Source organism: Microbacterium altimontanum, from assembly GCF_058349865.2.
Genome location: NZ_JBYRJB020000006.1, coordinates 1 through 57,201 on the forward strand (window position 1 = coordinate 1; position 57,201 = coordinate 57,201).

At 69.5% G+C, this 57,201-nt stretch carries 50 protein-coding genes, 3 tRNA genes and 1 pseudogene (1 of these 54 only partly in view); 22 read left to right on the forward strand and 32 right to left on the reverse strand.

What is annotated here, in order from left to right:
* Positions 1-227 precede the first annotated feature (227 nt).
* Positions 228-302 (forward strand) — tRNA-Lys (locus AC3RX1_RS11555).
* 49 nt (positions 303-351) lie between these two features.
* Positions 352-684 (forward strand): iron-sulfur cluster assembly accessory protein, encoded by a 333-nt coding sequence (locus AC3RX1_RS11560; protein WP_491501395.1) that lies wholly within the window; start codon positions 352-354, stop codon positions 682-684.
* Between the two features lie 73 nt (positions 685-757).
* Here AC3RX1_RS11560 and AC3RX1_RS11565 read toward each other — a convergent pair whose 3' ends face one another.
* Together AC3RX1_RS11565 and AC3RX1_RS11570 are read right to left on the reverse strand one after the other, a co-directional pair.
* Complete coding sequence (locus AC3RX1_RS11565) at positions 758-1,336, reverse strand: isochorismatase family protein (protein ID WP_491501396.1); 579 nt, start codon at positions 1,334-1,336, stop codon at positions 758-760.
* Between the two features lie 34 nt (positions 1,337-1,370).
* Entirely contained in the window at positions 1,371-3,701 is a 2,331-nt protein-coding gene (locus tag AC3RX1_RS11570; protein WP_491501397.1) for an MMPL family transporter, read from the reverse strand.
* 70 nt (positions 3,702-3,771) lie between these two features.
* Here AC3RX1_RS11570 and AC3RX1_RS11575 point away from each other — a divergent pair, with 70 nt between their 5' ends.
* The gene (locus AC3RX1_RS11575) at positions 3,772-4,734 is read left to right on the forward strand and encodes an EamA family transporter (RefSeq protein ID WP_491501398.1); all 963 of its coding nucleotides are present in this window, start codon (positions 3,772-3,774) and stop codon (positions 4,732-4,734) included.
* Between the two features lie 42 nt (positions 4,735-4,776).
* On the opposite strand, the gene AC3RX1_RS11580 is transcribed toward AC3RX1_RS11575, so the two are convergent.
* From AC3RX1_RS11580 to topA, 5 genes are all read right to left on the reverse strand, one after another.
* Positions 4,777-4,852: transfer RNA gene (locus AC3RX1_RS11580), tRNA-Thr, on the reverse strand.
* 80 nt (positions 4,853-4,932) lie between these two features.
* Positions 4,933-6,486, reverse strand: a complete 1,554-nt coding sequence (locus tag AC3RX1_RS11585; RefSeq protein WP_491501399.1) for an alpha/beta hydrolase — start codon at positions 6,484-6,486, stop codon at positions 4,933-4,935.
* Positions 6,483-7,670 carry a DNA polymerase III subunit delta' gene (locus tag AC3RX1_RS11590; protein ID WP_491501400.1) on the reverse strand — a complete coding sequence of 396 codons (1,188 nt, stop codon included), beginning with the start codon at positions 7,668-7,670 and terminating at the stop codon, positions 6,483-6,485. The genes AC3RX1_RS11585 and AC3RX1_RS11590 overlap by 4 nt, the downstream gene beginning before the upstream one ends.
* A gap of 32 nt (positions 7,671-7,702) precedes the next feature.
* On the reverse strand, positions 7,703-8,323 hold the full coding sequence (gene tmk, locus AC3RX1_RS11595; protein ID WP_491501401.1) for a dTMP kinase: 621 nt from the start codon (positions 8,321-8,323) through the stop codon (positions 7,703-7,705).
* On the reverse strand, positions 8,320-11,046 hold the full coding sequence (gene topA, locus AC3RX1_RS11600) for a type I DNA topoisomerase (protein WP_491501402.1): 2,727 nt from the start codon (positions 11,044-11,046) through the stop codon (positions 8,320-8,322). The genes tmk and topA overlap by 4 nt, the downstream gene beginning before the upstream one ends.
* Positions 11,047-11,261: 215 nt before the next feature.
* On the opposite strand from topA, the gene AC3RX1_RS11605 reads away from it, so the two are divergent.
* Positions 11,262-11,810 carry a type 1 glutamine amidotransferase domain-containing protein gene (locus AC3RX1_RS11605; protein ID WP_491501403.1) on the forward strand — a complete coding sequence of 183 codons (549 nt, stop codon included), beginning with the start codon at positions 11,262-11,264 and terminating at the stop codon, positions 11,808-11,810.
* A gap of 92 nt (positions 11,811-11,902) precedes the next feature.
* Here AC3RX1_RS11605 and AC3RX1_RS11610 read toward each other — a convergent pair whose 3' ends face one another.
* From AC3RX1_RS11610 to AC3RX1_RS11630, 5 genes are read right to left on the reverse strand one after another with little or no spacing between them, the layout of a single operon-like run.
* Positions 11,903-12,229: an Rv3654c family TadE-like protein gene (locus tag AC3RX1_RS11610; protein ID WP_491501404.1), complete on the reverse strand. Its 327-nt coding sequence runs from the start codon at positions 12,227-12,229 to the stop codon at positions 11,903-11,905.
* Positions 12,230-12,235: 6 nt separating this feature from the next.
* Entirely contained in the window at positions 12,236-12,574 is a 339-nt protein-coding gene (locus AC3RX1_RS11615) for a TadE family type IV pilus minor pilin (protein ID WP_491501405.1), read from the reverse strand.
* A complete protein-coding gene (locus AC3RX1_RS11620; RefSeq protein ID WP_491501406.1) occupies positions 12,571-12,789 on the reverse strand; it encodes a DUF4244 domain-containing protein in 219 nt (72 codons plus the stop codon). The genes AC3RX1_RS11615 and AC3RX1_RS11620 overlap by 4 nt, the downstream gene beginning before the upstream one ends.
* 43 nt (positions 12,790-12,832) lie before the next feature.
* Positions 12,833-13,729: a type II secretion system F family protein gene (locus tag AC3RX1_RS11625; RefSeq protein WP_491501407.1), complete on the reverse strand. Its 897-nt coding sequence runs from the start codon at positions 13,727-13,729 to the stop codon at positions 12,833-12,835.
* Entirely contained in the window at positions 13,723-14,736 is a 1,014-nt protein-coding gene (locus tag AC3RX1_RS11630; protein WP_491501408.1) for a TadA family conjugal transfer-associated ATPase, read from the reverse strand. Before AC3RX1_RS11630 ends, AC3RX1_RS11625 begins: the two co-directional genes overlap by 7 nt.
* A 505-nt stretch (positions 14,737-15,241) precedes the next feature.
* Here AC3RX1_RS11630 and acs point away from each other — a divergent pair.
* Positions 15,242-17,209 carry an acetate--CoA ligase gene (gene acs / locus AC3RX1_RS11635; protein ID WP_491501409.1) on the forward strand — a complete coding sequence of 656 codons (1,968 nt, stop codon included), beginning with the start codon at positions 15,242-15,244 and terminating at the stop codon, positions 17,207-17,209.
* 2 nt (positions 17,210-17,211) lie between these two features.
* A complete protein-coding gene (locus AC3RX1_RS11640) occupies positions 17,212-17,790 on the forward strand; it encodes a TOPRIM nucleotidyl transferase/hydrolase domain-containing protein (RefSeq protein WP_491501410.1) in 579 nt (192 codons plus the stop codon).
* Here the strand turns inward: AC3RX1_RS11640 and AC3RX1_RS11645 are convergent.
* A complete protein-coding gene (locus AC3RX1_RS11645; protein WP_491501411.1) occupies positions 17,781-18,239 on the reverse strand; it encodes a RidA family protein in 459 nt (152 codons plus the stop codon). The two genes, AC3RX1_RS11640 and AC3RX1_RS11645, sit on opposite strands and share 10 nt — an antisense overlap.
* 1 nt (position 18,240) lies before the next feature.
* Positions 18,241-18,456, reverse strand: a complete 216-nt coding sequence (gene sp36 / locus AC3RX1_RS11650) for a Sp36 family protein (protein ID WP_491501412.1) — start codon at positions 18,454-18,456, stop codon at positions 18,241-18,243.
* 102 nt (positions 18,457-18,558) lie between these two features.
* Between sp36 and AC3RX1_RS11655 the strand changes: the two genes are divergently transcribed.
* Together AC3RX1_RS11655 and AC3RX1_RS11660 are read left to right on the forward strand one after the other, a co-directional pair.
* On the forward strand, positions 18,559-21,231 hold the full coding sequence (locus AC3RX1_RS11655; RefSeq protein ID WP_491501413.1) for a transglycosylase domain-containing protein: 2,673 nt from the start codon (positions 18,559-18,561) through the stop codon (positions 21,229-21,231).
* The gene (locus tag AC3RX1_RS11660) at positions 21,228-22,160 is read left to right on the forward strand and encodes a metallophosphoesterase (RefSeq protein ID WP_491501414.1); all 933 of its coding nucleotides are present in this window, start codon (positions 21,228-21,230) and stop codon (positions 22,158-22,160) included. The genes AC3RX1_RS11655 and AC3RX1_RS11660 overlap by 4 nt, the downstream gene beginning before the upstream one ends.
* Here AC3RX1_RS11660 and AC3RX1_RS11665 read toward each other — a convergent pair.
* The gene (locus AC3RX1_RS11665; protein ID WP_491501415.1) at positions 22,141-24,018 is read right to left on the reverse strand and encodes a penicillin-binding transpeptidase domain-containing protein; all 1,878 of its coding nucleotides are present in this window, start codon (positions 24,016-24,018) and stop codon (positions 22,141-22,143) included. The genes AC3RX1_RS11660 and AC3RX1_RS11665 overlap by 20 nt on opposite strands.
* 56 nt (positions 24,019-24,074) lie before the next feature.
* On the opposite strand from AC3RX1_RS11665, the gene AC3RX1_RS11670 reads away from it, so the two are divergent.
* The 3 genes from AC3RX1_RS11670 (at position 24,075) to AC3RX1_RS11680 (ending at position 27,414) form a co-directional block, all read left to right on the forward strand.
* Entirely contained in the window at positions 24,075-26,471 is a 2,397-nt protein-coding gene (locus AC3RX1_RS11670) for a transglycosylase domain-containing protein (protein ID WP_491501416.1), read from the forward strand.
* Positions 26,472-26,524: 53 nt separating this feature from the next.
* Positions 26,525-26,601, forward strand: a tRNA-Pro gene (locus tag AC3RX1_RS11675).
* 57 nt (positions 26,602-26,658) lie between these two features.
* Positions 26,659-27,414: an HAD-IIB family hydrolase gene (locus AC3RX1_RS11680; protein WP_491501417.1), complete on the forward strand. Its 756-nt coding sequence runs from the start codon at positions 26,659-26,661 to the stop codon at positions 27,412-27,414.
* 169 nt (positions 27,415-27,583) lie between these two features.
* Here the strand turns inward: AC3RX1_RS11680 and AC3RX1_RS11685 are convergent, their stop codons facing one another.
* The 4 genes from AC3RX1_RS11685 to AC3RX1_RS11700 all read right to left on the reverse strand — a co-directional run bounded on the left by AC3RX1_RS11685 (position 27,584) and on the right by AC3RX1_RS11700 (position 31,668).
* Entirely contained in the window at positions 27,584-28,846 is a 1,263-nt protein-coding gene (locus tag AC3RX1_RS11685) for an alpha-hydroxy acid oxidase (RefSeq protein ID WP_491501418.1), read from the reverse strand.
* Positions 28,847-28,857: 11 nt separating this feature from the next.
* Positions 28,858-29,574 carry a FadR/GntR family transcriptional regulator gene (locus AC3RX1_RS11690; protein WP_491501419.1) on the reverse strand — a complete coding sequence of 239 codons (717 nt, stop codon included), beginning with the start codon at positions 29,572-29,574 and terminating at the stop codon, positions 28,858-28,860.
* Between the two features lie 188 nt (positions 29,575-29,762).
* Positions 29,763-30,194, reverse strand: coding sequence for an arsenate reductase ArsC (locus AC3RX1_RS11695; RefSeq protein WP_491501420.1), 432 nt, complete (start codon positions 30,192-30,194; stop codon positions 29,763-29,765).
* 157 nt (positions 30,195-30,351) lie between these two features.
* Positions 30,352-31,668, reverse strand: coding sequence for an FAD-dependent oxidoreductase (locus AC3RX1_RS11700; protein WP_491501421.1), 1,317 nt, complete (start codon positions 31,666-31,668; stop codon positions 30,352-30,354).
* A gap of 87 nt (positions 31,669-31,755) precedes the next feature.
* Between AC3RX1_RS11700 and AC3RX1_RS11705 the strand changes: the two genes are divergently transcribed.
* Positions 31,756-32,112, forward strand: coding sequence for a metalloregulator ArsR/SmtB family transcription factor (locus AC3RX1_RS11705; protein ID WP_491501422.1), 357 nt, complete (start codon positions 31,756-31,758; stop codon positions 32,110-32,112).
* Positions 32,113-32,134: 22 nt separating this feature from the next.
* Here the strand turns inward: AC3RX1_RS11705 and AC3RX1_RS11710 are convergent, their stop codons facing one another.
* Together AC3RX1_RS11710 and AC3RX1_RS11715 are read right to left on the reverse strand one after the other, a co-directional pair.
* Positions 32,135-32,773 carry a thymidine kinase gene (locus AC3RX1_RS11710; protein WP_491501423.1) on the reverse strand — a complete coding sequence of 213 codons (639 nt, stop codon included), beginning with the start codon at positions 32,771-32,773 and terminating at the stop codon, positions 32,135-32,137.
* A gap of 42 nt (positions 32,774-32,815) precedes the next feature.
* On the reverse strand, positions 32,816-34,804 hold the full coding sequence (locus tag AC3RX1_RS11715; protein ID WP_491501424.1) for a DUF5979 domain-containing protein: 1,989 nt from the start codon (positions 34,802-34,804) through the stop codon (positions 32,816-32,818).
* A gap of 26 nt (positions 34,805-34,830) precedes the next feature.
* Between AC3RX1_RS11715 and AC3RX1_RS11720 the strand changes: the two are divergent.
* The 5 genes and pseudogenes from AC3RX1_RS11720 to AC3RX1_RS11740 all read left to right on the forward strand — a co-directional run.
* A pseudogene (locus AC3RX1_RS11720) lies at positions 34,831-35,621 on the forward strand (SulP family inorganic anion transporter); the annotation flags it as partial.
* Positions 35,622-35,882: 261 nt separating this feature from the next.
* Positions 35,883-36,203 (forward strand): sodium-independent anion transporter, encoded by a 321-nt coding sequence (locus tag AC3RX1_RS11725; protein ID WP_491501705.1) that lies wholly within the window; start codon positions 35,883-35,885, stop codon positions 36,201-36,203.
* Position 36,204: 1 nt separating this feature from the next.
* A complete protein-coding gene (locus AC3RX1_RS11730) occupies positions 36,205-36,873 on the forward strand; it encodes a GAP family protein (protein ID WP_491501425.1) in 669 nt (222 codons plus the stop codon).
* Between the two features lie 39 nt (positions 36,874-36,912).
* Positions 36,913-37,287 (forward strand): SHOCT domain-containing protein, encoded by a 375-nt coding sequence (locus tag AC3RX1_RS11735; RefSeq protein WP_491501426.1) that lies wholly within the window; start codon positions 36,913-36,915, stop codon positions 37,285-37,287.
* Between the two features lie 64 nt (positions 37,288-37,351).
* A complete protein-coding gene (locus AC3RX1_RS11740) occupies positions 37,352-38,065 on the forward strand; it encodes a GAP family protein (protein ID WP_491501427.1) in 714 nt (237 codons plus the stop codon).
* A gap of 26 nt (positions 38,066-38,091) precedes the next feature.
* On the opposite strand, the gene AC3RX1_RS11745 is transcribed toward AC3RX1_RS11740, so the two are convergent.
* The 8 genes from AC3RX1_RS11745 to AC3RX1_RS11780 form a co-directional block, all read right to left on the reverse strand.
* Positions 38,092-38,796 (reverse strand): hypothetical protein, encoded by a 705-nt coding sequence (locus tag AC3RX1_RS11745; protein WP_491501428.1) that lies wholly within the window; start codon positions 38,794-38,796, stop codon positions 38,092-38,094.
* 105 nt (positions 38,797-38,901) lie between these two features.
* Positions 38,902-39,966 carry an AI-2E family transporter gene (locus tag AC3RX1_RS11750; protein WP_491501429.1) on the reverse strand — a complete coding sequence of 355 codons (1,065 nt, stop codon included), beginning with the start codon at positions 39,964-39,966 and terminating at the stop codon, positions 38,902-38,904.
* A gap of 19 nt (positions 39,967-39,985) precedes the next feature.
* The gene (gene mqo, locus AC3RX1_RS11755; protein WP_491501430.1) at positions 39,986-41,443 is read right to left on the reverse strand and encodes a malate dehydrogenase (quinone); all 1,458 of its coding nucleotides are present in this window, start codon (positions 41,441-41,443) and stop codon (positions 39,986-39,988) included.
* 65 nt (positions 41,444-41,508) lie between these two features.
* On the reverse strand, positions 41,509-42,579 hold the full coding sequence (locus AC3RX1_RS11760; RefSeq protein WP_491501431.1) for an aspartate-semialdehyde dehydrogenase: 1,071 nt from the start codon (positions 42,577-42,579) through the stop codon (positions 41,509-41,511).
* Between the two features lie 152 nt (positions 42,580-42,731).
* Positions 42,732-44,033, reverse strand: a complete 1,302-nt coding sequence (locus tag AC3RX1_RS11765) for an aspartate kinase (protein ID WP_491501706.1) — start codon at positions 44,031-44,033, stop codon at positions 42,732-42,734.
* A 61-nt stretch (positions 44,034-44,094) separates the two neighbouring features.
* Positions 44,095-45,039, reverse strand: coding sequence for a DMT family transporter (locus tag AC3RX1_RS11770; RefSeq protein WP_491501432.1), 945 nt, complete (start codon positions 45,037-45,039; stop codon positions 44,095-44,097).
* A gap of 10 nt (positions 45,040-45,049) precedes the next feature.
* A complete protein-coding gene (recR, locus tag AC3RX1_RS11775; RefSeq protein WP_491501433.1) occupies positions 45,050-45,643 on the reverse strand; it encodes a recombination mediator RecR in 594 nt (197 codons plus the stop codon).
* A gap of 3 nt (positions 45,644-45,646) precedes the next feature.
* Positions 45,647-47,971, reverse strand: coding sequence for a DNA polymerase III subunit gamma and tau (locus AC3RX1_RS11780; protein ID WP_491501434.1), 2,325 nt, complete (start codon positions 47,969-47,971; stop codon positions 45,647-45,649).
* 148 nt (positions 47,972-48,119) lie between these two features.
* Between AC3RX1_RS11780 and AC3RX1_RS11785 the strand changes: the two genes are divergently transcribed.
* From AC3RX1_RS11785 to AC3RX1_RS11805, 5 genes are all read left to right on the forward strand, one after another.
* Complete coding sequence (locus AC3RX1_RS11785) at positions 48,120-48,998, forward strand: SIS domain-containing protein (protein WP_491501435.1); 879 nt, start codon at positions 48,120-48,122, stop codon at positions 48,996-48,998.
* Between the two features lie 2 nt (positions 48,999-49,000).
* Positions 49,001-49,933 (forward strand): ROK family protein, encoded by a 933-nt coding sequence (locus AC3RX1_RS11790; protein WP_491501707.1) that lies wholly within the window; start codon positions 49,001-49,003, stop codon positions 49,931-49,933.
* Positions 49,930-50,964, forward strand: a complete 1,035-nt coding sequence (locus tag AC3RX1_RS11795; protein ID WP_491501436.1) for a 1-phosphofructokinase family hexose kinase — start codon at positions 49,930-49,932, stop codon at positions 50,962-50,964. The genes AC3RX1_RS11790 and AC3RX1_RS11795 overlap by 4 nt, the downstream gene beginning before the upstream one ends.
* Positions 50,965-50,984: 20 nt before the next feature.
* The gene (locus tag AC3RX1_RS11800) at positions 50,985-51,818 is read left to right on the forward strand and encodes a class II fructose-bisphosphate aldolase (RefSeq protein WP_491501437.1); all 834 of its coding nucleotides are present in this window, start codon (positions 50,985-50,987) and stop codon (positions 51,816-51,818) included.
* An 81-nt stretch (positions 51,819-51,899) separates the two neighbouring features.
* Positions 51,900-52,685: a DeoR/GlpR family DNA-binding transcription regulator gene (locus AC3RX1_RS11805; protein WP_491501438.1), complete on the forward strand. Its 786-nt coding sequence runs from the start codon at positions 51,900-51,902 to the stop codon at positions 52,683-52,685.
* A gap of 141 nt (positions 52,686-52,826) precedes the next feature.
* Here the strand turns inward: AC3RX1_RS11805 and AC3RX1_RS11810 are convergent, their stop codons facing one another.
* The 3 genes in view from AC3RX1_RS11810 to AC3RX1_RS11820 are tightly spaced (at most 34 nt apart) and all read right to left on the reverse strand, a layout consistent with a single transcriptional unit that may run on beyond the window.
* Complete coding sequence (locus AC3RX1_RS11810) at positions 52,827-55,313, reverse strand: glycoside hydrolase family 65 protein (RefSeq protein ID WP_491501439.1); 2,487 nt, start codon at positions 55,311-55,313, stop codon at positions 52,827-52,829.
* A 34-nt stretch (positions 55,314-55,347) separates the two neighbouring features.
* On the reverse strand, positions 55,348-56,088 hold the full coding sequence (locus AC3RX1_RS11815) for an HAD family hydrolase (RefSeq protein ID WP_491501440.1): 741 nt from the start codon (positions 56,086-56,088) through the stop codon (positions 55,348-55,350).
* Positions 56,085-57,201: the 3' portion of an acetate/propionate family kinase gene (locus AC3RX1_RS11820; protein WP_491501441.1), read on the reverse strand. 116 nt of this gene lie beyond the right edge of the window; 1,117 of the gene's 1,233 nt are visible here — the last part of the coding sequence; the start codon falls outside the window, past its right edge — the gene reads right to left on this strand; its stop codon occupies positions 56,085-56,087. The genes AC3RX1_RS11815 and AC3RX1_RS11820 overlap by 4 nt, the downstream gene beginning before the upstream one ends.

Consider the following 57,201-nt stretch of genomic DNA (forward strand, 5'->3'; position numbering starts at 1 on the left):
CACACGGTGACCGCGTCTACGTCGCATCCGACGAGCCCGGCCACCGCGCGCTACACCACTATGCAGGACTCCACTCCTGTTCTTCGCGTAGTAGCGGCGCGACGACGCGCGGTTGCAGTCTCGGCAAACCTCTTGTAATCCGTCCCTTCGCGACGACTTCCGGTTGAATTCTGTGGATGGTTTAGACTGCCGACAGGTGCCGCACAGCTTGTACGGCACATCTGTTTGCCCCCGTAGCTCAGAGGCAGAGCAACCGGCTTTTAACCGGTGGGTCGAGATATCGTAATTCTCCGGGGGCACCATGCTGCCGTTCTACGCCGTGCCTCGGACATCCGCAGCCTGGAGGATTCTGTGTTCACGCTCACCGACGACACATGCCTCATCGTGAAGGCGATCGCACGCCAGACCACGGGCGGACGCGAGGCCGGCGGACTTCGGATCAGCGACGGCGCCGACCGGGACGCCGACTACACGATCGAACCCGCCGCCGGCCCGGAGCCACGAGATGTCGTCGTTGAGCAGGGGGGAGCTCGCGTCTTCCTCGCACCGGACGTCGCCGAGACGCTCGATGGCGTCGTGCTCGAGGCGAGCGTCGATCGCAGTGGGGTCGTCGACTTCTCGTTCGGATCGAGCCGCGCGCCGGAAGGGATGACCGGGGTCCGGACGACCGGCCACGCTCACTGACCCCCGTGGAGGACGCCCCTGCGCAGCGCGGTCGTCGACTCCTCAAGAACGCGCCACGCCCGCCTGGCTCGCGTCAGTCTGACGCAACGAGTTCGGCGCCGGCATGGGCCAGCTCGGCGAGCGCAGCCTCGCTGGAATCGGCGGCGACTCCGGCGACGAGGTCGGTGAGGATGCGCACATGGCGGCCGCGCGAGATGGCGTCGAGCGCCGACGCGCGCACGCAGTGATCGGTGGCCAGCCCGGCGACGTCCACGTCGACGATGCCGTGCGCGTCGAGCAGCTGCTCGACGGTGTCACCGTCGTCGGTCGTACCCTCGAACAGCGAGTATGCCGGCCGTCCCTGCCCCTTCTTCACATGATGTGTGACGGATGCCACGTCCAGGCCGGGATCGTAATCGGCACCTGGTGTGCCGCCGACGCAGTGCACCGGCCAGGTGTCGACGAAGTCGGGTTCGCCCGACGCGAAGTGGCCGCCGTTGTCGTTGTCGGCGTCGTGCCAGTCTCGCGAGGCGACGATGATCGCGTAGTCGTCCGCGTGCGCCGCCAGCCACCGCGAGATCCCCTCGGCGACGGCGTCTCCGCCGGCGACGGGGAGAGCTCCGCCTTCGGTGAAGTCGTTCTGCACGTCGACGATGAACAGTGCCTTGCTCATGTTCCGAGCCTACGCGCGTGTGCGCAGCACCTACTCAGGCTGAGCGCCCGCGACGGCGCCTCGCAGTCGGGCTGTCGCGGCGGTGCTCGTCGCCCGAGCCTGAGTCACTGCCCGGCTGCGCCTCGGCATCCGGAGCATCGACACCGCTGCGCCACAGCTTCGACGGCCACCAGATCGCGCGCCCGATGTCGTACGAAACGGCCGGCACGAGCAACGACCGCACGATGAACGTGTCGACCAGGACGCCGAACGCGACGATGAACGCGATCTGCGCGAGGAAGAGGATCGGGATCACGCCCAGCGCGGCGAACGTCGCCGCCAGCACGAGCCCCGCCGAGGTGATGACTCCGCCCGTCGCGACCAGGCCCCGGAGGATGCCGGGTCGCGTGCCGTGTGTCCGCGACTCCTCGCGCACCCGTGTCATCAGGAAGATGTTGTAGTCCACGCCGAGCGCGACGAGGAACACGAACCCGTACAGCGGCACGGCGGGATCGGCACCCGGGAAATGGAAGACGTGATCGAACACGAGCGCCGAGACGCCCAGCGCCGCGGCGAACGAGACGATCACCGACACGATCAGCAGCAGCGGAGCGAGCAGGGCTCGCAGCAGCAGCATGAGGATGAGGACGATCACCACGAGCACGAGCGGGATGATCAGGGTGCGGTCGCGGATCGACGTGTCGTTCGTGTCGATGTCGGTCGCGGTCACTCCCCCGACCTTCGCCGTACCCGCGCCGAGCTGATCGTCGAGATCGACTCGCAGCGCACGCACGGTCTCTTCGGCGGCCGTCGAATCGGCGGCATCGCTCAGTGTGCCGATCAGCAGCACGTCGCCGTCCGACACCGTCGGCTCCGGTGCCGGCGTCCCCGGAGGGCCGGCGGCTGCGAGCTGCGGCTCGCCATCCTTCACCGTGACGGCAGCCTGGCCGCTGCGCGAGTCCTCCGACGCGACGGCGAGATCCTCCACGCCGGCGGAATCGTCGAGGACTGTCGCGGCCGTCCCGAGGTCCTCCTGCGGCACGAGGACATACACGGGGCTGCCGCTTCCCGCGTCGAAGTGGTCGCCGAGCACTTCCTGCCCGTCACGAGCCTCGGAGTGCCCGAGCACCAGGTCGCTCGAGGGTACGCCATCCGCCTTCAGCTGCAGGATGCCTGATCCGGCCGCCAGCAGAACGACCAGGCAGACGATCCACACCGGCCGGGCGCGGCGCGCGACGAGCCGTGCCTGCCGGGGCCAGAACCCCTTCACCGGTTGCGTGAGATCGTCCGGGATCGTCGCGACGGGCTCCCGTGGGATGAACGGCCAGAACGCGGCGCGGCCGACCAGTGCCAGCAGCGCCGGCAGGAAGGTCAGCGCCGACAGCATCGCGAACGCGATGCCGATCGACGCGATGGGTCCGAGGGCGCGGTTCGTCGCCAGATCGCTCAGCAGCAGGCACAGCAGCCCCGCGATGACAGTGCCGCCCGAGGCGAGGATCGGCTCGAAGGCTCCCCGCCACGCGTCGAGCACCGCCGCCCCCCGTCGCGCACCGGTCGCGATCGCCTCCCGGAACCGGGCGACGTACAGCAGCGCGTAGTCGGTGGCTGCGCCGATGACGAGGATGAACAGGATGCCCTGCACCTGACCGTTCAGCACGACGATGCCGGCCTTCGCGAGCCACCACACCACGAGCAGCGCCACACACAGGGCGAAGGATGCGGTCGCCAGAACGAGGATCGGCAGCAGCGGCGACCGATAGACCACCACCAGGATGATGAACACCGCGAGCAGGGCAACGCCCAGCAGCAGCCCGTCGATCCCGAGGAAGCCGTGCACGAGATCGGCTGTGAAGCCGGCCGGTCCCGTGATCCAGGCAGTGGTCCCGTCGGGAAGGCCGTCGTCGAGCGCGGTGCGCAGCGCATCCACGGTGTCATCGACGTTGTCGGTGTTCAGCGGCACGAACAGCTGCGCCGCCTGCTTGTCGTCGGAGACGATCGGCGGTGAGACGTCGCCGTTCACGCCGTCGAGGTCGGCTAGGCCTGTGGCGAGGTCCCGCAGCCCGCTGAGCTGCTGGGCGGTCAGTTCGCCGTCGCCGGTGACCACGACGACGGCGGGGATGCTGTCGCTGCCGGTGAAATCGGTGAGGCGGTTCTGCACCTCGGTCGACGCGGCGGAGTCAGGCAGGTATGCCGACTGCTCGTTGGTGGAGACTTCGCTCACTTTTCCGAAGTACGGCCCGCCGATCGCGCCGCCGACGAGCCACACGATCACGAGCAGAGCAGGGATGCCGAGTCGCAGCCATCGGCTGCCCCGCGGCTGGTTCGCTGCCTCCTGCTCCCGCCGTGCTCGTCGCGTGGGCAGGGTGCGGGAGCTGCGGGCCATCATATTGCTAGCCTATCTAGCGATTCGCTTCACCGCGAGGAGGACAGCCGACGTCACGTCTTAGGCTGACGAGGTGCCCTCAGCCCTCATCGCTCTGATCGGCGCGTTCGTGTTCGGATCGGCTGACTTCCTCGGCGGCCTCGCCGCGAAGCGTCTGCGGTCGATCGCGGCGACCGCGGTGGCCGCGATATCCGGTCTGGTGCTGCTGCTCGCGCTGTATCCGCTTGTCGGCGGCGCCTGGGCGCCGCGGGATGTCGCATGGGGCGCCGTCTCGGGCGTCTTCGGCGCTGTCGCCATCGCGCTGCTCTACGCGTGTCTGGCGATCGGGCCGATGAGCATCCTGTCGCCCCTCACGGCGATCGTCTCGGCGATCGCCCCGATGCTGTGGGGCCTGCTCGTGAACGGCGAGCAGCTGAGCGGCCTCGGCTACGCCGGGCTCGGGGTGGCGCTCGTCGCTGTGATCCTCGTGGGTTTCATCCCGGGAGAGAAGGTCGTGCGCCCTTCCGCTCGCGGAATCCTGATGGCGATCGGCGCGGGCCTCGCGATCGGCGGCTTCATGGTCGTGCTCGATCAGACAGCTTCGGACAGCGGCATCGTGCCCCTCGTGATGAACCGCGCCGCGAACGGCGCGATCACCACGACGGTGGTCGTCGTCATCCTCCTCCTCGCGCACCGGCGGGGGGTGTCCGCCGGCGGCGTGCTGGCCGCCCAGGGCGCTCAGATCGGCGCCACTCCGACCGGCCACGCCGATCTCGAGCACACGGCGACCGGGACCGCCCCGTCGTTCTCCTCACGGATCCCCGCGAGCGCGTGGTGGCTCGCCGCCGCCTGCGGTGTGGTCGACTCGTCAGCCAACGCGATCATGCTCGTCGCGCTCCGGATGGGCGACCTGTCCATCGTCTCGGCGCTCACGGCGATGTATCCGGCCGGGACGATCGTGCTCGCTGCGATCGTGCTGCGCGAGCGCGTCGCGGCGGTGCAGTGGGTCGGCCTCGTCCTCGCGCTCGCCGCCGGAGCGCTGCTCGCAGTGGCGTGACGTCGGATGACGAAGGCCCGGACTTCGCGAAGTCCGGGCCGGTGGAGCCACCTAAGGGAATCGAACCCTTGACCTATTCATTACGAGTGAATCGCTCTGCCGTCTGAGCTAAGGTGGCGCGCTCCGCTTGCGCGGTACACGATCAACGATCTTACATGGTCGCAACCGCCGCCGCGAACCGGCGGGACGGTCACCGCATTACCCGCAGCGGACGTCGCCAGACGGAACCGTGTCGTGCACGAAGTAGTCGTTGACCGCATCGTCGACGCAGCTGTTCCCCTTGTTGAAGCCGGTGTGTCCCTCTCCCACCCGGGTGATGAGGATTCCGGAGTCGAGCTGCTTCGCGAGGGACTGCGCCCACGCGTAGGGTGTCGCCGGGTCGTTGGTCGTGCCGATCACGAGGATGGGCGCGGCGCCGCTGGCGTGGATCGTCTCGCGCACCCCCGTCGGCTTGACGGGCCACACCGAGCACGTGTCGAGGTCGACGTTCCAGTACGGCTCGATGGTCGGCGCCTTCTTCTTGAGCGTTGCGACGGCCGCGGCCTTCTGCGCATCGGTGGCGTCGTCGGGGTAGTCCACGCAGTTGTATGCCGTGAACGCCTCGTACGAGTTGTCCTGGTACTTTCCGTCGACGCGGTTGTAGTAGAAGTCGGCGAGCTGGAATGCTGTGCTCGGGTTGCCCTTCGCCACTCCGCTCAGGGCCTGGGTGAGATACGGCCAGCTGTCCTGGGAGTACAGCGCGGCGACGATCGCCGTCACGAGGGTGTCAGCGCCCAGCTCACGTCCGTCGCTGTTGCGGAGTGGGCTGCGGTCGACCCGCGCCAGAAGTGTTCCGAGATCGGCCATCGCGTCGTCGACCGAACCAGAGAACGGGCAGCCGCGCCCCTTCAGGCATGACGGCATGTACGCCTTCAGCGCCGATTCGAAGCCGACCGCCTGTGAGACGCTCACCTGCAGACCCGACACCGAAGGGTCGATCGCACCGTCGAGGACGAACCGTCCGACCCGCTCAGGGTAGAGCTTCGCGTAGGTCGCCCCGAGGAACGTGCCGTAGGAGTAGCCGAGGTAGTTCAGCTTCTTGTCGCCGAGCACCGCACGGATGAGGTCCATGTCGCGCGCCGCGAACACCGTGGAGACGTCGGGGAGGATGCCGTCGCTGTTCCTCTCGCACGCCTGACCGAAGTCCTTGGCGGAGCCGAGCACCTCGCTGCGCCAGGCGGCTGTGCCGCGGGGGGCCGCGGGGATGTCGAACAGATACGCATCCATCTGCTTCGCGTCGTAGCAGGTGACCGCCGTGGACTCCCCCACACCGCGCGGGTCGAAGCCCACGACGTCATACGAGGCGGAGAGCTTATCGCCGACCGCGAACTCGAGGGAGTCGCGCACGAGCTCGATGCCGCTCGCCCCCGGCCCACCGGGGTTCACGAGCAGCGAGCCCAACGAGGTGCCGTCGGTGGCGGCGTGGCGGATGAGTGCCAGCTTCAGGCTGCCGGCCGCCGGGTCGTCCCAGTCGCGCGGCGCGGTGACGGTGGCGCACAGGAACTCGCCGCTGCATGAGCGCCAGTGCACGTCCTGCCCGTAGAACGGGAGGAGGTCGGCCGCGACGCCGGCGGTGTCGGGCGACGCGCTCGGCGAAGCCGCGGGCCTCGTGGTGCCGCTGTCGGGGATGAACGTGAACAGGCACCCCGTGAGGGCGACGGTCGCGGCGGCCAGACCGGCCAGAGCGGAGACGAGGCGGGTCTTGATGTTCACAGCGTCCTTCCGTGGGCGACGGTGATGAGCATGCTCTCCAGTGCCAGGACCGGGGCGACGTTCTGCTCCATCCGGCGGCGGATCTCGGCGATCTCATCGAGCACGACGAGGGTGCGTGATGGCTCCCACCCCTCGGCGAGGCGCCGGAGATCGGGCTCGAGCTCACGATTGATGAGGTCGTCGTCGCGGCCGAATTGCAGCATGAGCACGTCGCGGTACACCGACTGCAGGTCGGTGAGGACGCGGTCGATGCCATCGCGCAGACTGCGGGTGGCACGCCGCTTCTGGTCGTCTTCGAGCGCCTTCAGCTGCGAGCGCACCGCAGGCGGCACCGCTGCTCCGGGAGCGACGCCGAGCGTCGTCAGCAGGTGCGACCGCTCGGCTTCGTCGCGCTCGGCGGTGAGCGCCTTGGCGTCGTCGGTCGCCGCGGCGACGATCTGCGCGGCGGCCTCGACTGCCGTTGACACGCCGCGCACACCGAGCACGATCCGCAGCGTCTCTTCGCGTCGTGCGCGGGCCGCCGCATCCGTCGCCAGTCGCTGCGCCATGCCGATGTGCCGCTGCGCGTGGCGCGCCGACTGCTCCGCGATCTCGAGACGGACGCCGGTGCGCTCGGCGATGAGGCGCGCGACATCCGCGACCCCCGGGTCGCGCAGCCGCAGGGTGCGGACGCGCGACCGGATCGTCGGGAGCAGGTCGGCCTCGCTCGGTGCGCACAGCACCCAGATCGTGCGCTCGGGCGGCTCTTCGAGCGCCTTCAGCAGCACGTTCGAGGTGCGTTCGGCCATGCGATCGGCGTCTTCCATCACGATGACCCGGTACCGGCCGAGCGACGGCGCGAAGTACGACCGCTCGACCAGGGCGCGGGCGTCCTTGATCGAGATGATCACGCCTTCGGTGCGCAGAGCGGTGTAGTCGGGATGCGTGCCGGCCAGCACCTGCCGCATGACGATCTCGTCGCCCGGCTCGGCGATGAGCGCCGCGGCGAACGCGCGAGCGAGCGTCGAGCGGCCCGATCCGGGCGGGCCGGTGATGAGCCACGCGTGGGTGAGACTCGCCGGGTCTGACGCCGCCGCCTGCAGGGCCGCGACGGCGTCGGGCTGCCCCCACACCTCGCCCCACGGCAGGGCATTCGTCGGGTTCACGGGTGCCGCACTCACGTCTGACGCTGCGGCGGCTTCCATGGCGACCAGCCTAACGGGGGCGACAGACGCCGTCAGTCTGCGACGGATGCGACGCGCTCGCGCACCCGCAGAGCGATCTCGTCGATCGGGGCGGCGGCGTCGACCACGAGGAATCGATCCGGCTCGGCGCCCGCGAGAGCGAGGAACGCCTCGCGCACGCGGGCGTGGAAGTCGTCCTGCTCCGCTTCGAGCCGGTCGAACGGCTTGTCGTCGGCGTCGCGGCGGAGTCGGGCGGACGCCTCGTCGAGGTCGAGGAGCACCGTCACATCGGGAAGCAGACCCTCGACGGCCCAGAGCGAGAGGTCACGCACCTCTCCCGCATCCAGCACCCGCCCCGCACCCTGGTACGCGACGGACGAATCGAGGTAGCGGTCCTGGATCACGACGGCTCCGCGCTCGAGCGCCGGACGCACGAGAGTCGCGACATGGTGCGCCCGGTCGGCGGCGTAGAGCAGCGCCTCGGCCCGCGGATCGATGTGCCCGCGATGGTGGAGGACGAGGTCGCGGATGCGCTGGCCGACCTCGGTGCCGCCGGGCTCGCGCGTGCGCACGACCTCGCGCCCCTGCGCGCGGAGCCACTCCTCGAGCAGAGCGGCCTGGGTGCTCTTGCCGACGCCGTCGCCGCCCTCGAACGTGACGAACAGCCCGGTCACTTCTTCTTCGTCGCCGTCTTGCGCGTGGTCGTCTTCTTCGCGGCAGACTTGCGCTTGGGAGCCGGGCCCTTCGCACGCTTGTCGGCCAGCAGCTGCACGGCCCGCTGGAAGTCGACAGCCATCGCGTCCTCGCCACGGGGAATCGTGGCGTTGGTCTCGCCGTCGGTGACGTACGGCCCGAATCGACCGTCGCGCAGCTTGATCGGCTTGCCACTGACCGGGTCGGCCTCGAACTCCTTCAGCGCACTCGATGCACGGCGCGCGCCGTACTTCGGCTGCTTGTACCGCTCGAGCGCCTCCTCGAGCGTGATGTCGAAGAGCTGCTGTTCCGAATCCAGGGTGCGGGAGTCGGTGCCCTTCTTCAGGTACGGGCCGTACCGCCCGTTCTGAGCGGTGATCTCCTCACCCGATTCGGGGTCGGCACCCACCACGCGCGGCAGCGCGAGGAGTCTGAGCGCCGTGTCGAGGTCGACGGTGTCGACCGACATCGACTTGAAGAGGGAGGCGGTGCGGGGTTTCGGCGGGGCCGCCTTCTTCGCGCCCTTCTTGGCCGGCTTGTCGGTGATCTCGCCGGTCGCCGCATCCACTTCTTCTTCGTCCGGCTCGAGCTCCTGCACGTACGGGCCGTAGCGGCCGTCCTTCACGACGATGAGCTTGCCGTTCTCCGGGTTCTCGCCGAGCACGCGGTCACCGGCGACCGGCGCGTCGATGAGCTCCTGTGCGCGCTCGGCCGTCAGCTCGTCGGGCGCGAGATCCTCGGGAATGTTCACCCGTCGCGGCTCGGCGTCGGGATGAGCCGGGTCGGTGACCTCGAGATACGGTCCGTAACGGCCGATGCGCAGCACGGCGTTGTCGGTCACCGGCGTGGAGTTCAGCTCCCGCGCGTCGATCTCGCCGAGGTTGTCGACGATGTTGCGCAGACCCGTGTGCCCTTCGGAACCGAAGTAGAACTCGCGGAGCCAGTCGACGCGCTTCTGCTCTCCGCGGGCGATCGCGTCGAGGTCGTCTTCGAGGGCCGCCGTGAAGTCGTAGTCGATCAGCTCGGTGAAGTGCTGCTCGAGGAGGCGCACGACGCTGAACGCGACCCAGCTCGGCACGAGCGCCTGGCCCCGCTTGGTGACGTACCCGCGGGCGATGATCGTGTCGATGATGCTCGCGAACGTGGACGGGCGGCCGATGCCCTTCTCCTCCAGCGCCTTGACGAGCGACGCCTCGGTGTAGCGCGGCTTCGGGCTCGTCGCGTGGCCCTTGGGCTCGACGTCGCGGAGCGTCAGAGAATCACCCACGGCGAGCTGCGGCAGCGACTGGTCGTCCTGCTTGTCGGCGTCGGAGCGCTTCTCGTCCTTGCCCTCCTCGTACGCTTCGAGGAAGCCCTTGAACGTGTAGACCGTGCCGGATGCCGTGAACTCTGCCTTCTTGGCGCCTTCGGCGGCGGCCTGCTTGCCGCCTTCGGCGAGCGCGACCTCGAGAGTGACGGTCGTGGTCTCGTACGTCGCGTCGGACATCTGGCTCGCGACCGTGCGCTTCCAGATGAGGTCGTAGAGGCGCAGCTCGTCGCGGTCGAGCGCCGAGCCGACCGACGACGGCGTGCGGAAGTGCTCGCCTGACGGGCGGATCGCCTCGTGCGCCTCTTGGGCGTTCTTGCTCTTGCTCTTGTAGACACGCGGGTTGAGGGGAACGGCCTTCTCGCCGTACAGCTGCACCGCCTGCTCGCGCGCCGCCTGCACCGCCTGCGTCGACAGCGCGGTGGAGTCGGTGCGCATATAGGTGATGTACCCCTTCTCGTACAGACGCTGGGCGACGCTCATCGCGTGCTTCGCGCTCATCGAGAGCTTGCGCCCTGCCTCCTGTTGCATCGTCGAGGTGGTGAAGGGAGCATACGGGCGCCGCGTGCCGGGCTTCGACTCGAGCTTCGTGACGGATGCCGCGCCCACCGCCGCGACCTCCTCCGCAAGTGTGCGGGCGCCGGCCTCGTCGAGCACCACGACGGCCTTCTTCAGTGCGCCGCGGTCGTCGAAGTCGGACCCGCGTGCGATCGGGGCACCGCCGAGGCGCACGAGCTGCACGCCGAACGAGTCTTTCTGCTTCGCAGCGGTGGCCGCGACGTCCCAGTACGACGCGGACACGAACGCCATGCGCTCGCGCTCCCGGTCTACGACCAGGCGCGTGGCGGCCGACTGGACGCGGCCGGCCGACAGCCCCTGCTGCACTTTGAGCCACAGCACGGGTGAGACATCCCAGCCGTACAGACGGTCGAGGATGCGGCGGGTCTCCTGCGCATCGACGAGGTCGAGGTCGAGCTCGCGGGTGTTGCCCACCGCGGCCTGGATCGCGTCCTTCGTGATCTCGTGGAACACCATGCGCTTGACCGGAACCTTGGGTTTGAGCGCCTCGAGAAGGTGCCACGCGATGGCTTCGCCCTCGCGGTCTTCATCGGTGGCGAGCAGGAGCTCGTCACTCGTCTTCAGCGCACGCTTGAGCTCGGCCACGGTCTTCTTGCCGCGCTCGGACTCCACATAATAAGGAGCGAAGTCATTCTCGATGTCGATCGAGTAACGCCCGACCGACGTCTTCTTCAGCTCGGCGGGAATCGCCTTGCGGTCGGCGAGATCGCGGATGTGACCGACCGAGCTGAGCACCTCGTATCCGTCGCCCAGGTAACCCTGGATCGACTTCATCTTCGTCGGGGACTCGACGATCACGAGCTTCTTGCCGTGTGCCAAAGGTGTGGTCCTTTCTTCGATGCACACCATACACACCCGGATCGCGCCCGATCCTGAATGCGGGTGCGATCGGGCGGCGATGCACCGTCCGCAAGCGTACGCCCCAGCACGGACGATCGTCCGCCCGGCTAGCACGTCGTGTTCGAGGGGGCCACCCCCTTCGACCCGCCTCGAGACCGGCTCATGCTCGAGGTCTCCCGAGGAAAGGAAGGCTCATGCCCAAGCTCAGCGATCACACCGTGGCGTTCCTCGCCACCGACGGGTTCGAGGATGCGGAACTCACGAGCCCGTGGCAGGCGCTCACCGCCGACGGCGCGACGGCGACCATGGTCGCCCCGGGCGCCGACTCGGTCACCGGCAAGAACGGTCATGTGCAGGGCGTCGATGTGCAGGCCGATGCCGCGAAGGCCGACGACTTCGATGCGCTCGTGCTGCCGGGCGGGGTCGTGAACGCGGACCACCTGCGGATGGACGAGCCCTCGATCGGCTTCGTGCGGGACTTCTTCCGTCAGAACAAGCCCGTCGCCGTGATCTGCCACGGATCGTGGATCCTCATCGAGGCCGGTGTCGTGCAGGGGCGCACGCTCACGAGCTACCCGAGCCTGCGGACGGATCTGCAGAACGCCGGGGCGACGTGGGTCGACAAGGAGGTCGTGGTGGACCAGGGTCTCGTGTCCAGTCGCACCCCCGACGATCTCCCCGCGTTCAACGAGAAGACCATCGAGGAGTTCGCCGAGGGCCGGCACGCGGGTCAGACGACCTGAGCGAGAGCGGGGTCAGACCACTCGAGCGAAAGCTCGGTCAGACGACTCGAGCGAGGCCCGGCGCAGAGCGAGCACCCGAGCGGGAGCGCGGGTCACGACCCGCCAGGAGGCGGTCCCGCCCGCGCCGAGGCCATCGCGTGCAGAGGCCCGAACGGCACGCTCACCGAGACCGTCGCGATCAGGCCGTCGAGCCGGCACGCGGTGACGCTCGCCCCACCGGCGCCTGCCACCTCGGTCGCACGATCGCACGGAACGCCGTTCGCCGCCCCCGACGCCGTATCGGCCGCGGCGAGCGCGGCGGCATCAGCGGCATCGGCGGCGCGCTGGCTCTGCACGGCCGCGAGGCCGGCGGTGGTGAGGCCGACGCTGAGCACCGCCGCGCATCCGACGACGCCCACCGCGAGGACTGTTCCCGCCACGGTGGCTCACCGCCCTCCGGCGAGGGCGCACGAGGCGGCACGGAGGTCGGCGACAGGAACGACGAGCCCCGTCGGCGCCGTCGCATCGACGCAGACGAGATCGCCGCGGTGACGCACCGTCGCCGTGGCGCCGTCGACCGCCGCCGAGACCACGGCGTGCGCGCGTGCTTCCGGTTCGTCGCGAGCCACGAGCCGAGCGGCGTCGGCCGCGGCATCCTGCAGCCGCACCTGCCGCCCGCACGCACCGAGCACGCCGGCGCCGAGGGCGAGCACGAGCACCACCGCGGGCAGCGCGACGGCGAACTCGGCTGTCACCGAGCCGCCGTCGTCGCGCCGACGGATCATGACACCGTGAGCGCTCGGCGCACGAGGTCCGTGAGGATGCCGCGCACCTCGTCCGACCGCATGATGACGACGAGGAGCCCAGCGAAGGCCACCGCGGCCATCGTGGCGATCGCGTACTCCGCTGTCGCGGCACCTGTGTCGTCGGCGTCGGCCGGCAGGAACAGGCGGACCGCGCGGCGACGGGTGAGGGAGGGGAATGCTTTCTTCTTCGACATGATGTCGCTCCTAATGAAGAGGGATGGATGGGCACCGGACGGCTCACAGCGACAGGGGTGTCGAGGTGAGCACGCTCAGCAGCATCGGGGCGACCCCGAGGAGCAGGAACGCGGGGAGGGTGCACACGCCCAGCGGCACGAGCAGACGTGATGCCAGGCGTGCCGCGCGCAGGCGACCCTCGGTACGCGCGCGATGCCGGGCGAGCTGAGCCGCCGCACGCAGGAGCTCCGCCGCGGGCACGCCCGCCGCACGGGAGAGAACGAGGATGGCTGACGTCTCGGCATCGACGACACCACCACCGGCCGCCTGGACGATCTGTTCGGCGCGGGCGATCGACACGCCTCCGGAAAGGGCGATCGCCATCAGGTCGGCGGTCATGCCGGGCACCGCGTCGTCGGGATCGGCCCGGTGCACGAGCACTCCGCTCCAGCGTCGCGCGGCGACGATCAGCCCGAGCCCGGCGAACGCACACCCGATGCCGGCCGGATTCGCGACGAGCGTCTGGAGGGTGTCGAATCCGAGTGCCGCGCCGAGTGCGACCGCCACGAGCGGCAGCCACGACATCAGACGCGCGGTGCCCGCCGGTTCGGCGAGCGCGACACGCACCTCGTCCCGCGTGCGGGACGCATCCTGCAGTGCGGCGGCGATGCCGCGCAGGCTTTCGGCGAGCGGAGCGCCGACCGTCTGGGCGATGCCCCACGCGGCGGCGACGTCTCGCCACGCCGGCCCGGCCGCCGCAATGGCCGAGGCCAGATCGTCGCCCGCGTCGGTACGCGCGACCACGGCGGCAGCTTCGGCGTCACCGGCGTCGGACAGATGCCGCCATGCGAGCGGCGGCGCGACTCCCGCCTGCAGGAGCACGGCAAGCCGCAGGACGGTGCCGGGATCCGGTCCGGTCTCGACGGGTCGGCGACGATGTCGGCGGATCAGGCTCACCACGGCACCGCCTCCATCGCGAGGCGGCCCTTGTGCACCACCGGGCGCCCCATTCCGGTGACGCGACGGCTGCCCGCCGCATCCCGCTGGAGGTGCACGACGAAGCCGATGGCGCTCGCGACCTGGCGCGCGAGCGCCGTGTCGCCGAGGCCCGCGAGCGCGCCGAGAGCCTCGAGCCGGGCAGGCACGTCGTCGAGCCCGTTGGCGTGAACGGTGCCGGCACCGCCGTCGTGTCCGGTGTTGAGCGCGCTCAGCAGCTCACGCGCCTCTTCGCCGCGGCATTCGCCGACGACGAGCCGGTCGGGGCGCATGCGGAGGGCCTCCCGCACCAGGCGGGCCAGACCGATGCCGCCGGCGCCCTCGAGGTTCGCCTGCCGAGCCTCCAACGCCACGTGATGCGGATGGTCGATGCGCAGCTCGGCGACGTCTTCGATCGTGACGATGCGCTCGGCGTGCGGCACGCAGGCCAGGAGCGCACCGAGCAGTGTGGTCTTGCCGGTGCCTGCAGCGCCGGTGATCAGGATGTTCTCTCGCGCGCGGATCAGCTGCTCCAGCCGTTCACGACCGGCCGCATCGATCGCGCCGCCCCGCTCGAGATCGTCCAGGCCGAGCGCGGTCGCCCGCGGGATGCGCACCGAGATCGCCGTTCCACCGCGCGCCACGGGCGGCAGCACGGCGTGCACGCGGATGCCGTGCGCGAGCCGCACGTCGACGCACGGGCTCGCGTCGTCGATGTGACGACCTCCGAGGCCGATCAGCGCGACCGCGAGCTCACGCACGTCCGCCTCCGCGGCGCGCCACTGCGGAACGCGCACGGCGCCGCATCCCCGATCGACGAACAGCCCCGACTCGCCGTTCACGAACAAGTCGGTGACCGCAGGGTCGTCGAGGTATTCGGCGATCGGCTGAAGCGCCGGATGCCGCTCCACCGGCTCCCGTCGCCGCGTCACAGCCGTCGGAGGCACGACGGCGGCAGCGGTCCGCGGACGGACGACGAACGGCTCGGACATGCCCCGAATCTAGAGAGCGCCGACCCTCACGCGGACGACGGCCGACGCATCCGTGGACAACATCGGCTCTCCGGCGCGGCTCACGGAACTGGGGAGGCAACGGCATCCGTCGACCGTCTCGGACGGGCTCCCGGCACGGAGGGCAAACCGGGTCCGCACGGCCGAAGGCGGGTCCATAGATCAAAAAGGGGCGGCATCCCATGGGGGGAATGGGATGCCGCCACGTGCAGCACCGCAATCGGGGGGTCGGCGGGCTGCAATGCCAGAATCGAATGTTCGGCCGCTGATGAGCATACGCATGTTCGTGCAGGGCGACAAACAAATCCGCTCTCACATCGTGATATATCGCGTGACGATTTCCTCATCTGGTGACGGGCATGGCAACGCTCCCACCCCTTCCGGGCACCCACTATCGGCGGTAGTCGGCCCTGGGCGGCCGGAGTAGATTGACGACGGCCCCGGCGCACGCCGCCCGACGCATCGTCCATTCGCAAAGGAGCGCACCATGAGCAGTCAGATCGATCATCTCCTCGACGAGGACCGCCGATTCCCACCCTCGGACGACTTCGCCGAGCGGGCCAACGCGACCGCCGACCTGTACGCGGCGGCCGACGCCGACCGCGAGGGCTTCTGGGCGGACCAGGCGCGCGATCTGCTGCACTGGCACACGCCGTTCACGGAGACCCTCGACTGGTCGAACCCGCCGTTCGCCACCTGGTTCGGCGATGGGGAGCTCTCCGTCGCCTACAACTGCCTGGACCGCCACGTGGAGGCCGGCAACGGCGACCGCGTCGCCATCCTCTTCGAGGGCGAGCCGGGCGACTCGCGCAGCATCACGTACGCGGAACTCACCACCGAGGTGAAGAAGGCCGCGAACGCGCTCGAGAGCCTCGGCATCGGGCACGGCGATCGCGTCGCGATCTACATGCCGATGATCCCCGAGGCTGCCATCGCGATGCTCGCGTGCGCCCGCGTCGGCGCCATCCACTCCGTCGTCTTCGGCGGCTTCTCGGCCGACAGCCTGCGTTCCCGCGTCGACGACGCCGCTGCGCGCCTGGTCATCACCGCCGACGGCGGATACCGCAAGGGGAAGGTGTCTGCTCTCAAGCCCGCCGTCGACATGGCGCTCGCCGATCGCGGCAATGGCGCGCAGGAGACGGTCGAGCACGTCGTGGTCGTGCGCCGCGGCGGCAACGACGTGGACTGGACCGAGGGCCGCGACCTCTGGTGGCACGATCTCGTGGACTCCGCGTCCGAGGAGCACGAGGCGACCGCGTTCCCCGCCGAGAACCCGCTGTACATCCTGTACACGTCGGGCACCACCGGAAAGCCGAAGGGCGTGCTGCACACCTCCGGCGGCTACCTCACCCAGGCGGCGTTCACGTGCAGGTACGTCCTCGACATCCACCCCGGAGAGGACGTGTTCTGGTGCACCGCCGACGTCGGATGGGTCACCGGGCACACGTACGTCGTCTACGGTCCGCTCGCCGTCGGCGCCACGCAGGTGATGTACGAGGGCACGCCTGACACGCCGCATCCGGGCCGCTGGTGGGAGATCGTGCAGAAGTACGGCGTCAGCATCCTCTACACCGCCCCCACCGCCATCCGCTCGTTCATGAAGACCGGACGGCAGATCCCGCAGCAGTTCGACCTGTCGAGTCTGCGGCTGCTCGGCTCGGTGGGAGAACCCATCAACCCCGAGGCGTGGATGTGGTACCGCGAGGTCATCGGCGGCGAGCAGACGCCGATCGTCGACACGTGGTGGCAGACCGAGACCGGTGCCACCATGATCGCCGCCCTGCCCGGCGTCACCGCGACGAAGCCGGGGGCGGCCCAGGTGCCACTGCCGGGGATCTCGGTCGACGTGGTCGACGAGGAGGGGAATGCGGTCGACAACGGCAACGGCGGCCTGCTCGTCGTCACCGCACCGTGGCCGTCGATGCTGCGCGGAGTGTGGGGCGACCCGGAGCGCTTCAAGGAGACGTACTGGGCGAAGTTCGCCGACAAGGGCTATTACTTCGCCGGCGACGGCGGCCGCAAGGACGCGGATGGCGACATCTGGCTGCTCGGCCGGGTGGACGACGTCATGAACGTCTCGGGGCACCGCCTGTCGACGACCGAGATCGAGTCGTCGCTGGTCGCCCACGAATCGACCGCCGAGGCTGCGGTGGTCGGCGCGAAGGACGAAACGACGGGCGAAGCCGTGGTCGCGTTCGTGATCATCAAGGAGAGCTACCTCTCGGCGCACTCCCCCGAGGGCCTCGCCGACACCCTGCGCACCTGGGTGGGCCAGCAGATCGGTCCCATTGCGCGACCGCGGGACATCTACATCGTCAGCGAGCTGCCGAAGACCCGCTCCGGCAAGATCATGCGCCGCCTGCTGCGCGACGTCGCCGACGGGCACGACGTGGGCGACACCACGACGCTCGCAGACACGTCGGTGATGAGCATCATCTCGGCCCAGGTCAAGTAGCGGTGGACCTCCTCCACGAGCACGGCCTGCGCACGGTCGTGCTCGTGGAGGGAGCGAGCGACCGGATCGCGGTCGAGGCCCTCGCGCGGCGCACGGGCCGCGACCTCGACGCGCGCGGTGCGACCGTCGTCTCGAGCGGCGGTGTGCAGGGGTTGGGACGCACGATCGCGATGGTGCGGGAACGGCACCCGGATGCCGGCTTCGCCGGACTCTACGACACGGCGGAGGAACATGTCGTGCGGCGGGCGCTCGCGGTGCATGGCCTGGCCGATCCGGACGACGACCCCGCGGAGGCCGGCTTCTTCGCATGCACCCTCGATCTGGAGGACGAGCTCATCCGCGCCTGCGGCGCCGACCTTGTCCGTGCGTGCCTGCGGGAACATGGCGACCTCGGCGCCTTCGAGCGACTGCGTGCGCAGCCCCAGTGGCGCGATCGCCCCGTCGAGGCCCAGTTGCGGCGCTGGCTCGGCAGCGGAGCCCGGCGCAAGCTGCGCTACGCCGAGATCCTCCTGGCGGCGATGCCGGAGGAACGGATGCCGCGGCCGCTGCTCGCCGTGCTGGCGCGAGCGGTTCAGGAGTAGGAGAAGACGACCTCGACCTCGACCGGCGAGTCGAGAGGCAGCACGGGAGCTGCGACCGCTGAGCGGGCGTGGCGTCCGGCGTCCCCGAACACCTCTCCGAGAAGCTCGCTGGCACCGTTGATCACGCCGGGCTGTCCCGTGAAGTCGGGAGTGGATGCCACGAATCCGGTCACCTTCACGACACCGGTCAGGCGATCGACCCCTCCGGCGACGGCGGCAGCCGCGGCGATCGCATTGAGGGCGCACTGCCGCGCATATCCCTTCGCGTCTTCCGCCACGACTTCGGCGCCCACCTTGCCGGTGGCGGGCAGGGCGCCGTCGACCATCGGCAGCTGGCCTGATGTGTAGACGAGATCGCCGTGGACCGTGGCGGGGATGTACGCGGCGACGGGAGGCACGACGTCGGGAAGGGTGATACCGAGGTCGGCGAGGGTCTGCGACACGGTCATGTCAATTCCCTTCGAACTGCTGCGCGGCCACCGCAGCGGCGTCGAGGCCGGCATTCGCCGATCCGCCGCCCACCGGACGCTTGAAGTAGGCGACGAGCCCTCCCTCGGGTCCCTGGACGACCTGCACGAGTTCCCACCCCTGCTTGCCCCAGTTGTTCAGGATCGCCGCCGTGTTGTGGATCAGCAACGGCGTCGTCAGGTACTCCCAGGTGGTCATCGCGGCGCTCTCAATCGTCGTGTGCGGCGGTGGGCATCGGGGTGGCGCTTGCCCGGCGATCTCTGGAGGGATCGCCCAGCAATCTCCCTTACGATCAACCCTATGCCCCACTCGAAACGCACGGCCACCGGCGTGGCCGGCGGCCTGCTCGGCCTGATCGGCCTGAGCGCTGTCGCCGGCGTCCTCGTGACCGCGACGGTCACTCCCGCCGTCGCCGTCACCAGTGCCGCAGCCACGAGCGCCATCGACATGTTCAACAATCTGCCGAGTGTGCTGACCATCGACAAGCTCATCCTGCCGTCGAAGATCTACTACACCGACGACAAGGGCAAGAACACCCTGATGGCGACGTATCTCGATCAGAACCGGACTCCGGTCAAGTTCGATCAGATCAACACCGTCATGTACGACGCGCTGCTCTCGAGCGAAGACCCTCGCTTCTACGAGCACGGCGGCATCGATCTCATCGGTACGACGCGCGCGATCATGTCGAACGTCAAGGGCGGGTCGGACACCCAGGGCGGATCCTCGATCAGCCAGCAGTACGTCAAGAACGTCCTCATCGAGCAGTGCGACTGGAACGCCAAGACCGAGGAAGAGCTCAACAAGTGCTGGGTGCAGGCCACCACCGCTTCGGGCACCGAGGGATACCAGCGCAAGCTGCAGGAGATGCGGTACGCGATCGCCCTCGAACAGCGGTACTCGAAGAACGACATCCTGCTCGGCTACATGAACATCGCGAACTTCGGTGGTACGACGTACGGCATCGAGGCCGCCGCGATGCGGTACTTCGGGGTGCACGCGAAGAACCTGAACCTCTCCCAGGCAGCCACCCTGGCCGGGATGGTGCAGAACCCGAACACGTATCGCATCGACCTTCCCGACGGCACGATCACCGGGAAGGACGGCAAGGGCGTCAACGGCAAGGATGACGGCTACAAGCTGACGAAGCAGCGGCAGACGTATGTGCTCGACCGCATGCTGATCGACGGCAAGATCACGCAGAAGCAGCACGATGAGGCGGTGAGGGCCCCGATCACACCGAAGATCACCGCCGTCAAGACTGGTTGCGAGGCCGCGGGATCGGCCGCGTATTTCTGCGCCTATGTGACAGCTGTGCTACTCAACGACGAAGCATTCGGCAAGACCGCCGACGACCGCAAGGCACTGCTGCACAAGGGCGGGCTCTCGATCTACACGACCCTCGATCCGAAGGTGCAGAAGGCCGCACAGAAGGCACAGGACGAGTACGTTCCGTCGTCTGTCAAGGGTCACGATTACGGATCGAAGTCCGTCTTCGGCTCGACGTCGACCAGCGTCGAGGTGGGCACAGGGCGTGTTCTCGCCATGGCGCAGAACACCAAGTACACGCCCGTGGCGTCGAAGAAGAAGGGCACATCCGCCATCGTCTACGCCGGCAGTCAGAAGTTCGGCGGGTCGTCGGGATTCAACGCGGGTTCGACGTTCAAGCTCTTCACGCTGCTCGACTGGCTGGACAAGGGCAAGTCGCTGAACCAGCTCCTCGACGGCCGGAAGCACACCCGCGGTCCATGGGCTGACCACTGCGTAGAAGGCGGCACGTGGGACGTGCAGGCCGACATCCACAACTACAAGAAGAGCGGCGGCTACTTCGGTACGCCGATGCGCTTCACCAAGGACTCGCTGAACACCGGGTTCCTCGAGATGGCTCGTCAGCTCGACCTCTGCGACATCGGGAACATGGCCGCGAGCCTGGGTATCACGCGTGGTGACGGGACTCCCATCCCCCTGACCACCGACGGCACGAGCAAGATCGCGGCCAACAACCCCGCGCCGTACGAAGTCATCGGATCCGACAACGTCTCGCCGCTGGCGATGGCCGCGGCTTACGCCGCCGTCGCGAACAAGGGGGTGTACTGCCAGCCGAAGGTGATCGACAAGATCACCGACTCCGAAGGCACTCAGCTCAAGTTGCCCACGACCACATGCAAGCAGGTACTTGACCCCAAGGTCGCAGCAACCGCTGCCTATGCGCTGAAGGGACCGCTTGCCCCCGGAGGGTCGGGGCAGGCCGGGAACCCGTTCGACGGCACGCCCCTCATCGGCAAGACCGGTACGCACGAGGACTACCAGACGTGGCTGATCACATCGAGCACGAAGGTCACGACGGCGAACTGGGTGGGGAGTGTCAAGGGTCAGGTGCCCCTGTACGACCTGTACTTCGGCTGGAAGTCGCTGAATAACCTGCGCTTCGATCTCGGGCGCAGCATTCAGGGTGCGATCGACGACATCTACAAGGGCGGCAGCTTCCCCGAGCCCGACAAGAACCTCACGCGTCAGGTGCTCGTCACCCTGCCCAACGTCATCGGGATGTCCGAGGCACAGGCGAAGAGCACTCTCCGGTCGCGCGGCTTCCAGGTGAAGGTCGGTTCGCCCGTCGACTCCGATCAGGCAGAGGGCACGATCGCCGAGCAGAGCCCCGGCGCCGGCAAGGTCGCAAGCGGCACGATGGTGACGATCAGTCCCAGCAACGGCAAGGGCATCAAGGTGCCCGACGTGAAGGGCTCGACGCCGCCCGAGGCCATCCTGTCGCTGCGCGGCGCCGGATTCGGAAACGTCACCGCCGTCTGCGAGGAAAGCAAGGATGGCGACGGAACGGTGACCAGCACCGACCCCGCTGCCGGGAGCGTCGCGGGGCCGAACACCAAGATCACCGCGGTGTACACGGCACCCGACTGCGGCAAGGGCAAGCCGGACAAGCCCGACAAGCCCGGCAAGGGCAAGGGCAACGGTTGACCCGGCCTCAGCCGATCACCCGCACCGCCCTCACCGCGCTCGGCGCGGTGGGGGCGGTCGGTGTCGGCGCCGCCGTCTGGGGCGTCGGCATCGAGCGTCACCTCTACGCGGTGCGCCGGCACGAGCTGCGCATCCTCCCGGCCGGGTCGCCGGCGATCCGCATCCTGCACCTGTCCGATGCCCACATGGCTCCGTGGCAGCATCGCAAGCAGCGGTGGATCGCATCGCTTGCCGCCCTGCGACCCGACGTGATCGTCAACACCGGTGACAATCTCGGACACGCGGCCGGTCTGGAGGGCATCCGCCGCGCGTTCGCTCCGTTCCGCGGCACACCGGGGTTCTTCGTGCACGGCTCCAACGACCATGTCGCGCCGACTCCGCGCAATCCGTTCAAGTACTTCATGGGGCCGTCACGGCATGTGATCGAGGCGGAGCCGATCGACGCCACCGCGCTCGACGACTTCCTCACCGACGACCTCGGGTGGACGGGACTCAACAACACCGCCGCATCGATCCAGGCAGCGGGACTGCGCATCGACGGGTTCGGCGTCAGCGACGCGCACCGCGACTGGGACCGAATCGAAGACCTTCCCGCTCCGCTTGCGGCGCTCGGCGCCGGTGCCGACGTCACGTGGGGCGTGACCCACGCGCCGTACCGTCGCATCCTCGATGCTTTCGTCGACCTCGGCGCCGAGGCACTGTTCGCCGGACACACGCACGGCGGACAGGTGCGCATCCCGTTGTCCCCGGACGCTCTCGTCGCGAACTGCGACATCCCCCTCGACCAGGCCCGCGGCCTGTCCTCGTGGACCCACGACGGCCGCACCGTACCGCTCAACGTGAGCGCGGGCATCGGCCACTCGATCTACGCTCCCGTGCGGTTCGGCTGCCGACCCGAGGCATCCCTCATCACTCTGCTGCCTCGCTGAGGAACCTCTTGGCGATGGGGCCGGCTGTGTCGGCACCGCTGCTGCCGGTATCGACGAACACCGCCAGCGCGAGATCTCCCTGGGCCGCCACCATCCAGGCATGGACCATCGTCTTCCCGTCCCGCTCGAATTCAGCGGTGCCGGTCTTCGCGATGACCGCGGCGCCGGGGACGCCCTTCAGGCCCACGGCGGTGCCGTCCACCACCGGCTGGCGGAAGATGTCCTTCAACTGCTTCGCCTCGTCCGCGGTGAGCGACTTCACCCCTTCGGGCAGCTTCGCCGGCTGCGAAGGGAAGAGCATCGGCAGGACGGTGTGACCGGCCTGGATCGAGGCGATGCCGGCAGCCATGACCACCGGTGACGCGAGCACCTTGCCCTGCCCGATCACATCGGCGGCCGCCTCGGTGTTCGATGTCGCCGCTGGGATCCGGCCCGCGAAGCTCTCCGTTCCCGGGATGCTGCCGGTGCCGAAGCCAAGACTCTGCGCAGTCGCGGCGATGTCGCCCATCTGACCGCGAGCGTTGATCATCGCCGTGTTGCACGAGTGGCCGATCGCCGTCTTCAGTGAGATCTTGCCGATCGCCGACGACGGGTACCAGGAGTCGTTGACGAAGCGGTATCCGTCGACGACGGTCTCTGCCGTGCAGTCGACCGTGGAGTCGGCGGTCAGGCCGGCGCGCAGGAGCGCGAGCGTATCGAACATCTTGAAGGTCGAGCCCGGCGGCACCTGTCCGTTCAGCGCCGCGTCGAACGCACCCGTGCCCGGACCGTTCGCCGCCGCCAAGACGGCGCCATCGCTGGGCCGCAGTGCGACGAGTGCACTAGCCGGACCGATCTCACCCAGCGCTGCCTCCGCGATGCGCTGGAGCCGTTCGTCGAGAGTCGTCTGCAGCGGCGCGCCCGGCGTCGGCTCGACGGCGAACAGCTCCGTCGGCTCCCCGCTCTGCGGGACCAGGTCGATCGTCACGCCGGGGGTCCCTCGCAGCGTGCTGTCGTAGCGCTGTTCCAGCCCGCTCAGTCCGACGGTGTCGCCGACCTGGTACTTCCCCGGGTTCTTCTCCATGATCTCTGCCGTGACCGGGCCGACCGATCCCAGCACCGGAGCGGCGAAGCCGCGGTACGGGCCGAGTTGCATCGTGCTCGAGATGCCGCGCGCACCGGGGATGCCGGACAGATCGTCGGTCGACGGCGCTTCCTTCTCCCGGTAGGTGATCGCCTCCACGAACTGCTGGGGACCGCCCGCCGCCACGCGCGCCGCGAACCCCTCGGCATCCACGTTCACCAGCCGCGCGAGCGCGGACGCCGACGTCTCCGCCTGTTCCGGGGTGACGTGGCTCTTGTCGATGCCGAAGGTCACGACGGGTCTGCTGGTGATCAGCGGCTCCCCGTCGCCGCCGAGGATGTCGGCGCGCACCGGCGCCTCGGTCCTGCGTCGCAGGACGTCGCCGGCGGCAAGCTCCGGCTGAACGACCGACGGCCCCCAGTCCACGTACCACTTGTCGGACTTCTTCGTGGCGGTGACGGTCGAGGTATACGACCATTCGCCATTGCCCACCGGCCAGCTCCAGTGGACGCGGGATGAGGCTTTGTCGTCGTCGACCGTCGGCGCGTCGATCTTCACGGACGGGGTGATCTTGCCCAGGTCCGCCACGATGTCCGAATAGTCCTTGCCCGCCTGCTCGACTGTCGCGCCGTTCAGGAGCACATGGCGGAAGTCGCCCGTCTCCAGCGCGCTGCGCAGCGCCTTCGTGTCGGGCTGATCGGTGGCACTGCATCCGGTGAGTGCGGCGGCGGCCAGACACAGAGCCGTCACCCAGACGAGGTGACGGCTGCGATGGGGATGAGAGGGCGTCGGCATGCAACCCATGCTGGCACGTCCACCTGACGCACAGAGTTCAGGCATACCGTCGCCCTGTGGCCAAGGGTTCGCAACCACCGACGAACCGGACCGCCGCGGGGGTGATCGGCGGCCTGGTCGGCCTCGTCGCGCTCAGCGTGGTGGCCGGGATACTCCTCGCCGCCGCGGTCACCCCGGTGGTCGCGACGGGCAGCGTCGCCGCGACGAGCGCGATCGACACCTTCGACAACCTCCCCAGTGAGCTGCAGATCAACCCGCTGCAGCTGCCCACGACGATCTACGCGAAGAACCCGCAGACCGGCAAAGACGAGGCGCTGACCCAGTTCTACGACCAGAATCGCGTTCCCGTCACATGGAAGCAGGTCGCCCCCGTCATGTACGACGCGATCCTCTCCAGCGAGGACCCGCGCTTCTACGACGAAGGCGGAATCGACCTGCTCGGCACCACACGCGCACTGCTGTCGAACCTCCGCGGCAACAGCAACATCCAGGGCGGGTCGTCGATCAGTCAGCAGTACGTCAAGAACGTGCTCGTGCAGGACTGCTACTCCTCGGTCGACGACAAGAAGCTCACCCAGGCCCAGCGCGAGAAGGCGATCCAGGACTGCTACAACGAGGCCACGAACGCCGACGGCTCAGCCGGCTACGCCCGGAAGCTGCAGGAGATGCGCTACGCCATCGCGCTCTCGCAGAAGTACTCGAAGAACGACATCTTGCTCGGCTACCTCAACATCGCCAACTTCGGCGGCGTGACCTACGGCATCGAGGCGGCATCGCAGTACTACTTCGGCGTGCACGCCGCCAAGCTCACCCTCCCCCAGGCGGCGACGCTCGCCGGCATGGTGCAGAACCCGAACACGTACCGCATCGACCTTCCCGACAGCACGGCGAACGGCGCGGCGAATCACTACGCGCTGACGAAGCAGCGGCAGGAGTACGTGCTCGGGCGGATGCGGACGGCCGGCAAGATCACCGCTGCGCAGTACGCAGCAGCGATGAAGCAGCCGATCACGCCACACATCACGGCGCCGACGACAGGCTGCGCGAACACGACCGTGCAGTACTTCTGCGAGTACGTCACCTCGATCATCCGCACCGATCCGGCGTTCGGCGCGACCAGCGTCGACCGCGAGCAGGCGCTGCGGCAGGGCGGCCTGAAGGTGTACACCACCCTCGACGAGCGTCTGCAGAAGGTCGCGCAGGCCACCGTGACGAAATATGCGCCGGCGTCGGAACGGGCGTTCGGCTACGGCGCGACGATCGTCAACATCCAGCCGTCGACCGGCGACATCCTGTCCATCGCGCAGAACACCCACTACAGCACGACGTCGACATCGCCCGACTCCGGCCACACCAGCATCGTGTATGCCGGGAACAGCATCCAGGGCGCGAACGGCTTCCCCGCCGGGTCGTCGTTCAAGCTGTTCACCCTGCTCGACTGGCTCCAGAAGGGGCATTCGCTCAACGAGGTGGTGAACGGCACCGTGCGCGCGATCCCGCGTGTGACGAACTCCTGCCAGGGCGACTGGGTCAACACGAAGAACCTCGTCATTCCGAACTTCAAGAACGAGTCCGGTTACTACGGCACCCCGATGCAGTTCACCGCACAGTCGCTGAATTCGGGGTACTTCGGCATGGCGGCGAAGCTCGACCTGTGCGATGTGATGAAGGATGCGACGAAGCTCGGGGTCACTCTCGCGAACGGCACAGGTCCCGTCGTCATGGACAACCTCTTCTCGGTGATCGGCTCCAACGCCGTGTCGCCCATCGCGATGGCGGGCGCGTATGCCGCGATCGCGAACCACGGCACCTTCTGCCAGCCGCGGGTCATCGCGCGGGTGACGGATGCCGATGGGAACGACTTGCCGGTGCCGAAGCGCACCTGCAAGAAGGTCATCGACCCGGGAATCGCCGCCACCGCCGAGTACGCTCTGCAGGGGGTGATGCGGTACCCGCACGGCACCGCGGCCGCCGCGGACCCCCACGACGGCACACCGCTGTTCGGCAAGACCGGAACCCACAACGGCGAGCAGACGTGGCTCATCACCTCGAGCTCGGCGATGACATCGCTCGTGTGGTCGGGCGTCACCGACAACCACGGCGATCCCGACCTGGACCTGTTCCACTGGTACTACCGCGGCATCGACCTGGCCGACATCCGGTACGCCATGTCCGAGCGGATCCAGCGGGCCGCCGACAAGTACTACCCCGGCGGACCCCTGCCGGATCCCGAGGCGAAGCTCCTCGTCTACTCCGGGCGGTACCCGAACTACGGGTATCACCACAGCAAGCCGAAGAAGGGTGACACGTCGACCAAGCCGTCTCCTGCCCCGTCGACGAAGCCGTCTCCCGCCCCGTCGACGAAGCCCTCGGCGCCGGCCCAGCCCTCGACCGCGCCCTCGCCTCCCGCGAAGCCGAAGCCTCCGGGAAAGCCCGGTCACGGCCACGGCTGAGCCGCCGCGGTTCGGACCACCCCATCCCATCAGGTAGACTTGAACGGCTGCCACGGGGTGTGGCGCAGCTTGGTAGCGCGCTTCGTTCGGGACGAAGAGGCCGCAGGTTCAAATCCTGTCACCCCGACCATCAGAGGAGGTCGACCGCGAGGTCGGCCTCCTCTTCGCATGATGCGAAAGGATCCGGATGCCTACTCCCCGCCTGGTCGCCTTCGACCTCGATGACACCCTTGCCCCGTCCAAGAGCGCCATCGATCCGCGCATCGGCGACCTGCTCGTCGCCCTCGCGGAGCGCGTAGAGGTCGCGATCATCTCGGGTGGACAGCTCGCACAGTTCTCGAAGCAGGTGGTCGAACGGCTGCCCGACGCGCCGCTGAGCGTGCGCGAACGCATCCATCTCCTCCCCACCTGCGGCACCCAGTACTACCGCCTCACCGACGATGGCGTGCGCACCGTGTACGCGCATGCGCTCACCGACGACGAGAAGGCCCGCGCCCTCGCCGCGGTCGAGGAGGAGGCCCGGCGGCTCGGGTACTGGGAGGCCGAGCCGTGGGGCGACATCCTCGAAGACCGCGGCTCGCAGATCACGTTCTCGGCCCTCGGGCAGCAGGCGCCGCTCGAGGCGAAGGCCGCATGGGACCCCAACGGGGCGAAGAAGAACGAGCTGCGGGCGGCGGTCGCCGACCGCCTGCCCGATCTCGAGGTGCGCTCGGGCGGGTCGACCAGTGTCGACATCACCCACCGCGGCATCGACAAGGCATACGGGATGCGGCAGCTCGCCGAGCAGACCGGCATCCCGCTCGATGACATGCTGTTCGTCGGCGACCGCCTCGACCCCGACGGCAACGACTACCCGGTGCTCGTGCTCGGAGTCGACTGCAAGGCCGTGGAGGGCTGGGAGGACACGGCCGCGTTCCTCGACGGGCTCATCCCCACGCTGTAGGAGGACGCGCGCCTCACGGCCCTTCGACTCGCTCGCGCTCCGCGCGGGCTCGCTCAGGGACCTGACGTGGGTCGCTCCGCGCGGGCTCGCTCAGAGACCTGACGTGGGTCGCTCCGCGCGGGCTCCCTCGCTCAGGGGCCTGACGTGAACTCGCGCTGAGCCCGCGCGCTCAACGACCGGTGGTGATGACAGACGCGTCCTGGCCGACCGGCACGAGCCGGGTGAGCTGCGTCACGTGCTTCGGCTCGAGCTCATCGAGCGACGAGACGCCCAGGAGCTTCATCGTGCGCTCGATCTCGCTGCGGAGGATCGCGATCGTGCGGTCGACGCCCGCGCGGCCGCCCGCCATGAGGCCATAGAGGTAGGCGCGCCCGATGAGCGTGAACTTCGCGCCGAGCGCGATCGACGCCACGATGTCGGCGCCGTTCATGATGCCCGTGTCAATCATGACGGTGGCGTCCTTGCCTACTTCGCGCACGACCTCGGGCAGCAGACGGAACGGGATCGGCGCGCGGTCAAGCTGGCGTCCGCCGTGGTTGGACAGCACGATGCCGTCGACGCCCAGGTCGACGAGCTTCTTGGAGTCCTCGACGTTCTGGACGCCCTTGATGACGATCTTGCCCGGCCACATCTCGCGGATGACCTCGAGATCGTCGTAGCTGATCGTCGGGTCCATCGCGGCGTCGAGCAGCTCGCCGACGGTGCCGCCGGTCGTCGACAGGGAGGCGAACTCGAGCTTCGGCGTGGTGAGGAAGTCGATCCACCACCACGGCCGTGGGATGGCGTTGATGATCGTGCCGAGGGTCAGCTGCGGCGGAATCGAGAACCCGTTGCGCTTGTCGCGAAGCCGCGCTCCGGCCACGGGGGTGTCGACCGTGAAGAAGAGCGTGTCGAACCCGGCTTCCGCGGCTCGGCGCGTGAGCCCATACGAGATCTCGCGGTCGCGCATGACGTAGAGCTGGAACCAGTTGCGGCCGTGCGGGTTCGCCTTCTTCACGTCTTCGATCGACGTCGTGCCCAGGGTCGACAGTGTGAACGGGATACCGGCGGCTCCCGCGGCCCCAGCGCCGGCGATCTCACCCTCGGTCTGCATCAGGCGTGTGAAGCCGGTCGGCGCGATGCCGAACGGGAGCGCCGACCGGCCGCCGAGGATCTCGCACGACGTGTCGACCGCGGGCGCCGGCTTGAGGATCCCGGGATGGAACTCGACGTCTTCGAACGCCTGCCGGGCGCGCGCGATCGACAGCTCGCCTTCGGCCGCGCCGTCGGTGTAGTCGAACGCGGCGGCGGGGGTGCGCCGCTTCGCGATCGTCCGCAGGTCGGAGATCGTCAGCGCGTTCTCGAGCCGGCGCTTCCTGCCGTTCAGCTCGGGCTTCTTGAACTGCATGAGCTCGAAGATGTCGCCGAGGTTCGGAATCTGTCTGGTGACCATCTGCGGTCCTCTCAATCGCGGGTGAGCCCGGCATGCGCGTAATAGCCGGTGATGTGGTCGACGACGAGGTCGCGGGCGGCCTCCGGGTCGTCCGCCTCGATGGCGGCGACGATCGCGCGATGCTGACGCCTCAGGCCGGCCGCCGTGCCGGTCCAGTCGTTCACGCGCTCGGCCCCCGCGAGCACGTACGACTCGACGGACGTGCGGAGCCCGGCCATCATCGCGGCGACCACCGCATTGCGGGATGCCTCGGCCAGCGCGAGGTGGAACTGGGCGTCGAGCGCGAGGAACTCGGCAGGCGTGAGGTTTGTGTCGTCCATCGCGTCGAGCACCTGCCGCGCCGACGCCAGTTCCGCGCCCGTGCGGTCGGTCGCGAGCGATTCCGCGACGGCGGTCTCGAGGATGAGGCGGGTGCGCACGACGTCCTCGATCGGGAACCCCTGCGCCGCGACCTGCAGCCGGAGCAGCGCCGACATCCCGCCCTGCGGCGTCGCGATGACGATCGCGCCGGAGCTCGGCCCCGACCCGGTGGCGGTGCGGATGAGGCCGAGGACATCGAGGACGCGCAGCGCCTCGCGGACGCTCGAGCGCCCCACTCCGAGGCTCGCGGCGAGGTCTCGCTCGGGGGGAAGGTGATCGCCGGGTTTCAGGACGCCGTCGAGCAGATCGGTCTCGATCTTCTCGAGCACGACGCGCCAGGCGCGTGCGGGAACGGCACTGTCGACCACCCGAGCCCCCCTTCTGTGGTCTGACCACAGTACCGCCTTCCGGGCGTGAGCTGAAACGATGTGGCGGGACGGTTGTTTCGGCTCGCTCCGCGGTTCCTGAGCCTACGTCCGGAGTTGCATCGGCATGGCGGACGGGCTCGGCTGCATCAACGTCGTGGAATTGCGAGAGCGAGTGGCAGGCAACAGACTCAGCGGCCCTCCTGACCTGGATCATCGAGCCGGAGGACATCCGCGATCAGCGCCTCGACCCGCGTTCGGATCTCATCACGAATGCCGCGAACAGCAGCAGCGTCTTGACCGGCGGGGTCCTCGAGTTCCCAGTCTTCGTAGCGCTTGCCTGGGAAGACCGGGCAGGCGTCACCGCAGCCCATGGTGACGACCACGTCGGCTTCTCCCACGCCGTCGACGGTAAGCAAGGCTGGGGTGTTCCCCGTGATGTCGATGCCCGCTTCGTGCATGACCTCGATCGCGACGGGGTTGACCTGGTCAGCCGGTTCCGAGCCGGCGGACCGGACATCGATGCGGTCGCCGGCAAGATTTCGCAGGTAGCCGGCGGCCATCTGCGAGCGTCCGGCGTTGTGGACGCAGACGAACAGGACGGTGGGGCGCGAAACGGTCATACGGGGACTCCATTGCGGTGATCCAGTATCCGACATATTCCGCAGGGTCGCTCCGAGGTCGGAGGTGCCGTCTCCGCGACCCCTCCTCCGGCGATTCCCGCGGCGAAGATCGCCTCGACCTGCGGCGAGTCGTCCGCCGTCATCGGCCTCACGCAGGTCATGAGCAGCAGGACCCAGCGCCGATGTCGGTGGAGCAGACCCCGGTCGCCGGAAGTACCAGTTGCACCTCGGTGGCCGCGCGCATGTCGCCGTCGAGCCACGCGACCACCGAGCGGACCTGCTCGTAACCGGTGGCCAGCAGGAACGTCGGCGCACGGCCGTAGGACTTCATACCCACGATGAAGAATCCGGGGTCGGGGTGGCGCAGTTCGTCGAACCCGTGCCGGGCCACGGTGCCGCACGAGTGAAGGTTCGGATCGATGAGCGGTGCGAGTCGGCGAGGCGCTTCGACGATGTCATCCAGCTCAAGCCGGACTTCTCGCAGCATGCCCAGCTCGGGCCGGAAGCCGGTGGCGTTGACGACGACATCCGTGTCATGCGTTGCCGTCTCGCCGCGGCGCGACCCGACGAGGCGGATGCCGCCCGCGTGCGGTGCGACCTGGGTGATCTCGAACGAGTCGATCCTCTCGACGGCGCCACCGGCCACCAGTCGCTCGACCCGAGATCCGAGGCGTGCCCGGTCCGCGAGTTCGTCATCCGGTGAGGACGACACACGAACCGCGGAGCGGTTGCGGATGAGCCACGTGATCCGGGTGGTCGGCTCCCCCTTCGCAAGCCGGGCAAGGGCGAGGATCGTGTTCGCTGCGGAGTGGCCTGCGCCGACCACCGTCACGTGCTTGCCGGCGAAGAGTGCCCGGTCGGTGCCGAGCACATCTGGCAGAGCGTGCAGAATGCGCTCGGCAACCTGCTCGGCGCCGATGGGCGTAAGTCCTGCAGAACCCAACGGGTTCGGGGTGCTGTAGGTGCCCGACGCGTCGATCACACCCCGTGCACTCAGTTCGTTCACGGTGCCGTCGGCAGTCTGCAGCCGCACGAGGAACGGAGTCTTGTCCCGGCCGGCGGTTCTCGTCCGGTCCATGCCTTCGCGGGTCACCGCGACCACCCGCGTTCCGAAGCGGACGCGGGAGCCGATCTCGTCCAACTGCGCCAGCGGCTCGAGGTAGTCATCGACGAGCTCGTGGCCGGTGGGTGCCCGCCCCTCATCTGCCGGAGCGGCCCAGCCGTTTGCCTCCAGCAGACGCCGCGATGCCGGGTCGATGAGGTGTCGCCACGGCGAGAACAGCCGCGTGTGGCCCCACAGCCTGATGGACGACGCGACCCGGTCGCCGGCTTCGAGGACCACGAAGTCGATGCCGCGCGCGGCGAGGTTCGCCGCCGCCGCGAGACCGATGGGCCCGGCGCCGATGATGACCACCGGCAGTGTCGCGAGCCGGTCGATCGTGACGGTATGGGGCGTGAGATCGAGCAGAGTCACCACGAGAACCTCCAGAGCATCGATGAACGTCGATGTTCAGTATCAGGCTATCTATCGAAGCTTGTCAATATCGGGTATTCTCGATGTATGGTCCGCATGCTCGAGGTCACCGACACCGCCACCAGCGGCACGGCCTGCTGCGCGCCGCTCGTGAAGGAGCCCCTCGACCAGCACGACGCGGAGTCCCTGGCAGTGACGCTGAAGGCCCTCGCCGACCCGGCACGATTGCGGCTCCTGTCCATCGTCGCCTCCTCCGAGGGGCGAGAAGCGTGCGTGTGTGACCTCATCGACCCGGTCGGACTCTCTCAGCCCACCGTGTCCCACCACCTGAAGGTCCTCACAGAAGCTGGCTTCTTGAGCCGTTCCAAGCGCGGCACCTGGGCGTACTATCAGCTGCAGGCGGACGCCCTGGAGCGCGTCGCTCAGCTGCTCGCCTCGGCCTGACACCGCCACTACCACGCGGGTGTCAGCTGAGGCGGCCACCCGATTCACGCAGGTAGCACTCCGCGCACATCGACTCATACGTGATGCGGTCGGCGGTGAGCTCGTCGATCGCGACCTGGTCGCCCTCGAACACGAACCGCCCACCGACGAGCCGCGCATTGAACAGCGCCTTGCGCCCGCAGCGGCAGATCGTCTTGAGCTCCTCCAGGCTGTGCGCGAGCTCCATGAGCCGGCGGGAGCCCGGAAACGCCTGTGTCTGGAAATCGGTGCGGATGCCGTATGCCAGCGCCGGCACACCGTCGAGCACGACGATCCGCAGCAGGTCGTCGACCTGCCGGCGAGTGAGGAACTGCGCCTCGTCGATGAGCAGACATGCGACATCGGTGCCCGCGGCGGGTTGGATGAGCGCCTCGGCATCCCCGCGCACACGTGCCCGATGCTCGGCGAACAGCGCACGCAGATCGTCGTCAGGCCCGATGAGGAAGTCGACCGGACGCGACACCCCGAGCCTGCTCGAGATCCTGTCGGCATCCTTCGTGTCGATGACGGGCTTGGCCAGCAGAACCCGCTGCCCGCGTTCCTCGTAGTTGTATGCGGCCTGCAGCAGTGCGGTGGACTTCCCGGAGTTCATCGCTCCGTAGCGGAAGTAGAGTTTGGCCACCAGGAGAGTCTACGGAACCCCGCCGGTGGCCCCGCTCTGTCCTCAGTGCAGTCGATGGCGTCGGCGTCGCACGAGCATGAGCGCGACTCCGAGCAGGATCAGCCCTCCAGCTCCTCCGACCGCGCCCCAGGCGACGCCGCTGCCACCGGTGACGGGAAGCGGTGCGGTGAAGGTGTTCACGATGCTCACCAGCGCCGATGCCGTTCCGGATCGCGGGTCGGGGACCGTGACTGTCACGGGATCCGGCGTGACGTCGGCGCCGCCGTCATCCGTCTCCGTCACGGTGCACTCGGCGCCGATCGGCAGCGGCGAGATGACATCGGAGCGCAGCGTGACGCCGGCTCCCGTGCGCCGCAGGGTCACCGTGTCGCGGTACACGTCCTCCTCACCGTCGAACGCGCATATGACGGAGAAGGCGAACGGTCCGGTGGCCTCCAGCGCACCCGATCCGACGATCCTCTTCTCGATCTGCAGGGCTCCGGCACGGTACGTGTTCGTCACGGTGATCGTCGACGGGTTGTCGGGATCGTCCGTGGCGATCACGGTGCCGGACCCGTCGCCGCCGTCGGCTCGTGCCGGATCGTACGTCACCTCCGTCGCCATGCCCGTGTCGGTCTCGACCGCGGAGCAGTCGGCGCCGGAGAGCGTATCGACCGCGGCCGGGGTACCCGGTGTCACCTCGACGGTGACGGGGAATCCCGGGAGGACCGCACCGTTCGCGGAGCACGTCACATCGATGGGGAACGTCTCGGGCGCGAAGGTGGCGGCCTCGCCGTCGACCTGTTTGTCGACATACAGCACCGCGGGGTCGAATGTGTTCGTCACCGTGACGGTGGCGGTCTCGTCCGCATCCACCGAGATCGGCCCCTCGGGGTCGATCGACGACGCCGTCGCGCCCCCGTCGTCGGTCTCCGCGAAGCGGCACTGGGAGCCGGCCGCGATGTCGACGACGCGGGCGCTCAGAGGCGCTCCCCCGCCGAGTGTGATCTCGGCGGTCCTGGTCACCCGCGTGCCGCTCGCATCGTCCAGCGTGCACACCATGCGGACGACGAAGGGTCCCGACCCGTACTCGTCCGCGACGTCTCCGGTGACGCTCTTCACGACGTTGATCGCGCCGGCCTCGAACGGGCTCTCGATGTACGTGAGCCGGAAGCCGACCGTCGTCGCCGTCTCGTCGGCGGTCAGCGTGACGCCGGGGAACGTCCCGTCGCAGCCTTCCGGGCACGGGTCGTTCGCCGCATCCGTCCACTGGCCCGCCGCCGGATCGGTGCTTCCGGCGGGGAGCCGATACAGCTGGACGCCGGTGATCTGGTCGTAGGTGAGCAGCGGGTCGAGGCTCGGGCTGATCGGATCGATGCGCAGCAGATTGAACGCGTCGAACACGCTCTGGTCGAGGGCTGTGGTGTCGGGGTTCTGGGTGTCCGTGATGTCGATGCGGCCGGTTCCGGTGTATCCGCCCGTCGACCAGCTGAGGGTCGCTCCCGCCTGGGCCTGCGAACGCTCGGACACGCTGGGCACGTCCCAGTCCTTGTCGATCGGGTCGATGGCGCCGGGGTTGACCGGGGTGAGCCGCACGTCGTCGCAGGCCTCCTCGGACTGCCCCGGGGAGACCGTCGTGCTGGTGCCTGCCGAGCGCGCACAGTCGGTGATCGTCGTGTCGGAGTCCATCGGCACGTCGCCGTCGAGCGAGTACGTGAGGTTCGGACTCACCGACGTTCCCGGCGGGAAGCCGCCGGTGCAGTCTCCGCCGGCGGGCGCTGCCGTGTAGACGAGCCGGATGCCCTCGGCTGCCGCTCCGATGTCCTCGGGGATGGCGCCGTTGTAGATCGTCGCCCCGGTGATCGACTCCATCCCGGGCACCGGCTGCCACGAACCATCGGCTCCGCTCGGGTCTGTCGTGTACTGCACTGTCAGTGAGGAGCAGGCCGGCACCGGAGTTGCGGTCACCGACTGCGGGTCGAACGAGTCGTACCAGCTGTTCGGGTCGGGCATGGTCGACGGGTCCTGCACCGTGATGGTGGTGGCGTCCACCGTGGAGTCCGGAAACTTACGCGACGATGGCGCTCGCGCAGGCGATCATCTGCGGTCTGCTGCTGCTGGCCATGAGCGTGTTCAAGCTCGGCTTCCTCGCGAACTTCCTCTCCAAGCCGATCCTCGTCGGATTCGTCGGCGGTCTCGCACTCGACATCCTGGTCTCGCAAATCGCCAAGATGCTCGGCGTCAAGATCGACTCGGGTGGCGAATTCGTGGACAAGCTGGTCGGCCTGGTGTCGCACATCGGCACGCTGAACGTCTGGTCGCTGGTGATCTCCGTGTGCTCCGTGGCGGTGCTGCTCCTCGGCCGACGCATCGCGTCCGTCATCCCGTGGGCCCTCGTCGTGATGGTCGTCGCCACCGTGATCGTGGTCCTCACGCACGCCGACAAGGCGGGCGTCTCCGTGCTGGGCGCGGTGCCGGCGGGACCGCCGGCACTCACGTGGCCCATGCTCACGTGGGACAAGTGGCTCGCGCTCGTGCCCTCGGCGATCGCCCTGACCATGGTCACCGTGGCCGAGGGGCTGCTCGTCTCGCGCTCCTACGGCGAGAAGCGCCACTATGCGACGAGCCCCGACCGGGACCTTCTCGCCTTCGGGCTCGGCAACGTCGCCGCGGGGCGAGCGGCGCCTTCATGATGGGGTCGTCCACGAGCCGGACAGCGGCGATGGATCAAGCCGGCTCCCGCACGCAGCTGCCCTCGCTCGTCCTCGCCGTCGGAACCTTCCTGCTCCTGATGTTCGGCACCGGCCTGCTCGCGGACATCCCTTCACCCGCGATCGGCGCGATCGTCGGCGTCGCCGTGCTCCCCCTGCTGGGAGTCACGGAGTTCCGCACCCTCTGGCGGCTCGACCGGTTCGAGTTCGCGATCGGCGCCGTGTGCTTCCTCGTCACCCTGTTCGTGGGCTCCATCCCCGGCATCCTGGTCTCGTTCGTGCTGGCGCTCGTGAACATGGCCAAGCGCGCCGCCCATCCACCCATCGAGGTGCTGGAGTCCGACGACACCCCCACCGACTCGCTCCTCGAGGACGCCCCGGAGGGCTCGAGCACTGCACCGGGCGTGGTCGTGATCCGGATGGCGGCGCCGCTGTTCTTCGCCAACAGCGACACCTTCACGCAGTCCGTGAAGAAGGCCGTGACGGCTGCGGGCGGCGCGGGATCGGTGCACCACGTCGTGATCGATATGGAGGCGGTCACCGACGTCGATGTCACGGCGGCGGAATCCTTCGAGGGGCTGCGCCGGTGGCTCGACGACAACGGCGTGACGCTGGGCTTCAGCCGCGTGCGCTCCGGCGCGCGGGCGCGTCTCGGTCGTCTCGGCATCATCGCCGACGAGCCCGTCTACCCCACCAACCGCGCCGCGGTCGCGGCACTGTCATCCGCAACGGAGGCGTGACATGGGCAGCGCGATCGGACAGGCTCTCCCCCTCGCCGTCGGTGTGGCGATCAGCCCCATCCCCATCATCGCCGCGGTCCTCATGCTGCTGTCGCCCAGGCGCTCGACCAGCGTGGGGTTCCTCCTCGGCTGGGTGATCGGCATCATCGTGGCGATCACGGTGTTCACCCTGCTGTCGGCGGTCCTTCCGCAGGATGAGGAGAGCGGGGCGAAGCCCGTCCAGGGAGTCATCCAGCTGGTCCTCGGCGTGCTGCTCCTGCTGCTCGCCCTGGCACAGTGGCGGAAGCGGCCGCGGGGCGGCGCCGAGCCGATGATGCCGAAGTGGATGCAGGCGATCGACCGCATCACGTTCCCCGTCGCGCTCGGCCTGGGATTCCTGCTCTCGGCGCTGAATCCGAAGAACCTGCTGATGACCGCGAGCGCCGGCGTGGCGATCGGCGACGCGGCGCTGAACGCCGGCGGGACGGTTCTCGTCATCGCGATCTTCACGATCCTCGCCGCGTCCACGGTCCTGGTGCCGGTGATCGGCTACCTCATCGCCGCCGACAGGCTGCGCGCCGCGCTGGATGCGTTGCGCGGCTGGCTCATGAAGGAGAACGCGGTGATCATGGCGATCCTGCTGCTGGTGATCGGCGTGCAGATGATCGGAAAGGGTATCGGCAGCTTCTGAGCCGAGCCGTTCGAGTAGGAAAGAGAGAAAGAGAAGCTGATGGGATTCTGGGACTTCTTCTGGTACATGATCTGGGCGTTCTTCTTCATCGCCTACCTCATGGTGCTGTTCACGATCATCGCCGACCTGTTCCGCGACCGGGAACTCAACGGGTGGTGGAAGGCACTGTGGATCATCTTCCTGATCTTCGTGCCGTTCCTCACATCGCTGATCTACCTCATCGCGCGCGGCGGTGGGATGGCCGAGCGGAGCGCTGCGCAGGCGCGCGAGGCCCAGAACGCCACGGACTCATACATCCGCGGCGTCGCAGGCAAGAGTCCGTCGGAGGAGATCGCGCACGCCGCACAGCTGCTGGAGGCGGGCACGATCACCACCGAGGAATACGAGAAGCTCAAGGCGAAGGCGCTCAGCTGACGCACTGAGCGACGTTCCGGCCGCGGTGCCGCCGCGGCCGGAACACTCCTTCGAGGAGGCGGGGATGGGCGGACTGATCGTCGATCTCGTCCCGGTGACGCTGGGCGTCGTGCTCAGCCCGCTGGCCATCATGGCGCTCGTCGCCGTGCTCCTCTCCCGGCTCGCACGCGTGAACGGCGTGGCCTACCTGCTGGGGTGGCTCGCGGGGATCGTCGCCGTGCTCGCGCTGTTCAGCTGGATCTTCCGCTCCGCCGCCGTCCACGCGCAGCGTGAGCCGCCGCTCTGGGTCGCGGTTCTGCGTCTGCTTATCGGGCTCGTCCTCGTGGGTGGCGCCGTCTGGGTGTACCGCAAAGGTGCGAGACGGATCCGACGGATGGCAGCGGCGAGCACACCGAAGGATGTCGCGAAGGCGGCGACGCTGCCCGGGTGGCTTCAGTCGGTGTCGACGTTCCGCCCCGTGCGCACGTTCCTCCTGGGCATCGGCCTGTTCGTCCTCAACCCGGTCGACGCGTCGTGCGCGATCATCGCGGCGCTGGACATCGCCCTCGCCGATGTGACGGCGGGGCAGGCGACGGCGGTGGCGATCGGCTTCATCGTGATCGGCGTGCTGCCGGTCGCGGTGCCGGTGATCTGGCTGCTCGTCGCGGGCGCGAAGGCGCAGCCGGCCCTCGACGCGACGCGCGTCTGGATCGCCGGGCATACGCACGTCCTCAATGCCGCACTGCTCCTCGTCATCGGGGCGCTGCAGCTGCAGAAGGCGCTGACGGCGCTGGTCTGAGGAGCGCGCCGGTGCCGCGGCATCGTTCAGACGAGGACCGGGAACGTCAGCATGATGACGACCCCCGTCACCGCGACGGCGAGTGCGAGGCCGAGGAGCGCCCACTGCACCCATCCGGCGAGCCGGCGTTGCGCGACGGCGGTGAGGAACAGGACCAGGGCGAACAGCACGGTGAGGATCGTGTAGTTGTCGCCGCGCTGATTGCTCACGAGGGCGGCGGCGAACTTGGCGTCGGCGCGCTGCGTGAGCTGCTCCGCCTCACGCGTGCCGGGGGGCACGTACTCCGGCATCGCGAAGGGCCCCTGTGCGGCGCGGTCCCCGGCGTTCCAGGCGTCGAACGCGACACGGAACTCGGGTGAGAACCGCTGCTCGATGTAGGAGACGAGCGCGGCGTCGCCGCGTTCGTCCGCCAGAACCCACTGGGTCCAGATCGTGAGGTCGTACTGGCGCGCGTCACGCGCCTCGCCCTCCGCGGACGCCGCCTTCACGCGCGCGGTGGACGCCTGGCTGAACGAGATCGACATGTCGCCGCTCCACTTCGATGACTCGAAGCCGCGCCACGCCGTGATCACGGCGGTCACGGAGAGGACGATCACCGCCACGATCTCGAACACGTCGCTCTTCTTCGAAGCCGTCACCTCGTTCTCGCGCTGCTCCCGCGGTGCCGCCGTGTTCTCCCGCTGCTCCCGCGGTGCCGCGGCTTCGTCGCCGCCGTCTCGCCGAGTCTCCACGCGATGACGTTCGCACACGGCTTCGCCTCCGGGCCGACGGCATCACCCATTGCAGGGGAGGCGGCTGCCGTTGCGCAGGACACGACGCATCCGATCGCGGACGGATCAGTGAGCAGCATCCTCCCCCGACAGCCAGCGCAGCCATCGGGTCTCCGGATCGGGGCCCAGCAGAAGGGCACGCACCAGCAGGGTCAGCGGGATCGACAGGATCGCCCCCAGCGGCCCGATGATGAACGACCAGAAGATCACGGAGAAGAAGCTGAGGGTGAGGCTCAGACTGACGGCATCCGCCACGAACTTCGGCTGCACGAGCACCTGCAGCACGACATTCACGACGCAGTAGATGGCGATCACCGCAAGCATGAGCGGCCAGCCGCCCACCACGAGCGCGAGCAGCGCCGGCGGAATGAGCCCCACGATGAAGCCGATGTTCGGGATGAAGTTCGTCACGAACGCGAGGATCGCCCACACCACGGGTGCCGGAACCCCCACGGCCCACAGGGCGAGACCGTCGATGATCGCCACGGCCGCCCCGAAACCCGCGTTCACGACGTAGTACCGGCGCACGCCGGTGTTGAACGCGCGGAAGCGGTCCATCGTCGGCCGGATGGCGTCGCCAAAGCGCTCCTCGGCGTGACTGTATCGCGCCCCGTCGACCGCCATGAAGATCACGTACGCGAAAACGAAGAACAGGGCCGTGGCCACACCGAGGACGGTGCCGCCGAGGCTCGTCACGAACGACAGGATCTGCGCTGGGTCGAGCACGGCGGCGGTGGCGTCGGAGAGCTGCGTGTCGAGGCCCAACGAGCGCAGCCAGGACACGACGCCCTGTGCTGTCCCCTCGATCTCGTCGGTGAAGTCCACGACCAGCTGGGCGAACTGCACTCCGGCGAAGACGAGCATGAGCGCCAGGCCGATCAGCACGGCGAACCCGACGACGATCACCGCCGTCGTCGCCGCCCATCGCGGCCATCCGTGACATTCGAGCGGATGCCGGACGGGATGGCAGATGATCGCGATCACTGCGCCGAGGGCGAGGGGGCCGACGACCTCTCGTGCGAACCACAGCCCGGCCAGCACGACGACCGCTGCCGCCAGGGTGAGCAGGATGCGTGACGACGGGCTCAGCGCGGGCGGCTGAACGGACGGGTCTGCTGCTGGGCGTCTCACCGGGTCCGTCTTCCGCCGATCAGCGGTTGATCTCGAGGACCTCGGCCGTCTCGTCGACGGTCTCGCGGGCGAGGTGCGGCTCGTCGTTGAGCGTCTGGCCGAACGTCGGGATGAGCTCGCGCAGCTTCGGCTCCCACGACGTGTACTGCTCCGGGAAGCAGCGCTTCAGGAGGCCGAGCATGATCGGGACGGCCGTCGATGCTCCGGGCGAGGCGCCGAGCAGCCCGGCGATCGAGCCGTCGGCGGATGCGACGACCTCCGTGCCGAACTGGAGCTTGCCGTCCTTCATCACCTGAGCCCGCTGACCCGCCTGCAGGAGCGTCCAGTCCTCGTCCTTGGCCGTCGGCACGAACGTGCGCAGGCTGTCGACCTTGCGGTGGTGGTTCTTCGCCAGCTCGCCGACGAGATACTTGATGAGATCGAAGTTCGTGAACGCGACCTTCAGCATGCTGAACAGGTTCGAAGGGCGCACCTGGGTGACGATGTCCCACATCGAGCCGTTCTTCAGGAACTTCGGGCTGAACGTCGCGAACGGGCCGAACAGGACGGAGGCCTTGCCGTCGACGACCCGGGTGTCGAGGTGCGGCACCGACATCGGCGGAGCGCCGACGGATGCCTGCGAGTAGACCTTCGCGTGGTGCTGGGAGACGATCGACGGGTCGGTGGTCATGAGCCACTGGCCGCCGATCGGGAAGCAGCCGTAGCCCTTGATCTCGTCGATGCCCGACTTCTGCAGGAGCTTGAGCGCCCATCCGCCGGCACCGACGAACACGAAACGCGCCTTGATGCGGCCCGGCGCACGGCCGACCGTGCGGCGGTACTTGACGAGCCAGGTGCCGTCCTTCTGGCGCTTGAGGCTGCGCACCTCGGTGTTCGTCTGCACGCTCACGCCCTGCGAGCGCAGGTAGGTGAACAGCTGACGCGTCAGCGATCCGAAGTCGACGTCGGTTCCCGCGGGCACGCGGGTGGCGGCGAACGGCTCGCCCTTGCGGCGCTTCTGCATGAGCAGCGGCGCCCACTGGTTGATGACGCGCGAGTCCTCGCTGTACTCGATGCCGGCGAACAGCGGCTGCTGCTTGAGCACCTCGTAGCGGTTCTTGAGGTAGGCGACATCCTTCTCACCGCGCACGAACGTCATGTGCGGAGTGGGATTGATGAACGTCTTCGGGCCCTCGAGGATGCCGCGCTCCACCAGGCTCGCCCAGAACTGGCGGCTCTGCTGGAACTGCTCGTTGATGTTGATCGCCTTGGTCGGATCGAGCGTGCCGTCGGGCGAGGGCGGCATGTAGTTCAGCTCGCACAGGGCGGAGTGGCCGGTGCCGGCGTTGTTGAACGCGTTGGAGCTCTCCTCGGCGACGTCGCTGAGCCGTTCGAGCGCCGTGATCTTCCAGTCGGGCTGCAGCTCGTGCAGCAGGGCACCCAGGGTGGCACTCATGATGCCCCCACCGATCAGGACGACGTCGACGGTTTCAGTCACAATCCCTCAGTCTACTTCGCGCGCCTGACCGGACCGTGCGCGGGGCCGGGCCCGACGCTCGCTTGTCAGGCGTGGGCGACGAGACGCGCAGCGACGACCTCGGCGATCTGCACGGCGTTCAGCGCGGCGCCCTTGCGGAGGTTGTCGTTGCTGACGAAGAGCACGAGCCCGCGGCCCTCGGGCGCAGACTGGTCGACACGGATGCGCCCCACGAAGCTCGGGTCCTTGCCGGCGGCGGCAAGCGGCGTCGGAATCTCCTCGAGCACGACTCCGGGCGCGTCGCCGAGCACCTCACGCGCACGATCGGGGCTGATCTCGCGAGCGAACTCGGCGTGGATCGTCAGCGAGTGGCCGGTGAACACCGGCACGCGCACACACGTGCCGGCGACGCGCAGGTCGGGCAGCTCGAGGATCTTCCGGCTCTCGTTGCGCAGCTTCTTCTCTTCGTCGGTCTCGTTGTCGCCGTCGTCGACGAGGTTCCCGGCGAACGGGATGACATCGAACGCGATCGGTGCGACGTACTTCTCCGGCTCGGGGAAGTCGACCGCTCCCCCGTCGTGCACGAGCTCGATCGCGTTCGGCTGGGCGAGGACCGCCTCGGCCTGCCCGAGCAGCTCCTGCGCCCCGGCGAGGCCCGAGCCCGACACGGCCTGGTACGTGCTGACGATGAGCCGCTCGAGACCGGCGGCGGCGTCGAGCGGCTTCAGTACGGGCATGGCCGCCATCGTGGTGCAGTTGGGGTTCGCGACGATTCCCTTGCGTGCCTGATCGATCGCGTGCGGGTTCACCTCGCTGACGACGAGCGGGACGTCGGGGTCCATCCGCCATGCACTGGAGTTGTCGATCACGAGTGCGCCGGCCTCCGCGAAGCGGGGGGCGTGCGCGCGGCTGCCGGTGGCACCGGCGGAGAACAGCGCGATGTCGATGCCCGCGGGGTCGGCCGTGGCGATGTCCTCGACGGTCACCGTCTGCCCCGCGAAGTCGACGGCGGTGCCGGCCGAGCGCGCGGTTGCGAACAGCCGCAGATCGCTGATCGGAAAGGAGCGCTCGGCGAGGATCTCGCGCATGACGGTGCCGACCTGTCCGGTCGCGCCGACGACGGCGACGTTGAGTCCTGAATCGGAGATGCGGGTCATGGGGGAGTCCTCGCTCGGTCGGCGCGCCGATCCCGCGAAGCGCACGGAGCGGTCCGCCGGATGCGTCGTCGCAGGGTTTCGCCGATTCTACCGACGCCCGATGGGAACGGTCCGCATGTTGCGCTCGCGGGCCGTGATCGGGACGAGGCGCCTCAGCGACCGGTGCCGGCGTAAACGGTTGCGTCGACCTCGCCGTCCAGACCGAACGCCGAGTGCACGGCACGGGCAGCCTCGGCGAGATCGTCGCCGCGCAGCACGACGGAGATGCGGATCTCGGACGTCGAGATCATCTCGATGTTGATCCCGGCGATGCTGAGGGCCTCGAACAGGGTCGCCGAGACGCCGGAGTTCGTGCGCATCCCTGCGCCGACGACCGAGAGCTTGCCGATCTGGTCGTCGTGCACGAGATTCTCGTAGCCGACGTCGCCCTGTTCGACCGACAGTGCCCGGAGGGCGGTGGAGGCGTCGGCCTTCGGAAGCGTGAACGAGATGTCGGTGCGGCCCGTGGCTGCGGCGGAGATGTTCTGCACGATCATGTCGACGTTGGCACCCGATTTCGCCACGATCTTGAAGATCTCGGCGGCCTTGCCGGGCACGTCGGGCACGCCGACGACAGTGATCTTGGCCTGGCTGAGGTCGGTCGCGACGCCGGCGACGACGGGCTCTTCCATGTGATCTTCCTTCAACTGCGGGAACGTCGCCGCGAGTTCGGCGCGGCGTGCCTCGTCGACGACGAGAGTGCCGTCGGCCGAGCTGAACGTGGACCGGGCGTGGATCAGCACGCCGTGACGCCGGGCGTACTCCACGGCGCGGATGTAGAGGACCTTCGCGCCGTTCGCGGCGAGCTCGAGCATCTCCTCGCTCGAGATCGCGCTGAGCTTGCGCGCACGCGGCACGACGCGCGGGTCGGCCGTGAAGACCCCGTCGACATCGCTGTAGATCTCGCACACGTCGGCCTCGAGCGCGGCGGCGAGGGCGACCGCGGTCGTGTCGGAGCCGCCGCGGCCGAGGGTCGTGATGTCGCGGGTGTCGCGGTTGAACCCCTGGAACCCGGCGACGATCACGATCGCGCCCTCGTCGAGGGCCTCGCGCAGTCGCACCGGAGTGACGTCGACGATGCGGGCGGCGCCGTGGTGGGCGTCGGTGATCATGCCCGCCTGGCTGCCCGTGAACGAGCGCGCCTCGAATCCCATCGAGTGGATCGCCATCGCCAGCAGCGCCATCGAGATGCGCTCCCCCGACGACAGCAGCATGTCGAGCTCGCGGGGTGCGGGAATCGGCGCGACCTCGTTCGCCAGCTCCAGCAGCTCGTCGGTCGTGTCGCCCATCGCGCTGACCGCGACGACGACGTCGTTTCCGGCACGCCGCGAGTCGACGATGCGCTTGGCGACCCGCTTGATGCTCTCGGCATCGGCCACGGACGATCCGCCGTACTTCTGGACGATCAGCGCCACGTTGGAACTCCCGGACTGCGCGCTCTGGATGCGGGTGCGGATGCCGCGCCCGCCGTCCATCTTACGGATCGGCCTCCACCGGCCCGACCATGTGACGGGTGTCCGTGCTGCCGGTGACGACGGCTGCTGGACGGCGTCGCAGCCTTCCGCCGGTGGCGGCCACCCAGCATCCGATCAGCACGAGGGGGAAGCCGAGCAGAAGCCACAGGGTGAGGTGCTCGCCGAGGATGAGGATGCCGAGCGTGATCGCGACGAGCGGGTTGACGTACGTGAACAGCGGCGCCGTGACGGGACCGACCTCGGCGATGAGCGCGAAGAAGACGACGAAGGCCACGGCGGTGCACAGCACCGCGAGCGCCGCGAGGGAGACCGTGCTGCGCACGGTCGGCAGCTCGTGCTGGGTGAGCAGGGCGATCGGCAGGTACACGATGCCCACGGCCCCGAGTGCGAGGGTGATCGATCCGAGCGAGGGCACGTCGTGGAGCTTCGTCGCGACGATGAACGGGGCGATGGCGTAGAGCACGGCGGTGGCGAGCACCTCGGAGACGGCCACCAGGGTGGTCGCGACATCCGTTACCGCCATCCCTTGCCCCGCGACGACGACAGCGACACCGCCGAACCCGATCAGCAGTCCGGCGATCTTCGGCGGGACGATGGTGCGGTGGCTGCCGATGACGAACCCGATGACCGTGGCCCACAGCGGCACCGTGGCGACGAGCAGACCGGTGAGCCCCGACGGGATGGTCTGCTCGGCGTGACTCAGCAGGAAGAACGGGCCGCCCATCTCGACAGCGGCGAACGCGAGCACCCAGTGCCACTTGCGCAGCGCGGGCATGAGCGCCTTGCGCTGCAGGGCGAGCGGGAGGAGCAGGAGTGCGCCGACGAGGGTGCGGCCGCTGACCACCGCGGCGGGCGAGAACGAGTCGACGGCCTCGCGGATGAACAGATACGGCACGCCCCACAGCACCGCCATGGCGGCGAACAGCCACCAGCCCTTTGCGCTCATCCCTGCATCATCACACGGACCTCCGACCCTCGAACGCGCGCCCGAGGGTGACCTCGTCGGCGTACTCGAGGTCGCCGCCGACCGGGAGTCCGGAGGCGAGCCGGGTGACGGCGATCTGCAGCGTGTTCAGTAGGCGGCTGAGGTATGTCGCGGTCGCCTCGCCCTCGAGGTTCGGATTCGTGGCGAGGATGACCTCCTGCACGGTGCCGTCGGCGAGGCGCTGCATCAGCTGGGCGATGCGCAGGTCGTCGGGGCCGATGCCCGCGATGGGGCTGATGGCGCCCCCGAGCACGTGGTAGAGCCCGCGGAACTCGCGCGTGCGCTCGATGGCCGCGACATCCTTCGCGTCCTCGACGACGCAGATGAGCGTCTGGTTGCGGCGCGGGTCGCGGCAGATCGCGCAGCGGTCCTGCTCGGAGACGTTGCCGCACACTTCGCAGAAGCGCACCTTCTCGCGCACCTCGCCGAGCAGCTGCGACAGCTTCGACACGTCGAAGCCGGGTGTCTGGAGGATGTGGAACGCGATGCGCTGGGCCGACTTGGGGCCGATGCCCGGAAGCCGGCCGAACTCGTCGATCAGGTCCTGGACGATGCCGTCATACATGGATTACTGGAACCTCGTGGGCGATTCGTAGGGCTCTTCGCGCAGGAACGTCGCGCCCAGCACCTGGCGGACGACGGCCTCGCCGACGCGTTCGACGCCGTCGTCGCGGATCGTGGCGACGGGCGGAATGTAGCCGATCGGCGCCGGCTGCTCGCCGAGCTCCTCTGCCTCCCGCTCGTCGTCGTCGGGTTCGACGGATGTCTCGACCTCGCGGGTCGGGAGGACCTCGCCTTCGCGCGGCGGCGCGAGCGTGGCGACGCGCGAGCGGGCGGGGGCCGCGTCTTCGGGCTCGTCGTCGACCGCGAACTGGCCCGCCCGGGCCTCGGTGTCCTGTGGGATGGGCGCGACCGCCCAGTCGGTGACCGGGGCCGCCTGCGCAGCGGTCGATCCACCGCGGTCGGGTGAGGCGACGGACGGCCTGGGTGCCAGGCGCGCGGTCGACGGCGCGTTCCCTGACGGCGCCGGTGCGGCGGGATGCGTCGGGGCCGGGCCGCGGCCGGGGCCGTCACCGGGACCGCCGCTCGCGGGACCGCCGGCCTCGGTGTGGCGGGCGATGTACTTGACCCGGACGCCGAGGGTCGCCTTGATCGCCTGGCGCAGGTCTTCGCTCGGGCCGGCGCCGGCTTGCAGCTTCTTGAATTTCGCGACATCGGCGGCGCTGGCGAAGTTGAGCGTGAGCACGTCGTCGGCGAATGCCGTGGCGCTCGCGGCGCACGCGACGAGCCACGACGACCGATCGATCGCCTCGAGGCGGCGGAGGATGTCGGGCCACGCCTCGTGGATGCGCTCGAGTGTGACCGGGCCCGCGGGGGGTGCCGGCTCCAGCTCGGACGCCGTTTCGGCCCTCTGCGCTCGCTCGTCGACCGGGGCGGAAGCCGGAGGCGCCGGAGAGGTCGCCGTGGGCTGCGCGGGGGCATTGCCCTGGGGCGGCGTGTCCGCCGACGGGGCCCCCGCGGGGCGAGGAGCCGCGTCGGGTTCCGACGGGCGCTCGGCTGCCGGCGTCGGCTGGACAGCGGGGCGGTCGGCGGAGGCGGACGTCGGCTGGACGGCGGGGCCGTCGCCGGCGGCGGGCGTCGGCTGAGCGCCGGACGCGGGACGGGCTTCCGGACGCTCGGCAGCCGGAGAGGTCGGCTGAGCGCCGGGGCGCGGAGCGGCCGGCGCCGCCGCCGGGGCGGCGGCGGTGTCGACGCGCTGCGGGTGCTCGGCGGCTGAGGCGGCGGCGGCCGGGGCGCCGTGCGCGAGGACGCGCGCCACCATGAGCTCGAGCTGCAGGCGCGGCGACGTCGCACCGGTCATCTCGTCGAGGGTCGACACGACGATGTCGGCTATGCGCGAGAGCCGTTCGGCGCCGAACGCCGTCGCCTGGTGCGACATCCGCTCCAGCTCGTCGGCGGGCACTCCGCGCAGCACGGCGGAGGCTCCTTCGCCGGTCGCGGCGACGATGATGAGGTCACGCAGCCGTTCGAGCAGGTCGTCGACGAACCGACGCGGGTCCTGCCCGGTCTGGATGACACGGTCGACCGCAGAGAACGCGGCTCCGGCGCCCTGAGCGCCGAACGCGTCGACGACCTCATCGAGAAGCTCGGCCGGGGTGTAGCCGAGCAGCGCGACGGCGCGCTGATAGCTGACGGCTCCGCTCTCCGATCCGGCGATCAGCTGGTCGAGCACCGAGAGCGTGTCACGCGGCGAGCCGCCGCCGGCACGGACGACGAGCGGCAGCACGCCGGGCTCGACCTGAACGCCCTCCTGCGCGCACAGCTGCTCGACGTACTCGAGCATCGCGGCCGGCGCCACGAGCCGGAAGGGGTAGTGATGGGTGCGCGAGCGGATCGTGCCGATGACCTTCTCGGGTTCGGTCGTCGCGAAGATGAACTTGACGTGCTCGGGCGGCTCTTCGACGAGCTTCAGCAGCGCGTTGAAGCCCTGCGGCGTGACCATGTGCGCCTCATCGAGGATGAAGATCTTGAAGCGATCGCGGGCCGGCGCGAACACTGCGCGCTCGCGCAGGTCGCGGGCGTCGTCGACGCCGTTGTGCGACGCCGCGTCGATCTCGACCACGTCGAGCGATCCGCCTCCGCCGCGGCCCAGCTCGATGCAGCTGTCGCACTCGCCGCACGGGGTGTCGGTCGGCCCCTGGGCGCAGTTCAGGCAGCGGGCGAGGATGCGGGCCGACGTCGTCTTCCCGCAACCACGCGGGCCCGAGAAGAGGTACGCGTGCCCGACGCGATCGCCGCGCAGGGCCGTCATCAGGGGTTCGGTGACCTGCGACTGGCCGATCATCTCCGCGAAGGACTCGGGCCGATAGCGGCGATACAGAGCGGTGGTCACCCGTCCAGCCTACGGTGTGGCGCCGACACTGCGGCAGCGCCCGCGAAGCCGCCGCGAACGCGGCGCAGTCATGACTTTTCCTGATCTTTCTGGCGCGTTATGATCACTGGAAGTCATTCGCCGAGCCGCGTGACGGGAGAGGAACAGCATGACCGAGACGTTCGTCGACACCGAGATCGCCAGCCAGCCAGAAAGCTGGCGCCGTGCCGCCGCACTCGCCTCCTCTGTCCCCGATCGCCTGCCGTCGCGGAGCGCGCGCGTGGCGGTCGTGGGATGCGGCACCAGCTGGTTCGTGGCTCAGTCCTACGCCGTGCTGCGCGAGCAGGCCGGCCACGGCGAGACCGACGCGTTCTCGGGTTCGGAGTTCCCGCTCGAGCGCGCGTACGACCTCGTCGTCGCGATCTCCCGCTCGGGCACCACGACAGAGATCGTCGACCTGCTCGAGAGCACTGCACGCCCCACGCTGCTCATCACCGCGGTCGCCGACGCGCCGGCCGCCGCATCCGCCGACGCCGTCGTCGTGCTCGACTTCGCCGACGAGCAGTCCGTCGTGCAGACCCGCTTCGCGACCTCGGTGCTCGCGCTGCTGCGCGCGGCGCTCGGCGAGGACGTCTCCGAGGCCGCCGCCGACGCAGAGCGCGCGCTCGAGATCGACATCGCGCCGCTGCTGCGTGCCGACCAGACCACGTTCCTCGGTCGAGGCTGGACGGTCGGCCTCGCGGCCGAGGCAGCGCTGAAGACCCGCGAGGCGGCGCAGTACTGGTCGGAGTCCTACCCCGCGATGGACTACCGCCACGGACCGCTCGCGATCGCCCAGCCGGGTCGCAACGTCTGGGCGTTCGGCGAGGTGCCCGAGGGCCTGCGCGAAGACGTGGCCGCGACCGGCGCGACCTTCGTGCACCACGACCTCGATCCGCTCGCCGGGCTCATCGTCGCCCAGCGGTTCGCCGTCGGGCTCGCGAAGGAGCGGGGCCTCGACCCCGACCGCCCCCGCTCGCTGACGCGCTCTGTCATCCTGTCCGAGTGAGCATGTCGGCACTGCTGCGCCTCGACCCCGGGGTCGCGGTCCTGGCGTTCGATGTCGGCGGCACCGACGTCAAGGCGGCCACGGTCGCGCCCGACGGGGTCATGTCGACGCCGACGCGGGTGCCGACGCCTCGGCCGTCGCCGCGGATCGTCGCCGACGTCCTCGAACTCCTGGCGCGCACCGCCGACGACGTCGCCGACCGCGCCGCTGTCGCGGCGGTCGGGCTCGCCCTGCCCGGGATCGTGGACGACGATGCGGGCGTCGCCGTCGCCTCCGAGAACCTGTGCTGGGAGGACGTGCCGTTCCGCGACCTGCTCGCCGAGCGGCTCGGTGTACCCGTCACGCTGACGCACGACGTGCGGGCCGCGGCGTTCGCCGAGCTGCGGGTGGGCGCCGCCCGCGACCTGCGTGATGCCCTGATCATGACGGTCGGCACCGGCATCGCCGCGGGCGTGGTGATCGACGGTCGCGTGATCGTGCGGGAGGGGTTCGCGGGTGAGATCGGCCACGCCGTCGTGCGGCCGGGCGGCGAGGCGTGCATGTGCGGAAACCGCGGGTGCCTCGAGGCCACGGCCTCGGCGGCAGCGATCGCCCGCCGCTACTCCCGCGCCACCGGCACCCCCGTCGCCGGCGCGCGAGAGGTGCTGGCGCGCGTGGGCGACGATCCTGCGGCACGAGAGATCTGGGATGACGCGGTCGACGCCCTCGCGTTCGGCCTCTCGCACGTGTGCGCCGCGCTGGCTCCCGAAGCCATCGTGATCGCCGGCGGCCTGTCGGAAGCCGGTGACGCGCTGCTGGCGCCGTTGCAGGAGCGCCTCGACGCGTACTTCCCGATGCGCTCGACGCCGCTCATGAAGGCGCGTCTCGGCGGCGACGCCGGTGTGGTGGGCGCCGCGCTGCGGGCGCGGGAGCTCGCCGAGGGCGCACGGCGATGATCGTCACCGTGACCCCCAATCCGGCGATCGACGTCACGATCGACGTGCCGGTGCTGCGCCTCGGCGCGAGCCACGTCATCGAGGGGGCGCGCCGCCGCGCGGGTGGCAAGGGACTCAACGTCGCTCGCGTGCTCGCCCAGACCGGTCACGACGCGGTGGCGACCGGGCCGGTCGGGGCCGACGACCTCGGCTGGTTCATCACCGACCTCGCGGGGGTCGATGTGCGGATGACGCCCTGCGCGACCGCCACCCGCAGCACGTACGCAGTGGTCGAGGCGGGAGTCGCCCGCACGACTCAGCTGAACGAGCGGGGCACCGCACGCACAGTCGCCGAATGGGAGGCGGTGCTCGCCGCCGTGCGCGCTGCGCTCCCCGGCGCCCGCTGCCTCACGATCTCCGGGTCGCTTCCGCCCGCCACGCCCGCCGATGTCGTCCCCCGACTGATCCGGGCGGCGCAGGATGCCGGCGTCAGGGTGGTCGCGGACCTCACCGGCGACGCCCTCCTGGCCGCCGCCGCGGCCGGGGCCGACGTTCTCAAGCCGAACCGCGACGAGCTCGCCGCCACCGTCGGCACCGACGATCCGATGGCCGGCGCGGCCATGCTGCAGGATGCCGGAGCCCGGCTCGTGCTCGTGTCGCTCGGCGAGGACGGACTCGTGGCAGTGCCGCCCCGCGACACCGAAAGCACAGTGCCGCCCCACGACACCGAACACGCAGTGCCGCCCCGCGACACCGAAGGAACAGCGCCGCCCCGCGACGCCGAAAGCACCGCGACCACCCGACGCTCCGGCCGAGCCGTCCACGCCCGGCTTCCCCGCCCCCTGCGCGGCAACGCCACCGGCGCCGGCGACGCCGCGGTCGCCGCGGTCGCCGCGTGCCTCGACGAGGGCCTCGACCTGTCGGCCGATCTCGACGAGCTCGTGCGGCGCGCGGCGGCGTGGTCGGCGGCCGCCGTGCTCGCACCGCTCGCCGGCGCCCTCGACCCGTCCCATCCCGAGCTCGCCGCCGCCGTCGAGCTCCGGCACGACTGAGACCCTGCGAACGGAGCGCCATGCCTCTCGTCCCCACCGCGCACATCCTCGCCGAGGCCCGGAACAGCGCCCGCGGCGCGGCCGCCTTCAACGTCGTGAACCTCGAGACCGCCGAGGCGCTCGTGCGCGCGTCCGAGGACGCGGCTCTGCCGCTCATCCTGCAGATCTCCCAGAACTGCGTGGCCTACCACGGCGGGCTGGCGCCGATCGCCGTCGCGACCCGTGCGCTGGCCGAGGCATCCCCCGCCGTCCTCGCTCTTCACCTCGACCACGCCGAAGACGCCGACCTCGCCCGTGCGGCCGTCGACCTGGGCTTCGGATCCGTGATGTTCGACGGCGCGGCGCTGCCGTTCGCGCAGAATGTGGCCGTCACCCGCGAGGTCGTCGCGCACGCCCACGGCGCCGGGGCGATCGTCGAGGCCGAACTCGGTGAGATCGGGGGGAAGGACGGTGCTCACGCGCCGGGCGTGCGCACCGACCCGGGCGAGGCCGAGCGGTTCGTCGCCGCCACCGGAGTGGACGCGCTCGCCGTGGCGGTGGGGTCCACGCACGCGCGCACCGACCGGACGACGCGCCTCGACCTCGACCTCATCGGCCGGTTGTGCGCGGCAGTGACGGTGCCGCTCGTGCTGCACGGCTCGTCCGGGGTCGCCGACGACCACCTGAGAGAGGCGGTCGCCGCCGGAATCGTGAAGATCAACGTGTCCACCCATCTGAACGGGCACTTCACCCGCGCCGCCCGTGCGGCGCTGGAGGCCGACGCGGGCATCGTCGACCCCCGCCGGTACCTCGGTCCCGCCCGGGACGCGATGGCGGCCGAGGCGACCCGGCTGCTCACCCTGATCGCCGGCTGACGAGCGACACACGGCCGCCGCCGAGGCGCGGCGGCGCCATCCGGCATCATTGACAGCATCCCGACCCGACGAGGAGGCCCCGTGGACCGCGAGGACAGGCTGTCGCGCCTCGTCGACTACATCATCGACCAGGGCGCCGTGCGCATCGAAGACGTCATGGCCGAATTCGCCGTGTCCGGCCCCACGGCGCGCCGCGACCTCGATGCGCTCGCCGCACAGCAGCTCGTGGAACGTACCCGGGGAGGCGCCCGGGCGAACCCGACGACCGGGGATGTCCCGCTGCGCTACCGCACGTCGCGCCGCTCCCACGAGAAGAATGCGATCGCCCGCACCGTCGCCTCGCTCGTCGTGCCCGGATCGGTGATCGCGTTCAACGGCGGCACCACCACCACCGCGGCCGCGTACGAGGTGGGGGTGCGGGCGGCGGCCGAGCCGGCGTTCGCAGCGACCGAGACCACCATCGTGACGAACGCCGTGAACATCGCGAACGACCTCGTCGTGCGCCCGCAGCTGCGCATCGTCGTGCTCGGCGGGGTCGCCCGCGCCCGGTCGTATGAGCTCACGGGCCCGCTCACCGGGCTCATCCTGCCCGAGATCTCCATCGACACGCTGTTCCTCGGCGTGACGGCCGTCGACCTCGAGAAGGGGCTCTACACGCCGGATGAGGGCGAGGCATCCGTCAATGCCGCCCTCGTCGCCGCCGCGCGCCGCACCGTCGTGGTGGCCGACTCCACGAAGTTCCGCACCACGGCGTTCGCCCGGATCTGCGGCCTCGACGACGTCGACGCGCTGCTCACCGACGACGGGCTGACGGATGCCGACGCCAGGGCGTTCGAGCGCGCGGGAGTCGAGCTCATCGTCGCGTGAGGCGTCCCCGCATGAACGGAAGCGCCCGCCCGCGCGGACGCGCCCGCCCGACCCGGCGCGACTACCCGCTCGCCTGTCGCAGATCGACTTTCGTTCTGCTCGTGACGGTCGATTTGCGACAGGTGAGCGGTCCGGGCAGGCTCAGTAGCCGGCAGTGACCACCGGGATGGCGGTCGTCACGGTGGTCGGAACGGATGCCGACAGCAGCGTGCCGTCTTCGCGACGCTCGCCGATCAGCTCGCGCAGCGTCGGCCGGCCGGGGATCCGCGGCCCCTGGTCGTCGAGCGGGATCTCGAGCTCGCCGCCCGGCTCGATCGTGTACGCGGCCTCGCGCACCCAGAACGAGACCGGTGCGCCGTGTCCGGCGCGCACCGTCATGGCGTCGCGGCGCAGCGTCACGCGCAGCTCGGTGCCGTGCCAGTGGATGACGTACTCGAGGTCGTCCCAGCCGAGGGGGAGCCGCGGGTCGAATGTGAGGTTCCCGCCGTAGTCGCGCATGCCGCCGAAGCCCGACACGAGCGCCGACCAGACGCCGCCGGCCGAAGCCACATGCACACCGTCGGCGGTGTTGCTGTGCAGATTGGCGAGGTCGACGAACAGCGCGTGCTCGAAGTACGTCGCGGCGAGATCCTGATACCCGACCTCGGCGGCGAGGATCGACTGCACGACGGCCGACAGCGTCGAGTCGCCCGTGGTGAGCGGGTCGTAGTACTCGAAGTCGACGAGCTTCTCCTCCGGCGTGAAGTGGTCGCCCTGCAGGAACAGGGCGAGCACGACATCGGCCTGCTTGAGCACCTGGTACCGGTAGATCACGAGCGGGTGGAAGTGCAGCAGCAGCGGGCGCTGCTCGGGCGGGGTGTTCTCGAGGTCCCAGACCTCCTTCTCCAGGAACACCTCGTCCTGCGGATGGATGCCGAGCTGCGGGCTGTACGGGATGTGCATGCAGTCGGCGGCCCGCTCCCACGCATCCGGTTCGCCCGGCTCGAGGTTCAGGCGCGCCACCATCCGGCGGTACACCTCGCCGTCGCGCTCCTCCATCTCACGGATGGTCCGCGCCGCGAACCGCAGGTTGAAGCGCGCCATGACGTTCGTGAAGAGGTTGTCGTTCACGACGGTCGTGTACTCGTCGGGGCCGGTGACGCCGTGGATGTGGAACTCCTGCACCCCATCGTGGGAGCGCCAGAACCCGAGCGTCGCCCACAGGCGCGCGGTCTCCACCGCGATGTCGACGCCTTCGCGGTAGAGGAACTCCTGGTCGCCCGTCGCGCGCACGTACCGCGCGAGCGCGAAGCAGACGTCGGCGTTGATGTGGTACTGCGCGGTGCCGGCCGCGTAATACGCCGACGCCTCCTCGCCGTTGATCGTGCGCCACGGGTACAGCGCGCCGGCCTCGGTGAGCTGGTGGGCGCGGCGGCGCGCGGCGGGCAGCATCAGCACCCGCATCCGCAGCGCGTTCAGCGCCCACTGCGGGGTCGTGTAAGCGAGGAACGGGAGGACGTAGATCTCCGTGTCCCAGAAGTAGTGCCCGCTGTAGCCGGAGCCGGTCACGCCCTTCGCACCGATGCCCTCGCCGTCGGCGCGGGCGGCGGCCTGCGCGAGCTGGAACAGGCACCAGTGCACCGCCTGCTGCAGGTCGGGTCGCCCGCCGATGCGCACGTCCGAGCGCTCCCAGAACGCGTCGAGCCACGCCCGCTGTCGCGCGAAGTGCGTCGACACGTCGACGTCCATCGCCCGGTCGAGGGTGCGACGGCAGCGGTCCACGAGCTCGCGCGCCGGAACGCCGCGGCGGCCGGTGTGGTAGCTCACGAGCTTCACGACCCGCACCGGGACGCCGGCCGTCGCCTGCACCCGGAAGATGTTCTTCGCGATGTCGGGCTCGACGAGCGTGCGCATCGTGTACGGGTTCTCCGTCTCGATGATGTGGTCGGCGACCACCGCGAGCGTCATCCCCGATTCGGTGGCCCGGTAGCTCAGCGCGGAGCGGGTCTTGTCCTGCCAGTACTCCTGCGGCTGCAGGACGCGCTCGGCGAAGCGCTCGCTGCGCCGCGGGTCGAAGCGCGCCCGGCGCATCGGGGTGCCGCCGTAGACGTCCTCGCCGTCCTGCCGGTTCACGATCTGGCAGCTCACCGACACCGGCGCATCGTCGTTGAGCACCGTGACGTCGACGCTCATGATCGCCAGGTGGCGCTCCTCGAACGACACCATGCGTTCGAAGCCGACCCGCACGTGCTTGCCGCTGGGGGTCACCCACAGGATATCGCGGCGCAGCACTCCGCTCCGGAAGTCGAGCGAGCGCTCGTACTCGCGGATGTCGGCGGTGTCGAAGTTCAGCGGCTCGTCGTCGACGTAGACCCGCATGACCTTGGCGTCGGGGGCGTTGACGACCGTCTGGCCGACCTCGGCGAAGCCATACGCCTGCTCGGCATGGCGGATGGGGAACGTCTCGTGGAAGCCGCCGATGAAGGTGCCCTGCTCGTGCGCGAACCGCCCCTCGGGATGGTTCCCGCGCATGCCGAGATAGCCGTTGCCGACGGCGAAGAGGCTCTCGGTGACACCGGCGTCGTCGATGTCGAAGCTCGTCTCGACGAGTCGCCATTCGTCGACGGGAAATCGGTCGCGATCGATCATGCTGACCCTTCTGGAAAAATGCGCCTCGAAGAGTCTAGAGACCGTCGGGGGCCGCTTCGACCACCTCGGCGAGGTCGGCGACCACGAGGTGCGCCCCGGCCTCCTCGAGCGCCGCCCGTCCCACTCCCCGGTCGACACCGATCACGAGTCCGTATCCGGCTGCGGCGGCCGAGCGCACGCCGCTCAGCGCGTCTTCGACCGCGGCGGCGCGGGCCGGATCGACGCCGAGCAGCCGTGCGCCGGCGGCGAACATATCGGGTGCCGGCTTCGACGCGAGCGCGTCGCGCTCCGCCACGACGCCGTCGACGAGCACGGGGAACCGGTCGCGGATCCCCGCGGTGCGCAGCACCTCGTCCGCGTTCTTCGAGCTGGACACCACTCCGACGGCCGTGCCGGCGTCGCGCAGCCGGTCGAGGAGCCGCAGCGATCCCGGATACGGGGCGATGCCGTCCTCGCGCAGCGCCCGCTCGAAGTAGGCGTTCTTGCGGTTCCCGATGCCGCACACCGTGTCGGCGGTCGGCGGATCGGCCGGGTCGCCCCAGTGCACCTCGACGGAGCGGCTGCGCAGCAGGGCCGCGACGCCGTCGTATCTCTTCTTGCCATCGACGTGCTCGTAGTAGTCGGCGTCGGTGTACGGCGGGGTGATGCCCCAGTCGTCGAACAGCTCGTCGAACAGCCGCTGCCAGGCGTGCATGTGCACCTGGGCGGTCGGGGTGAGCACGCCGTCCAGGTCGAACAGCACGGCGTCGTAGCGGGTCAGGTCGGTCACGATCATGCCTGTGCCACCTCCAGGGTCTGGCGGGCGATCTCGAGCTCTTCGTCGGTGGGCACGACGAGCATCGTGACCGCCGACGCATCCGTCGAGATCACGCGGATGCCGCGGCCGCGCGCCGCGTTGCGGTCGGGGTCGATCTCGATTCCGGCGAACCCCAGACCGTCCATCGCGGCCGCGCGGACATCCGGCGCGTTCTCCCCCACCCCGGCGGTGAAGGAGATGACGTCGGCGCCCCCGAGCTGGGCGAGATACGCGCCGGCGTATGCGCGCAGCCGGTGCACGTACACGTCGAACGCGAGGGCGGATGCGGCGTCCCCCGCCGCTCGTCCGGCGAGGACGTCCCGCATGTCGGAGAACCCGCTCAGGCCCTTCAGCCCGCTGCGCCTGTTGAGCAGCTCGTCGAGGCCGTCGACGGTGTAGCCGGCGCGGCGCCCCAGCTGGAACAGGGCGGCGGGGTCGACGTCGCCCGACCGTGTTCCCATCACGAGCCCCTCGAGCGGCGTGAACCCCATCGACGTCTCCACCGATCGGCCGCCGTCCACGGCGGTCACCGACGCGCCGTTGCCGAGGTGGAACACGATCTGCTTGAGCGTCGCCAGGTCGCGGCCGAGGAACGCGGCCGCCGCCTCGCTCACGAACTTGTGCGAGGTGCCGTGGAACCCGTATCGGCGGATGCGGTGGTGGGCCGCGAGCTCCGCGTCGATGGCATAGGTGTACGCGTCGGGCGCGAGCGTCTGGTGGAAGGCCGTATCGAACACCGCGACATGCGGCACATCGGGGAACGCCCGCTTTGCCGCGACGATCCCGGCGAGGTTCGCCGGGTTGTGCAGCGGTGCGAGCACGGCGAGCTCCTCGATGTTGATCTCCACGAGCGGAGTGATCAGCGTGGGTTCGAAGAATCGTGCTCCGCCGTGCACGACCCGGTGCCCGACGGCGGCGGGAGGATGCTCGTCGAGGCTGGGTCCGTGCTCGGCGAAGGCCTCGAGCATCGCGGCGAATCCCGCGAAGTGGTCGGGGATCGGCAGCTCCCGCTCGCTGGTCGCGTCGAGCACGGCCGGCGCCGGCTCGCCCGGCTCACCGGGCGGGAAGTGCACGGTGTGGCGGCACGCGCCC

Bases quoted from the DNA above. Each gene is read 5' to 3' on its own strand.
- AC3RX1_RS11740 (WP_491501427.1), top strand. From the start codon at position 37,352: ATGGGCGGACTGATCGTCGATCTCGTCCCGGTGACGCTGGGCGTCGTG.
- AC3RX1_RS11790 (WP_491501707.1), top strand. From the start codon at position 49,001: ATGTCGGCACTGCTGCGCCTCGACCCCGGGGTCGCGGTCCTGGCGTTC.
- AC3RX1_RS11665 (WP_491501415.1), bottom strand. From the start codon at position 24,018: ATGCCGACGCCCTCTCATCCCCATCGCAGCCGTCACCTCGTCTGGGTG.
- AC3RX1_RS11620 (WP_491501406.1), bottom strand. From the start codon at position 12,789: ATGTCGAAGAAGAAAGCATTCCCCTCCCTCACCCGTCGCCGCGCGGTC.
- AC3RX1_RS11770 (WP_491501432.1), bottom strand. From the start codon at position 45,039: ATGAGCGCAAAGGGCTGGTGGCTGTTCGCCGCCATGGCGGTGCTGTGG.
- AC3RX1_RS11725 (WP_491501705.1), top strand. From the start codon at position 35,883: ATGGCGGCGCCGCTGTTCTTCGCCAACAGCGACACCTTCACGCAGTCC.
- AC3RX1_RS11655 (WP_491501413.1), top strand. From the start codon at position 18,559: ATGCCCCACTCGAAACGCACGGCCACCGGCGTGGCCGGCGGCCTGCTC.
- acs (WP_491501409.1), top strand. From the start codon at position 15,242: ATGAGCAGTCAGATCGATCATCTCCTCGACGAGGACCGCCGATTCCCA.
- recR (WP_491501433.1), bottom strand. From the start codon at position 45,643: ATGTATGACGGCATCGTCCAGGACCTGATCGACGAGTTCGGCCGGCTT.
- AC3RX1_RS11810 (WP_491501439.1), bottom strand. From the start codon at position 55,313: ATGATCGATCGCGACCGATTTCCCGTCGACGAATGGCGACTCGTCGAG.
- AC3RX1_RS11590 (WP_491501400.1), bottom strand. From the start codon at position 7,670: ATGGAAGCCGCCGCAGCGTCAGACGTGAGTGCGGCACCCGTGAACCCG.
- AC3RX1_RS11735 (WP_491501426.1), top strand. From the start codon at position 36,913: ATGGGATTCTGGGACTTCTTCTGGTACATGATCTGGGCGTTCTTCTTC.
- AC3RX1_RS11785 (WP_491501435.1), top strand. From the start codon at position 48,120: ATGACCGAGACGTTCGTCGACACCGAGATCGCCAGCCAGCCAGAAAGC.
- AC3RX1_RS11695 (WP_491501420.1), bottom strand. From the start codon at position 30,194: ATGACCGTTTCGCGCCCCACCGTCCTGTTCGTCTGCGTCCACAACGCC.
- AC3RX1_RS11645 (WP_491501411.1), bottom strand. From the start codon at position 18,239: ATGACCGTGTCGCAGACCCTCGCCGACCTCGGTATCACCCTTCCCGAC.
- AC3RX1_RS11605 (WP_491501403.1), top strand. From the start codon at position 11,262: ATGCCCAAGCTCAGCGATCACACCGTGGCGTTCCTCGCCACCGACGGG.
- AC3RX1_RS11800 (WP_491501437.1), top strand. From the start codon at position 50,985: ATGCCTCTCGTCCCCACCGCGCACATCCTCGCCGAGGCCCGGAACAGC.
- sp36 (WP_491501412.1), bottom strand. From the start codon at position 18,456: ATGACCACCTGGGAGTACCTGACGACGCCGTTGCTGATCCACAACACG.
- AC3RX1_RS11630 (WP_491501408.1), bottom strand. From the start codon at position 14,736: ATGTCCGAGCCGTTCGTCGTCCGTCCGCGGACCGCTGCCGCCGTCGTG.
- AC3RX1_RS11680 (WP_491501417.1), top strand. From the start codon at position 26,659: ATGCCTACTCCCCGCCTGGTCGCCTTCGACCTCGATGACACCCTTGCC.
- AC3RX1_RS11570 (WP_491501397.1), bottom strand. From the start codon at position 3,701: ATGATGGCCCGCAGCTCCCGCACCCTGCCCACGCGACGAGCACGGCGG.
- AC3RX1_RS11730 (WP_491501425.1), top strand. From the start codon at position 36,205: ATGGGCAGCGCGATCGGACAGGCTCTCCCCCTCGCCGTCGGTGTGGCG.
- AC3RX1_RS11615 (WP_491501405.1), bottom strand. From the start codon at position 12,574: ATGATCCGTCGGCGCGACGACGGCGGCTCGGTGACAGCCGAGTTCGCC.
- AC3RX1_RS11685 (WP_491501418.1), bottom strand. From the start codon at position 28,846: ATGGTCACCAGACAGATTCCGAACCTCGGCGACATCTTCGAGCTCATG.
- AC3RX1_RS11565 (WP_491501396.1), bottom strand. From the start codon at position 1,336: ATGAGCAAGGCACTGTTCATCGTCGACGTGCAGAACGACTTCACCGAA.
- AC3RX1_RS11815 (WP_491501440.1), bottom strand. From the start codon at position 56,088: ATGATCGTGACCGACCTGACCCGCTACGACGCCGTGCTGTTCGACCTG.
- AC3RX1_RS11705 (WP_491501422.1), top strand. From the start codon at position 31,756: ATGGTCCGCATGCTCGAGGTCACCGACACCGCCACCAGCGGCACGGCC.
- AC3RX1_RS11795 (WP_491501436.1), top strand. From the start codon at position 49,930: ATGATCGTCACCGTGACCCCCAATCCGGCGATCGACGTCACGATCGAC.
- AC3RX1_RS11760 (WP_491501431.1), bottom strand. From the start codon at position 42,579: ATGACCCGCATCTCCGATTCAGGACTCAACGTCGCCGTCGTCGGCGCG.